Raw genomic sequence first — 43,781 nt, 5'->3', positions numbered from 1 at the left:
TTTTAAATATTATCAAAGTAAATTTTGAGTAAGATTGCGAGCCATTATCAAAACCTACCATCAAAAGGCTTTAAAACAAAGTGAAATTTCTAAATTAAAAATTTTTTTTATAAATTGCACACTTATTTATCTCTTTTATTTTTTATTCCACTTGCAGTAGTTTGTTTTAGCGGTGCTATTTTTTGGTTTATAAAAATGAGATAAATAATATTTTTATTCCAGAGCTTGTAAATGCTAATCTAAAAACCCAAAGAATAAGCCTTGAAAAGATAAAAGAGCTCCTTGCCAAAGAGCTAAATAATTATGAAATGGTCTGCATAAATATTGATGCCGACCATAAAAAATGCGACAAAATTTGGTTGATCGAGCACAATGACAGCCAAAAAGAGTGGAAATTTATCTATTTTTACGCTTTTGGCGGTAAGATAAAGAGCGAGCCACTCGCACATGATGAGGGATTTTTTGGAGTTTTAACCGAGCTTCATGAGTCGCTATTTCTAGAAAAGAGCGGTCACATTATCCTTACTTTAACCGCTATTTTCACGTTTTTTATCTGCATAAGCGGCTTTGTGATTTATAGAAAATTTTGGCTGACACTACTTAGGCTTCGTGTAAATAGGCTAAATGTTTTTATGAGTGACATTCATAAAATGATAGGAATTTTTTCTACGCCTATTTTACTACTCATTTGCATAAGTGGTTTCTGGTGGGAATTTCAGATGGCACGCATGCCAGAGTTTAAAAATGACTTCGTGATAGATGCAAAAATTTATAATAAAAACCTATCTCTTGACGAGCTGGTAGCCCGCTCAAAAAATGATCTTGTTGGCTTTGAGCCACACTTCATCTCACTGCCTTTTATGCAAGGAGCAAACATACGCCTTTTTGGCTATGTAAAAGATCAAAATTTCTTGCATAACGAATATTCAAGCATATTAACTTACGATAAAAATAACGGCGAATTAGTAAGTATTTTGGACATAAAAAATGCAAATCTAAGCGAAGAAATTCTCTCAGCATTTAGAAAATCGCACTTTGGTAACTACAACCAAATCACAAAATTTATCTGGTTTTTGGTTGGTGTTTCACCGCTTATTTTAAGTATCTCAGGGCTTTATTTGTGGATTAAAAGAAATTTTAAAAGGAGAAAAAATGAAAAAAATTTTTAATTAGTTTGGTTGCATTAAATTTGATACAACCTCAAATTTTTGCTAGCCAAAGCGATAAAATTTTTAGAGGCAATCGATGTCGTAGAAAGTGAGCGAAGAGATGACACAAACTACTTTGCAAAAGAGCTTGTAAAGAGCACAACAAGGCTAAATTTAACCTCTCGTCAGACGCCTCAGTCGCTAACCGTGCTAACAGAAGCAAGACTAAAAGATCAAGGCATCAAGGACTATCAAGTGCTTCTTAGAAATATCCCAGGCGTCACGCTAAACAAATGGGACGAGCGCGTATATCCGACAGCTCGTGGCCTTAAGATAGATTATTACTTGCTTGATTCGATGCCTAGCTTTGGCGGTTTAAGCCTTGGCGCAAATGATATGAGCTTGCTGCCTTATGAAAGAGTTGAGGTGGTAAAAGGGGCAAATGGCCTACTTGCAGGCGCTGGCAACCCAGCTGCAAGCTTAAATTTCATAAGAAAAAGAGCAGACTCAAAGGAGCTAAAAGGAAATTTTGGCGTAAGTGCTGGCTCATACGATAGATACGGCGTAAATGGCGATGTGCAAACGCCAGTAAATGAGAGCGGAAGCGTTAGAGCAAGGCTATCTTTTATGCATGAGAAGTCGCACTCTTATATGGATTATTACAACCGCAAAAATAGCGCGATTTACGGCGTAGTCGATAGCGACATAGGCGATAACTCATGGCTTAGCCTTGGTGCGTTTTATCAAGAGCTAAGACGACGTGGCGGTAGGTGGGGCGGCATGCCGGCATTTTACACAGATGGCTCTAGGACAAATTTTAGTAAAAATGAAATTTTCTCTCAGCCTTGGACTAGGTGGGATATAAAGACGCTTGATTTTTATGCTGATTTTAAGCACTATTTTGAAAATGAAGCGAGCTTAAATTTAAGCTACTCATTTAGGCGCGCAAATACTGATTCAAATTTACTTTATTACGGCGGAAGAGGTAGCCTAGGAGAAGTAAATTTAGACGGTACTGGCAACATAGGTGGTCTTAGCGCTTATGCAAACAAAAGAGAGGAGAACATCCACAACGTAGATGCATACGCAAATATCCCTTACGAGATAGCAAATTTATCCCATGAGTTTGTCTTTGGCGCGATGTATAACAACTATAAAAAAAGTAGCGATAAGGTAAGTAGCTACTGGCTACAAAAGACCACACCAGCTGGGATTGCTTATACGGCAAGAAGTAGGATAGACTTTAAAAACTTACACCTTGATGATCCAAAACTCCCTTACGAAGATCAAAACAATAAAGACAAAACGATACAAAAGGCATTTTACGCGGCAAATAAACTATCAATCACCGATGAGCTTAAATTTTTGCTAGGTGCCAGGGTGAGCTACTACAAATACGAGATCGAGGGTGGCAAAGACAATAGAAATTTCACAAATGAGATCACACCATATCTTGGCGTCACTTACGACATCGGAGCAAATCACACTCTATACGCCAGCTATACGAGTATATTTAAACCTCAAAGCGTAAAGGATGCAAACGACAAATATCTTGATCCGATCCAAGGCAAAGACTACGAAGTGGGCATCAAAGGTGAGTATTTTGATGGGGCACTTCAAGCAAGTCTTGGCGTCTTTAAGATCGTGCAAGACAAGCTTGGTATAGATACTGGCAAGATAAATCCAGCGACAAATGCCAAAATATATGAATCTGGCAAGGGTGTGACAAGCAAGGGTGTCGAGCTAGATCTAAATGGCGAGATCACTAAAAACTTAAGCCTAAGCTTTGGCGCAACGCACTTTAACGCAAAAGATGCTAATGGCGAGAAATACGCCACTGACTCATCAAGAAGCACGGCAAATTTATTTGCAAAGTATGAATTTAGAGACTTTAGAGTAGGGGCTGGAGCTATATATAAGAGCAAAATTTATAATGGCAAAGGCGCAGATGAAATCACACAAAAAGGCTACACTTTGGCTAATTTAATGCTTGGTTATAAATTTGCTAAAAACTTTGACGTGCAGCTAAATATCGATAATCTCTTTAACAAAAAATACTACGAGGGTATCGGCAAAAATATGATGGTTTATGGCGATCCACGCACCTTTAATCTCAGCTTTAACTACAATTTTTAATCTAATTAAATCACCAGCTAAATAAGCTGGTGATAAATTTCAACTCCTAAAGTGTATAATTAGAAAAATATATTTTAGGATGAGTGTCATGTTTAAAGTAGAGGTTATTTATAAATTCTGTCTTGTTTTAGTTCTTATTTTGGGGCTTTGTATGCTCGCATTTTCTGGTGTAAATTTTGCACTTGGCGAATATAACGAGTATCTATTAAATGCCCATAAAATCGCAGGTTTTTTAATATTGCTTGCTGCAACACTTCATGTTATAAATCGCAGAAAGAAGCTAGTAAAACTAATAAATGAAACAATGGATGTGCTAACACGCAGTAAAAATCCAAGCATTTGCAACATGGACCGCATCATCGCCTCACTAGAGCCATACAGCATAACTAAAATTTCGCAAATGCTGGGCTTTGACGAGGCTATTTTTTGCGAAACTTTACGCAAAAATGGGGTTAAATTTAATGACTCTAGCCAAACTCTACGCCAGATCGCACGAATGAATGATGAAAAGATATTTTTCGTGCTAGTTCTTATAATCGAGGCGAAATTTGGCAAGAGATTTTGTGGTGCGGTAAGTTGCAATGTCGGAAGAAAATTTTAGTGCTCGCTATGCGGCTGCCACTTCTGCTCTTCAAGGTCGATGTGATATAAAAATGTCCTAATGACCTATTCGTCGATCTTTGGGTCTTTGTTTAGCTCACAAAGCGCCTTTCTTTGTTCCTCTAAAATTTTAAAATACCTCTGTCTTGTCTCGTCGCTGATCTCAAAATTTTCACTCTCAAGCTCGAAATTCCAAATCTCTTCAAGCTTTTGAAATAAAAAATGCTCATCGCCCACAAATTTCTCTTTTTTAAATTTAAGCGAAGCCTGGGCAAGTACCTTTTTAATCTTGATCCTTGCAAGCTCATTTGGCATGTGGTCGTCAAAGTCTGGAAATTTCGTATTTTTGATGAGTAGTGGCAAGCTTAAGCTCTGAACTACGAGCCTTAGTAAGATCACGACAAACGTTATAAACAAGATGAGGTCTCTGTACGGAAATGGCTCACCCCCCCCAGCCATGGCAGGGATAGAAAGCGCCGCAGCTAGCGAGACTACGCCTCTCATGCCAGCCCAGCCGACGATAAATGGTGTCGCCTTTCCTGGGTTGCGATCGTCCGCCACGCTGATAAAGCGCTTCATAAACATCGTGATATAAACGGCGCTATAAGATGCCATAACTCGGATAACAATGAGCACAGCAGTTACTAAAATACCGTAAGAGATGGCCTCAAAGAGTGAAACACCACTGCGTTTAAGTCCTGTTAAATTTTAGGTAGGTCAAGGCCGATCATGGTAAAGGCAAGGCCATTTAGTAAAAAGATGAAGTTGCTCCAAACGGGCACTGTGTGGATCCTTGTTGCAGCGGTAAAAATTTCATTTTTCTTAGTTGAGAGATAAAGTCCGCCACAAACCACCGCCAAAACGCCGCTAGCGCCAAGCTCCTCAGCCAAAATATACATGATATAAGGCGTTGTAATCGTCATGATCGTGTCGCTGTTTTCGTCAGTTGGCAAAATTTTATGTAAAAAATAAGCCGCAAATGCCACCAAAAAAACCAGCTAAAACGCCGTCAACCACCATCCAAACAAAGCTAACAGCCGCCTCATACCAGATAAACTGCCCAGTCGTGACCGCAATTGTGGCGAAGCGAAAGATGATGAGCAAAGAGGCATCATTTAAAAGGCTCTCGCCCTCCAAAATGGCGCTGATCCTGCGTGGGGCTTTGACAAATTTAAGGATAGCTGCCGTACTCACCGCATCTGGTGGCGAGACGATGCCTCCTAGCATGAAGCCAAGGGCGAGCGAGAAGCCAGGGACGACTAAATTTGCTATCACTGCGACTGTTGCTGCGCTTATAAAAATCACGATAAAGGCAAAACTGCTGATCATTCGGCGCCATTTAAAGAGCTCTTTTAGCGAGTTTGCCCACGCAGCCTCGTAAAGAAGCGGCGGTAAAAATATGATGAAGATAAGCTCAGGATCGATCTTGATGCTTGGTAAATTTGGCACAAAACTAATGGCTAGTCCGCCAAGGACTAATAGCGCAGGATAGGCGATCTTTAGGCGGTTTGAGACCATCACCAAGGCGATGATGATAGCTAACAGTGCAAAAAATAGTAGTAAATGTTCGATCATTTTGTCTCTTTTTGGGTTTAATAAATTTGCATTAAATTTAGGAGATTTCAGCACTTTAGGTTTAAATTTTTAGTCGTTTCGGATTAATTAGCTTTATATAGGCTTAAAATGTGTGAGAGTGAATTTATCTTGGTAGAGCAAAAGCTCCGCCAAGATAGTTTTGGTGTTAATTTTGAGCAGCGTAAAATTTAGCTACCTCACACAATTTTTCAGAATAGGCATAAATATCCTCGATCCTATCAAGCTGAAATCTTGTTTCGTTTTTTTCGCTATCCATTATGCCTATTTGTTTTTTATTGTCAGTGAAATATAGTCTACATATTGGCTTTCGGTTATTATCATTAAAAAATATTGCAAAGTAAGACTGAGCGTCTCTATGTGTTATATTCTCTACGTTTGTAACCGCTGCCAATATCGCCCTAACAATGTAAAAAGCGTCTAACTCCTCTTGCGTGGTTACGATCTTGTTTTCGTCTTCTTGAGATGGCAAAGGCTCGGCTTCTTTCTTTGTTTCTTTATCTAATGCTGACGTCAGTCTATCCCTTACCATATCATTTATGCGTTGAGCAAAAACCGCTTTTAATAATGGTGTAATTTGGTCTATTCTTTTTTCGGTAGCTACCTGATCGCTTATTTTCTTAAAAAAGAACGCTGTAAATTCACGACTAGGGTTTTCAATCTCTGCCGCTACGATTTTGTCTAGTTCGTTAGTATATTTTAGGTTGTTTGCTGTATTAAAAATATTTTCTAAGTCAAAATTCTTTTTATGAAATTTCTCAAGCTCAAGCACTTGTGTATCTTTTATTTTCGTCACATCAAAGCTTAAAAATGGCGTTGTGTCCATTATATTTTTTTCTTCTAAGTCGGTATAAAATTTATAATCACGACCATTTGTCAAAATCGCAAATTTAGCCTTGCTGACATTAAAGTATCTAAGTAGCTGTGACTCGTTTTTGGCGTTAAGCTCCGCCCCTATCTTTTTACACTCAATTAATAGCACTGGCTCGTTGTTTTGAAAAATAGCATAGTCTATACGCTCGCCTTGCTTTGTGCCAATATCTTGTGTGTATTCTGGCATTACTTCTAATGGGTTGAAAACGTCGTAACCTAAAGCCCTAATAAACGGCATTATAAAAGCATTTTTTGTCGCTTCCTCTGTCGTTATACTAGCCGCTAATTTTTCTATATTAGTGGCTATCTCTTTTATTTTTAACTTTACTTCATCCATAAAACACCTCCTATTTTTGCTATTTTAATAAATAGTTTGCTTGTTATTTTAACAATTAAAGGTAAAGTGAGGGTCAAATTTTAAGAGCTGTAGACGCTATTTAATGGCGGGTAGAGAGAGATTCGAACTCTCGGTGAGTTGCCCCACACACGCGTTCCAGGCGTGCTCCTTAAACCGCTCGGACATCTACCCATGAAGAAGTGGAATTATATCTTTATTTGCTTAATGCTTGGCTTTTAGAGCTTTAGCCCCAAGATAACGACATCTTTATACTCGCCATCTATCAGGCAAACGCCCGGCAGTTCACCCCATTTTTCAAAGCCAAATTTTAAAAACAGCCCAAGGCTTGCTTTTTTTGCTAAAGATTAGTGCGATGATGTTTTTTAAATTTAGCCTCTTTGCCTGATCTAGACTTTGACTTAAAAGCTGCTTACCAATGCCAATGTCAAGAGCCTTTTTAGCGACATATATGCTTATCTATGCGCTTATATCGTAAGCGATCTTGGGATTAAAATCACTAAGCAAAACGCCAGCCTAAAATTTCACCATTTTCTTTATAGACAAAGATTGAGCAAGAGTTGTTGTGAGCTTTAACCCAGGGCTCTCGCTAACTAGCCGAATATCAGCAGTCGTAGTTTTTTAAAATGTACTAGTTATAAATTTGAGCAACCATTTCAAGATCGCTCAAATTTTTTGAAGCCTAGCCTTTTTTGGCTGCTTGATAGATCGGCTCAAGCTTTGCTGCGATCTCTTTTAGATCCTTGATCCTGCTCTCGTTTGATGGGTGTGTGCTTAAAATTTCAGGCACCTTTCCGCCACTCATCTTACTCATTTTTACCCAGACTTCGACCGCTTCTTTTGGATCGTATCCGGCTCTTGCCATTAACTCAGTGCCGATGTGATCAGCCTCGGTCTCATGTGAGCGAGAAAATGGCAGCGAGATGGTGTATTGACTGGCTAAATTTAGTGCACTCGCTCCAAGGTCTCCAAGACCTGTGGCGGTTGCGACAGCGAAAATGCCGATGTTTTTGAGCTGGTCGGTGCTGGCTTGCTCTCTGCTGTGCTCTCTAAGTGCGTGAGCGATCTCGTGACCCATGACCGCTGCTAGCTGTGCATCTGTCAAATTTAGTCTCTTAATGATGCCGCTATAAACGACGATCCTGCCTCCTGGCATACACCAAGCATTTAGAGTATCTTCGTTTATGACATTTACTTGCCACTTCCATTTTAGAGCGTCCTCTCTGAAAACGCCAGTTTGTGCGATCAGCCTTTTTGCGATCTCTTGAACTCTTTTTGTGAGGATCGGATCGACGTTTAGCTCGCCTTTACTTCTAGCAGCTGTTAGCGTCTTTACGTATGCTTGGGCTGAGCTTTGCTCCATAGCTTCTGATGAGACTAACATAAATTGCTTACGATCAGCACCAACAACGCCTGCTTTTGTAACGCTTGAGCAGCCAGTGAAGAGCAAACTAGTTGCTAACAATGTAAGTAGAAATTTTTTCATTTTTATCCTTTTTGGACTAAAATTTGCGTATTATAGCCTGAGTTAGATATGCATTGTTAAACGAGGGGGAAATTTAATTTTTGGAGCTGAAACGGCTTACAAATTTTAAAATTTGTCAGAAATTTTCTAAAATAAAACGCATGCAGTGCGCCAGCACGATTGCATGCCACTCCTAACGTGCGAGGGGTTTAGGGGATTAAAAAGGGGGATAAGGGGATGGCTTCGTAATTCAAGTCCCCTTGTCTCCCTTTTAAATAAAAAGAAATTTACGAATTTAATAAAGCTATTTTGCAAATTTTAAAATCTCATTCACTCGCAAGAATTGACTACTAAAATTTGTATGATACTTCCATAAAATCAGAGAGAATTTACTTGTCTTGTTTCGTTTTTCTCTTGGCTTCGCTTATAGCTTAGCTCAAATTTTAGAGCCGAAATTACTCGCTCATGAAATTTTAAAATTTACTAGAGTTTATTTGGTACGTAAATTTACGCCTATGCCTTATAGTTTATATTTCTCTCAAATTCTCTCAAACGTTTATTTACAGATCTTAGCTCTGTTATTGTCGTCCAGTTGTCGATAAAGACGCTAAAACTCTCTCTAACTTGAGAAAAAGCATTGCTAGCTTGTATAAGCACACCAAGCGTTATAACGCCGCTAAATAGGCCATTTCCCATGATGACATAAGGCACGATGACAAGAATTTGCGAAAAAGAGATGAGCCAAAGGTTGAAGTAGCCGTAGTGCAAAAAGAGCTTGTAGTAGTTTAGCTTCACTCCTGTAAAAAGCTCTAGCATGACGTTTGGTTGGCAAAATTTAGACTTATCATCCTCACCGTAAACCAGCTCTTTTCTAAATGCCGCTTCTGCTTTTTGGTTGTTATACTCGATATGCGGGAGTTTAATGCCCACAAACCACGAAATAATCAGGCCACCGATGCTAATTATTAAAGCAATATAAACAAGCGAGCCCTCGATATCTTTGATGTAGGGCAAACTCACACTCTTACTTAGCTCCCAAAGCACTGGTATAAAGGCAATTAGCGTCATGATCGCCCTTAAAACTTGCACGCCAAGGCTTTCCATTATTTTGGCAAAGCGGTAGACATCTTCTTGGATACGCTGTGAACTGCCTTCGATATCACTTTTGCAGTTTTGCCAAAATTTTAGATATCTAAATGTCATCGCCTCTCTCCAGCGAAAGACCCAGTGGCTAGCAAAAAACGAGATCACGGTGTAAGTCACGACGTAAGGCATAGCGATTTTTATAAAGTTAAAAATTTCTCGCCAAAACTCACTTACGTCATGATCTTTTGAGTTTTGCACGATGTCGTAGAAATTTTTATACCACTCGTTTATACGGACATTTAGGTGTGTTTGATAAACAAGAAGTAAGATGATAAATATTGCTCCGCCATAAGCCCAGAGTGCCCATTTTTTATCTTTAAAAAATGATGAAAACATAAAGTGCCTTTTGTAAATTTTGGCGAATTATAGCAAGCAATATTAAGCATTTATATAAAATTTAAATGCGAGCTATATCATTTTGCAAATTTTACGTAAAGGAAAATGATGAAGAAATTAGCATTTTTGGCTCTTGGCTTTTTTGCAACATTTGCGTTCGCGGCTGATATGAAGGTCTATAAAAGCCCAACTTGTGGATGTTGTACTAGCTGGGGTGAGGCGATGCAAAAGGCTGGATTTAGCGAAGAGGTCATAAAAGTAGATGATATAGCTAAAGTTAAGAAAGAATTTAATGTGCCACTAGAGCTTTCAAGCTGCCATACAGCAATCATCGATGGATATATCATAGAAGGTCACGTTCCAGCCGATGAGGTAAAACGTCTACTAGAGCTTAAGCCAAAAGACGTAGTTGGTATCGCAGTACCTGGTATGCCGATGGAGAGCCAAGGTATGGAGCAAGGCAGCAAAGCTGAGCAATACGATGTGATACTATTTAAAAAAGATGGCTCGCAAGAAATTTTTGCTACTTACATCGGCACAAAAAAACTAAGATAACTTCAAAAATTTTTAAATTTAGCTCATTTTTAGTGAGCTAAATTTAAAAAGAAATTCCCTTACTTACGGCTATGATACAAAGTAAAAATGTTAGCGGAACATAGATAAATTTGCCTACAAAATACCAGAAATTACCATAAGACTTATTTGCTCCAGAATTTATCTCGTCTAAAATTTCATCTTTTTTAATAATCCAAAACCAAGAAATAGCACCGATTACCGCGCCGATTGGAATAATATAGATCGACACAAAGTCCATCCAAGGTCCCCAACTGCTAATAAGCTCCATAAATGCTCCTATGCCAAAGCAAACTGCACAAAGTAGCGTGAGTGTCCAAAATCTATTAAGAAACGGAAATTTATGCATTAGTGACTCGGCGACTACTTCAAACATGTTTTGAAGCGAGGTGATGCCACCAAAGATAACAGCTGTAAATAAAATAATGGCAAAAATTTGTCCGCCGATCATATTTTGTAAAATTTTTGGAAGCGTTACAAAAAGTAGCTTTGGACCTTCGGCTGGATCCATAGCATAGGCAAAGACCGCTGGAATCATAACAAGAGCGGCCACAAGAGCTGCGATAGTATCAAAAAAGGCCGTAGTTTTAGCACTTTCAACGATATCTTCGTCTTTTGAAAGGTAAGCTCCATAAACTATCATGCCAGATCCTGTGATAGAGAGCGAGAAAAAGGCTTGACCCATCGCAGAAACCCATACCATTGGGTCTGCAAGCTTACTAAAGTCAGGGATAAAAAGGAATTTATACCCATCAAATGCATTTGGTAGCATCGCGACATTTATAGCCAAAATGCTAAACAATACGAAAAACAGTGGCATCATTATTTGATTTGTTTTTTCGATGCTTTTTGCTCCAAAAAATAGCGTAAGAAGCGTGCCAACAACGATGATAAAATGATAAGGCAAGACTGAGTAATCTTGAAGTGCAAATGAGTTAAACCAAACATTCGTATCAACGTTCATAAATGAGCCAGTAAGCGCCTGAGTAAGGGCTTTTAGTACGTAGGCGATGATGACTGCGTAGCCAATAGCTATACAAAGTGAGCCAGCAAGCGGAAGCCAGCCAATAATACTGCCAAATACGCCTAAATTTCTACTTTGCCAAGCATATTTATATGATCCAAGCGTACCAGTTTTTGCACGTCTGCCAATCGCATACTCTGCACTTAGACCAACGTATGAAAAAAGAGCTATGAAAAAAACATAGATGAGTAAAAACGCCGCACCGCCATTTGTGCCAAGTTTATAAGGAAAGCCCCAGACATTTGCCATGCCAACTGCTGATCCAACACAGGCCAATATAAATGCCCAACGCGATGAAAAATTCTTTTTGCTCATTGTAAAATCCATAAATTTAGTGATGAAAATAATGTTATCAAAATATGATTTAAGAACTTTTTATAAATCTTAAATTTAAGAAATGTTGTTACTTTTGAGCGCGATTAATTTGACCGCTAAATATAAATTCGCTATAATCAGGCAAAAATTTTTAACTCTTAAGGATTATAATTGAACCCCAGTAGCGATAATTCGCTTTTAATGGTAATACTTGCCGTTGTATTCATTTTACTAAACGCATTTTTTGTTTTATCAGAATTTTCCCTTGTCAAGGTTCGCAAGTCTAGACTTGAAGAGCTTATAAAGGAGAAAAAGCCAAACGCCCAGCTTGCTTTTGAAATGTCAAACAAGCTTGATACCTATCTTAGTGCCACTCAGCTTGGCATCACGCTAAGCTCACTTGCCCTTGGTTGGATCGGTGAGCCAGCAGTTGCAAGACTTATAGAAGCCCCACTTAAAAATTTCTTCAACTTTAGCGATATCTTAGTTCATACGGTTGGTTTTGCGATCGCATTTACGCTTATTACGCTACTTCACGTTGTAATGGGTGAGCTTGTGCCAAAGTCAGTTGCTATCGCAAAGGCTGAAATTTCAGTCCTGAAAATCGCTCGTCCACTTCACTTTTTCTGGGTGCTATTTTCGCCTGTAATTAAGCTTTTTGATATTTTAGCGACTATTGGACTTAAAATTTTAGGCATCCAGCCAGCCAAAGAAAATGAACTAGCGCACTCTGAAGAAGAGATAAAAATCATCGTTGGCGAGAGCTTAAAGGGTGGTGTGCTTGATAGCTTTGAGACCGAGATCATTAAAAATGCAGTTGATTTTAGTGACACAGTCGCAAAAGAGATCATGACGCCAAGGCGCGATATGATCTGCATAAATAAACAAAAAAGCTTTGAAGAGAATTTACAAGTCGTATTTGAGTCAAAATACACTCGTTTTCCTTATATAGACGGCTCAAAAGATATCATTTTGGGCATGATACATATTAGAGATATTTTGCAGCTTCACTTTAGCAAAGATAAAGAGAAGAGTTTTGACTCAATTGTTCGTAAATTTGTCATCGTGCCTGAGAGCCTTTCTATATCAAAAGTACTTGTAATGATGAATAAAGAGCAAATTTCAGCTGCGCTCGTAGTTGATGAGTATGGCGGCACAGCCGGACTTCTTACGATGGAAGATATAATGGAAGAGGTGCTTGGTGATTTTAATGACGAGCACGATGAAGTTGATCAGCACTATAAAAAGATAAATGACAATATTTACGAATTTCAAGGCAGATACGATCTAGAGAGCGTAGAAGAGGTTCTTGGTATAAGCTTTGACGAAGAGACAGATCAAGTTACAATCGGTGGATATGTCTTCAACTTAATCGGTCGCTTGCCAGTTGTAGGTGATAAGATCGAGGATGAAAACTGCTACTACGAAGTAAGAAAGATGGATGGAGCCAGTATCTCACGTGTAAAAGTTAGAAAAAAGATAAAAAATGAAGAGGAGAGCATTCAATCTTAAATTTATATATTTATGGCTTAAATAAGCCATGTTGCGTAAATTTCTATCAATATTGTGATGCTCTAGACTCAATTTCACCATCGCTTATTTCACTAAATTTTTGTTTTAGACAAGTCTTCTAGTTGTAGTCAAACAAAATAAACTCATATAAATTTTTTCGAGTAGATATCCAGCAGTAAAATTTAATCTTAAATTTTAAATATAGTTAATATAATTAAAAATTGTTTTTTACGAGGAGTAAAGATGAGAATAATAAATGTAAAAGATATAAGAGAAGTCGTTGCTAAGCTTTGCAAACAGGCCTGTTATGTCGTGACGCCAGATTTAAAGGCTGCTTTTACAAAGGCTCAAAGTAGCGAAAGCTCGTCGCTTGGCAAAGACATTTTGGGCAAAATTTTACAAAATGCTAAGCTTGCAGAAGAGGGCGTTGCACCTATCTGCCAAGATACCGGTATGACTGTTGTTTTCGTGCAGATCGGCCAAGATGTGCATATTGAGGGTGGATATATTGAAGATGCGATAAATGAGGGTATTGCGGAAGGCTACATTGAAGGCTATTTAAGAAAGTCAGTCGTTGCTGAGCCACTTTTTGAGAGAAAAAATACCACAAATAACACTCCAGCCGTCATCCACACTAGAATCGTACCAGGAGATAAGCTAAAGATAAAAGTAGCTCCAAAAGGTTTTGGTAGTGAGAATAAATCAGTTTTAAAAATGCTTGTGCCAGCTGATGGTATAGAGGGTGTAAAAAAAGTCTTTTTAGAAGCTGTAAAATATGCTGGACCAAACGCCTGTCCTCCACTAACAATAGGTGTTGGCATAGGCGGTACGATGGATAAGGCAGCAATTTTAGCAAAAGAGGCGGCAGTTCGTTCAGTCGATAGTAAAAATTCTGATCCAAGATATGCCAAATTAGAAGACGAGCTACTAGAGCTTGCTTGTAAAACCGGCGTTGGTCCTCAAGGGCTTGGTGGCGATACTACTGCCGTAAAAGTAAATGTCGAGTGGTATCCAACCCACATAGCAGGTCTTCCTGTTGCTATAAACATCAACTGCCACGCTGCGCGCCACGCAGATGCCGAGCTTTAAGGAGAGAAAATGTCAGAAGTAAAAAGAATAATAGCACCATTTGATAAAGAGGTGGTAAAAAGCCTAAAAGCAGGTGATAATGTCCTAATATCAGGCACTATCATAGCAGCTCGTGACGCTGCACATAAGGCACTTACTGAAACATTGGCGCGCGGCGAGAAGCTACCAGTTGAACTAAAGGGTGAGACTATCTACTATGTCGGACCAACTCCAGCCAAACCAAATCAAGCTATCGGAGCAGCAGGCCCAACAACAAGCGGTAGGATGGATAAATATACCCCAACTATGATAAATGAAGTTGGCATAAATGGTATGATCGGTAAAGGCTACAGGAGTGACGCAGTAGTCGAGGCTATGAAAAAATCATGCTGTGTTTATATGGTTGCTATCGGCGGCATCGGAGCGCTCATTAGCCAAAGTATAAAAAAATATGAAGTGCTGGCTTATCCAGAACTAGGACCAGAGGCAGTTGCTAGGCTTACAGTTGAGGATTTCCCAGCAATAGTTGCCATTGACTGCGAGGGTAATAACTTCTATGAAGTCGGTCAAGCACCTTACAAAAAGATATAAATTTATCCCGCTAGCAAGCTAGCTAGCGGACTTTAGTAATATCCAAGACACATCGTTTCAGTTAATTTTATACGTTTTTCAAATGGAGCAGGTGAGAAAAATTTGCATTTTTCAATGTAAATTCTATAAGAATAGCTAAGATTAAAATCATCATAAAATTTCTTCAAGTCTATAAATTTGATACCGCAAATCTCATAAAATTTAAAGAGCTCGTATATCTTAGAGCCATTTTTTGCTACAAGATGAGAAGGAGCAAGCGAGGTAAAAGAGCAAAATACGCCTGTTGGAATAAGTCCATTTAAAGGTGTGCAGGTTTTTACAATGTTTTGAAATTTGGCTGGAATGCTATTTTTTCTAAGAAAAACTATTCTTGAGTTTTCAAATTTAGCACTTATGACGTTTCTCCAAAAAAGATAAGCATTTGATGAGATGCCAGCATTTTTAGCCAACTCAGCACCGAGCACATAATCATCTAAAAACTCATTTGGTGCGAGTATATTTTGCATCTTCATCCTTTTGAAATTTTGTCCATTATAGCTTTTGGAGACTAAAAATTTAGAAAATTTATAGTAGGATTTTAAAAAATTTCAAAAGGAGAAAATATGAAAAAACAAATCTCAACAAAAAATGCTCCACAAGCGATTGGACCATATTCTCAAGCTATTAGTTCAAATGGATTTTTATTTATCTCAGGTCAGCTTGGTGTCACACCAGCGGGTGAGTTTGCAGGTAGTAGCGTAGAGGCCCAAGCTGAGCAATCGCTTGAAAATTTAAAAAATATCTTGGCTGAGGCAGGGCTTACTTTTGATAATGCTGTAAAGACCACAATATTTCTAGCAGATATGGGAGATTTTGTTAAAGTAAATACTGTGTATGCTAAATTTTTTAAAGAGCCTTATCCTGCCAGAAGTACAGTAGCTGTTAAGACCTTGCCAAAAGACGCACTTGTGGAAATAGAGCTTATCGCGGCTTATTAATATACATTTTGTAAAAGTTCACATAATTTCAATGTTTAAATGATGGAGAGTAAAAACTCTCCAAATTTATACTTCAAAAACTAAACCCTTAAGTCTACTAATAAAAATACATACTTTAAAATTTTTAAGCGCCTAACAATTTTTTCTAAAATTCCCTAAATATTTCAACTATCTTTAAGTATTACTCGTATATAATTCCAGCTCACGAAACAAGAAACCACCTTTAACTTCATTGGTTAATAAAGCCTTTTCTTTTTATCGTTGTTCTTTTAACTTACAATTGTTAAACTATTAGTCAATCTTTGAAATCTAAACAAGTGATCGATTGAGCCAGTCTATTATGATTAAATAATAGATTAGACAAACTAATAAATAAAACTAAAAGTTTTTTTGATTAAAAACTTCATAATAAAATCCTATCAAAATAAATTTTGCTAGGTAATTAATATGGAGAGTTTGATCCTGGCTCAGAGTGAACGCTGGCGGCGTGCCTAATACATGCAAGTCGAACGGACAAGTAAGAGCTTGCTCTTATGAGTTAGTGGCGCACGGGTGAGTAATGTATAGCTAATCTGCCCTACACTAGAGGACAACAGTTGGAAACGGCTGCTAATACTCTATACTCCTGTCTTACATAAGTTAGATAGGGAAAGTTTTTCGGTGTAGGATGAGGCTATATTGTATCAGCTAGTTGGTGAGGTAATGGCTCACCAAGGCTATGACGCATAACTGGTCTGAGAGGATGATCAGTCACACTGGAACTGAGACACGGTCCAGACTCCTACGGGAGGCAGCAGTAGGGAATATTGCTCAATGGGGGAAACCCTGAAGCAGCAACGCCGCGTGGAGGATGACACTTTTCGGAGCGTAAACTCCTTTTGTTAGGGAAGAATAATGACGGTACCTAACGAATAAGCACCGGCTAACTCCGTGCCAGCAGCCGCGGTAATACGGAGGGTGCAAGCGTTACTCGGAATCACTGGGCGTAAAGGACGCGTAGGCGGATTATCAAGTCTCTTGTGAAATCCTATGGCTTAACCATAGAACTGCTTGAGAAACTGGTAATCTAGAGTGAGGGAGAGGCAGATGGAATTGGTGGTGTAGGGGTAAAATCCGTAGAGATCACCAGGAATACCCATTGCGAAGGCGATCTGCTGGAACTCAACTGACGCTAATGCGTGAAAGCGTGGGGAGCAAACAGGATTAGATACCCTGGTAGTCCACGCCCTAAACGATGTATACTAGTTGTTGCTAAGCTAGTCTTGGCAGTAATGCACCTAACGGATTAAGTATACCGCCTGGGGAGTACGGTCGCAAGATTAAAACTCAAAGGAATAGACGGGGACCCGCACAAGCGGTGGAGCATGTGGTTTAATTCGAAGATACGCGAAGAACCTTACCCGGACTTGATATCTAACAAATCATCTAGAGATAGAAGAGTGTCTGCTTGCAGAAATGTTAAGACAGGTGCTGCACGGCTGTCGTCAGCTCGTGTCGTGAGATGTTGGGTTAAGTCCCGCAACGAGCGCAACCCACGTCATTAGTTGCTAACAGTTCGGCTGAGCACTCTAATGAGACTGCCTTCGTAAGGAGGAGGAAGGTGTGGACGACGTCAAGTCATCATGGCCCTTATGTCCGGGGCGACACACGTGCTACAATGGCATATACAATGAGAAGCAATATCGCGAGATGGAGCAAATCTATAAAATATGTCCCAGTTCGGATTGGAGTCTGCAACTCGACTCCATGAAGCCGGAATCGCTAGTAATCGTAGATCAGCCATGCTACGGTGAATACGTTCCCGGGTCTTGTACTCACCGCCCGTCACACCATGGGAGTTGATTTCACTCGAAGCCGGAATACTAAATTAGTTACCGTCCACAGTGGAATCAGCGACTGGGGTGAAGTCGTAACAAGGTAACCGTAGGAGAACCTGCGGTTGGATCACCTCCTTTCTAGAGTACATATAGATATTCTCTCACAAGATATCTATAAGAAAGATATTCTCAATCATCCTTGTTTAGTTTTGAAAGATTGATAGACCTATAGGGGCCTATAGCTCAGCTGGTTAGAGTGCACCCCTGATAAGGGTGAGGTCACAAGTTCAAGTCTTGTTAGGCCCACCAGAGAATTTAATTGGGGAATTAGCTCAGCTGGGAGAGCGCCTGCTTTGCACGCAGGAGGTCAGCGGTTCGATCCCGCTATTCTCCACCATAAAATAGTTTAACTATATTAAGTCTAATTAGAGAGCTTAAAAATTTAAACTTTCTAATTAGACTTTTGTCTAAATGTTCTTTTAATTAATATTGTTAATAGTCACAAGCAAGTTTTTAAAAACAATTTTACAGGACTTGTTAAAGATTTAAATTTCTATTCTCTTTGCATTTAATGCAAAAGTTTGATATCACAATCTATTTAGGATTTAAAACTTATCTAAATAGTAGTCAATGCTTTCCGTCTTGAGAGCTAGAATTTAAATATAGTAACATAAAGTTATCTTTAACAAGGAAGTGATGCGAATTAGAATAATCTAATATAGAAAAGGTAAGCTACAAAGAGCAAGTGGTGGATGCCTTGGCTAGTAGAGGCGATGAAAGACGTGCCAGGCTGCGATAAGTCTCGGGGAGCCGTCAAGGGGCTTTGATCCGGGAATTTCTGAATGGGGCAACCCAGTTAAGCGCGAGCTTAACTACCTAATATGGAGCGAACGAGGGGAATTGAAACATCTTAGTACCCTCAGGAAAAGAAATCAAAAGAGATTACGCTAGTAGCGGCGAGCGAACGCGTAAGAGGGCAAACCGTTAGTTTACTAACGGGGTTGTAGGACTGTGATATAGACTAAACTTAGCTAATAGAATAATCTGGAAAGATTAAGCATAGAGGGTGATACTCCCGTATATGAAAGCTTTGTTTTACTTAGCAGTATCCTGAGTAGGGCGGAACACGTGATATTCTGTCTGAAGCTGGGTAGACCACTATCCAACCCTAAATACTACTACTAGACCGATAGTGCACAAGTACCGTGAGGGAAAGGTGAAAAGAACTGAGGTGATCAGAGTGAAATAGAACCTGAAACCATTTGCTTACAATCATTCAGAGCCCTATGATTTATCAGGGTGATGGACTGCCTTTTGCATAATGAGCCTGCGAGTTGTGATGTCTGGCAAGGTTAAGGAAACCCGGAGCCGTAGCGAAAGCGAGTCTTAATAGGGCGTTTAGTCAGACGTTGCAGACCCGAAACGATGTGATCTATCCATGAGCAGGTTGAAACCGGTGTAAGAGCCGGTGGAGGACCGAACCCGCTAGCGTTGAAAAGCTATGGGATGACTTGTGGATAGGGGTGAAAGGCCAATCAAACATCGTGATAGCTGGTTCTCTCCGAAATATATTTAGGTATAGCGTCATGTAGTAACACTAGGGGGTAGAGCACTGAATGGGCTAGGGCATACACCAATGTACCAAACCCTATCAAACTCCGAATACCTAGTGTGTAATCATGGCAGTCAGGCGGCGAGTGATAAAATCCGTCGTCGAGAGGGGAACAACCCAGACTAACAGCTAAGGTCCCTAAATCTCATTTAAGTGGAAAACGATGTGGAGTTACTTAAACAACCAGGAGGTTGGCTTAGAAGCAGCCATCCTTTAAAGAAAGCGTAATAGCTCACTGGTCTAGTGATTCTGCGCGGAAAATATAACGGGGCTAAAATGAGTACCGAAGCTTTAGACTTAGTTTTACTAAGTGGTAGGAGAGCGTTGTATTTGCGTTGAAGGTATACCGGTAAGGAGTGCTGGAGCGAATACAAGTGAGCATGCAGGCATGAGTAGCGATAATTGGGGTGAGAATCCCCAACGCCGTAAACCCAAGGTTTCCTACGCGATGCTCGTCATCGTAGGGTTAGCCGGGTCCTAAGCAAAGTCCGAAAGGGGTATGCGATGGAAAATTGGTTAATATTCCAATGCCAACTATAATGTGCGATGGAAGGACGCTTAGAGTTAAGCAAGCTAGCGGATGGTAGTGCTAGTCGAAAGGTGTAGGTTAAGATCCAGGCAAATCCGGATCTTTTTAAGCCGAGACCCCACAGGCGTTTGAAGTTCTTCGGAATGGATAGCGAATTGCCGATACTGTCGAGCCAAGAAAAGTTTCTAAGTTTAGTTATAGTTGCCCGTACCGTAAACCGACACAGGTGGGTGGGATGAGTATTCTAAGGCGCGTGGAAGAACTCTCTTCAAGGAACTCTGCAAAATAGCACCGTATCTTCGGTATAAGGTGTGCCTAACTTTGTGAAGGATTTACTCCGTAAGCATTGAAGGTTACAACAAAGAGTCCCTCCCGACTGTTTACCAAAAACACAGCACTCTGCTAACTCGTAAGAGGATGTATAGGGTGTGACGCCTGCCCGGTGCTCGAAGGTTAATTGATGACGTTAGCTCTGCGAAGCGTTTGATCGAAGCCCGAGTAAACGGCGGCCGTAACTATAACGGTCCTAAGGTAGCGAAATTCCTTGTCGATTAAATATCGACCTGCATGAATGGCGTAACGAGATGGGAGCTGTCTCGAAGAGGGATCCAGTGAAATTGTAGTGGAGGTGAAAATTCCTCCTACCCGCGGCAAGACGGAAAGACCCCGTGGACCTTTACTACAGCTTGACACTGCTATTGGGATAAAAATGTGCAGGATAGGTGGGAGGCTTTGATCCATAGACGCCAGTTTATGGTGAGCCATTGTTGAGATACCACTCTTTTTTATTCTGATAGCTAACTAGCTTGAGTTATCCTCAAGTAGGACAATGTCTGGTGGGTAGTTTGACTGGGGCGGTCGCCTCCCAAAATGTAACGGAGGCTTACAAAGGTTGGCTCAGAACGGTTGGAAATCGTTCGTAGAGTATAAAGGCATAAGCCAGCTTAACTGCGAGACATACACGTCAAGCAGAGACGAAAGTCGGTCTTAGTGATCCGGTGGTTCTGTGTGGAAGGGCCATCGCTCAAAGGATAAAAGGTACCCCGGGGATAACAGGCTGATCTCCCCCAAGAGCTCACATCGACGGGGAGGTTTGGCACCTCGATGTCGGCTCATCGCATCCTGGGGCTGGAGCAGGTCCCAAGGGTATGGCTGTTCGCCATTTAAAGCGGTACGCGAGCTGGGTTCAGAACGTCGTGAGACAGTTCGGTCCCTATCTGCCGTGGGCGTAAGAAGATTGAGGAGAGTTGACCCTAGTACGAGAGGACCGGGTCGAACCAACCACTGGTGTACGAGTTGTTCTGCCAAGAGCACCGCTCGGTAGCTATGTTGGGATGTGATAACTGCTGAAAGCATCTAAGCAGGAAGCCAACTCCAAGATGAATCTTCTTTTAAGAGCTCATATAGACTATGTGTTTGATAGGCTGGGTGTGTAATGGATGAAAGTCCTTTAGCTGACCAGTACTAATAGCTCGTCTGCTTATCTTTTAATAAGCATCACTTCCTTGTTAAGGATAAAAACTTAATAAGATATGTTTTTATAAAACTTTGTTTATGACTTTTAACTTTACACGTAGTGTTAAATAAGAGATTTATCTAATGTATCTTTTATTTAACACTGCCCGTGACTATACAGACGAGGAAACGCCTTGCTCCATCTCGAACCAAGAAGCTAAGCTCGTCCTGGCTGATGATACTCTCCCTTACTGGGATGTTGGAAAAGTAGGTCGTTGCGGGCTTTGTTAATTTTTAATCTTCTTTATCTAAACAATCATCTTTTAATATTTATTTCTTAATTTATAATAAAATATCAAATCTTACATTTATTTATATTCTTAAATAATCAGACTTTTTATCTTTACATTTATAAATATCTTTTAGTTTATGCTTTTATACGAGTGTTGACTAAAAACACCAAATATGATAGACTCCAAACCCAAATTTACCCAAAAAGGACAAAAATGAAAAAGATTATATTCTCACTATTAGCAGCAGCTTCTACATTACTAGCAGCCATAAATTTAAATACCGCCACAAAAGAAGAGCTAATGAGTTTAGATGGTATAGGATCTTCAAAGGCAGATGCAATAATAGAGTATAGAAAAGCAAATAAATTTAACTCAATAGAAGATATAAAAAATGTAAATGGTATAGGCGACAAGACATTTGAAAATTTAAAATCAGATATATCAGTATCAGGCACTACAAAGATAGATGACACAAAATCAAAAATAAAATCTAAAAAAAATGAGATAAAAGAAAAAGCAAGTAAAAAGAGTGATGAAGTAAAAGAGAAAAAAGATAGTTCTAAAGATGATAGTATAAAAGAGATAAAAGATAAGAAAGAAAAGTTAAAAGATAAAACAGAAAAAAAGAGTAAAGCTAAAAAAGAGAAGAGTAAAGAGTAATAAAATCTAGGAATTTATAAAAATTCTTACATAAAGATATATAAAAATAGTTAGGAGCGCATAGCGTTCCTAATAAATAAAATAGATTGGTTTTTTATATATCTGCCTACTTCTTAATTCTATAACCTAGTTTGCCTACTTTTTAAATTTTATAAATTAATAAGCTCATCTAATAGATCTTGTAAAGTAATGCTTCTTAGTTCACTTTCTAAAGCTTCTTGTGCTTTTAGGAAGTAGTTGGTTAAGAGTCCTTCGATCTTGCTACCGAGCGGGCAGGCTTTAGGTGAGTCAGAGTGGATCTTAAAAAGTTTTTCTTTATCATTTACTGCGTTAAAAATTTGAAGGAGGGTTATATCTTTTGGCTCTTTCGCAAGACTTACACCACCAACTCCAGCTACAACATTCACAAGTCCTGCAGCCTTTAGAGTACCAAGTAGGCGCCTAACTATGACCGGATTTGTGTTTATACTGCCTGCTATAAATTCGCTCGTGACTTTCTCGTCTTTGAAAAAACAAGCTGCTAAAACTACATGGATCGCGGTTGAAAACTTGATCCCTACTTGCATAAATGTCCTTGAAATTTTCTCTGATTATACTTTAAATTTTTACTAAAAGCAGTTTATTTTTTAGTTTAGATTTGACAAGTTGGCTTTTTGTGCCAGCTATGTCAAATCTATAATTTTTATGCTCGCTCGCCAACTGCTGTGAAGCGTTTTTGTATAAATTTTTTGTTTTTTAGCTCGTCTATGATCGCAAGCGCAAGGTCTGCATAGCTTATATAGCTCTCATTTTTTGAGTTTAAGATGAGATTATCTCCACCAAGCACGTATTTGCCAGTACGAGCACCATTTGCGTCGTAGTCACCTGCTGGGCTTACGTATGTCCAAAGTAAATCGCTCCTATCTTTTAGCTCAAAATAAGACTCCGCAGTCGCCTTTGCCACGCCCATATATGCCGCTGGGAAGTCTGGGGTATCCATAACCATAGTGCCTTTGCTATCAACAAATAACGTGCCAGCGCCACCAACTACGATGAGCCTTGTGCTAGTGCCTTCTAGTAAATTTACTAGGTGAGTGGCCACTTTTTTATGAAGCGCAAATGTTTCTTCGCTCCACGCTGCAAATGCGCTGATAACCGCGTCAAAGCCTGCTAGATTAGCCTTTGTAAGCTCGAAAATATCTTTATAGATAACCTTTACGCTTTCGTTTTTATACTCTTTATTTCTAACTATCGCTGTGACATCATAGCCTTGCTTTAAAGCCTCGTTCACCAAATTTGTACCGCTTTTGCCGTTTGCACCTATGATTGCTATTTTCATTACTTCTCCTTTAAATTTTGTTTTTTAAATTTTACAGCCAACTTGGCTTTACATCATCAACTATCACGCCGTCACTCATGGTGTATTGCTCTAGGCTGCTGCGTTTTGTCTGGATGCAAATCATCTTGATGCCGTTTTTGCCAGCTTTAAAGCACCTTTTACCCTCTGGATCTATGCGCACCGCGTCTCCTTTGCTTACTTTTAGCACTTTACCGTCGATGAAAAGCTCGCCATCGCCCTCCAAGATGATGTAAAGTTCCTCGTTTTGCTTATGTGCATGGACAAATGGCACGCTCACATTTGCCGGAAGCTCGTTTATAGATACCTCACAGCCAGTTAAATTTAAAGCCTCTTTTAGCTCGGCTCTTGGCTCGTTTGCGATCTTTGCAACTTGATAATTTTTCATTTCGTTCTCCTTGTCCTTATGTTGTAATATTTTTATTTACAACCGATGAGTGAAGTATAATAATTTTTAGTTGTAATGTCAAGAGTTACAACAAAATTTTTATCATTTTTAAAATTCAATCTTTAAGCGGCACTAAAGCAGATGCAGGGCATATTTATACAGTTTTTAGCTTGCTTAGCCTCTAGTCAGGTGGCGCCAGAGCTTGCTATGGATGCTTAAATTTATCAGTAAAAGGTGATCATTTTAGATGCAAGAGACCCACTCTCATCACTCTCATGCCGAGCATGGCGGTATGCACATTCACACGAGCAATAAAACTGTTTTAAGAAATTCATTTTTTCTAATTTTCACATTTATGGTAGTTGAGGCGGTCTTTGGCTTCGTTTCAAACTCGCTTGCACTCATCAGTGACGCATTTCACATGTTATCAGATGCTGCAGCGCTCTTTTTATCGCTAGTTGCTTTTAATATCGCCGAAAAAAGAGCAAATTTGCAAAAGACTTTTGGCTACAAGAGAGTCGAGATCATCGCAGCTTTTATAAACGCCATAGCTCTTATTGTGCTTGCTATTTTTGTTATAGTGGAGGCGATCGTGAGATTTTTTAACGAGCCACAGATCGAGTCAAAAACAATGCTTATAGTTAGTATTTTTGGGCTTATTATAAATTTAATCGTGGCTGTTTATATGCATAAAAGCGCTGATACAAAAGAAAACTTAAATATGAAAGGCGCTTATTTGCACGTACTTGGTGACACGTTTGGTTCGGTTGGTGCGATTATCGCGGCTTTACTTGTAATGAAATTTAACTTCACGCAGGCTGATAGTATCGCAAGCATCTTTGTCTCGCTACTCATCATAAAAAGTGGCGCTAGCTTGCTAAAAGATAGCTTTAATATCCTGATCGAAGCCGTGCCGCTTAAGCTTGATACGGATGAAATTTTAGGCGTTATAAAGGGCGTAGATGGCGTTAAAATCGTGCATGACCTACATATCTGGGCAATAAATGCTGGCACAAATGCGCTCATAGCCCACGTGGTGGTGGATGATGCGCTAAGCGTGGCTGAAATTTCAAATATGATAAAGCACATCGAGCACGAGCTTTCCCACGCAGGCATCGGCCACGTCACGCTTCAGTTTGAAAGTGAGAACCTTGGACACAAAGATGATCTCATCTGCGAGCTAAATGATGAGGAGGATCACTGCTGGCATCATTACTAACCTAGGCTTTATTGATAATTTTTTTGGTTGTTTCTATCTTTTTGTCAGCCCAAAGCACGACGTCTTTTATGGCTAGTTTTTCAATTGCTTTTATGAAATTTTCCATAAATTCGTAGTCGATTTCGCCGTTTTTGGTTGGTAGTTTGATTTTGAAATTTAAACTTTGTGAGCTTCTTAATTTTTGCCCATAAGAAAATTTGCCAAATAGCGATTTTGAAATTACTGTCGTAAAATAAAGCATTGTTTCTTTCGTATATGTTTGTGCGACATTATAATAAACGCCCGTATCGTCCCCTGCGCCAAATTCATAATCTCTATAAAATGTATTGCCGAAAATATCGACAGTTATTGAGTTTGCGGGAAATTTGGCGACAGGATTGGATATATAATTTGCTACTCCGTTATTTGTAACTCCTGCCATTATAAAAGGAATTGCACCTGCTTTTTGGTCTTGTTTTTTAAGTCTTCTGCCTTGCCGTATATTGTCAAATAGACTTTCTAATGTGAATTCACGTGCTACCCCCCCCCCGTTTGCTAAATTCGTCAAATTTAGCAAAGGCTGATTTTTCTGATTGTGTTAATTCATAATTTTTAAGCCCAGTGGCGCGTAAATACGCGTCGAGCTCTTCGATAAATTTTTCCATAAAGGAAAAATTTATCTTGCCGCCTAGCGTCGGCAAGAGAATTTTGTCGTTTTTTAATGTTTCTTTTTTTGGATAGTTAGAATAACCTCCGTAATTTAACGCATTTATAGCTGTAGCGATAAAAAGTTGAGCACGATTAGACCAATTTGGCATAGGCATAACTAAAATATTATTTGCTAAAACAAATTTTCCTGAATGATATGTTACGGTTCCAGAATATTCGCCACGAGTTGAAATCGTTAGGCAATCTTTAAATATCTCGTTTTCTGGTAGCTTATCATTTGTATAATAATTTACGCCATTATTTGTAGTAATTCCACTTATGACTGCAACTGAGTTAATACTTGGCTTGTCATATCGTGTTATGTAATTTTTGTTTTTACCATAAATCCAAGTATTTTCAACATCAAATAAATCACCTATACAAAATTCTTTAAATTCTCCGCCACTTGCTTTAAATTCTCGTTCTAAATTCGCAATTCGTTGATTTACAATACTGCTTCTACTGGGACTATCCTTTTTTAAAATTTGCGACACTTCCCAGCTTAGGTAGTCGCTTACGCTCTTTTTAAAATCAGCTAGCGTCGGCATGTTATCTACGGGGCGGGATTTATTCCAGTCTGTGCCATTATCTGGGTCGATTGTCGCTTCGTAATATTCATTTTGCGTGAAAATTTCAAGCTTACTTGCGCCAAAACGCACCAAATTTACCAGCTCATCATAGCGTTCATGTGCGCGGTCGGCGATTTTTAAATTATTACTCGCTTTTTTGCGATTTGATCTTGTGTAGCCGTCGTTTGAAAAGTCAATAAATTTTACCATTTCGTCTTTTTCGTGCTTTTCGCCTACTTTAAAGACGTAGATATTTGTTTGCACGCTTGATTTACCAACGAAAAGATCGGTTGGCATTTTGATACTCGCGATAAGGGTGTTGCGTTTTAAAATCTTTTTATTAAATTCACGTGCTCTTCCGCTACCAGCTGAGTTTTGTATGATTATGGCGGCGTAGCCTTTGCTCATCATATTTAAAGCAGTTTCTACAAAAATCATGCCATTTCCAGGCGCAGAATATGGCGGATTTAGCACAAAAGCGGTTGCGGGAAATTTCTCTTTAATATCACCAAAGCCATATTCGCCACTAAAATCATTTAAACTATCTTTATTTAAAATATTTGAGCTTCCATCACCCATCATTATCATGTTTAAAACTGCTAGCATATAAATAGATGGAAGAATTTCAAGTCCTAAAAGTTGTTCTGCTTTTATCTTTAGCTCTTTTTGCTTAAATTCTTCAGGTGATTTTATATTATCTTTAGCATCTTTTATCATCTCATTCATAGCAGCCACTAAGAGTCCAGCTGAGCCTGTGGCAAAATCCCAGACATAACTATCTTTATTTACCCGTGCAAGGCGCACTAAAAGCGTCGCAACATATGAAGGCGTAAGAACAACATCATTTAATTTATCTTGCGAAAAACCCAGCCATGAATACATTTCGTTAAATAGTTTGCCAGTAAAATCAGTGGTAAGTCCGATTTTGTAATAAATTCCCAAATCATCAACTATTTTGCAAAATACTCTTTTAAGTTGTGTTTGTCCATCTGAAATTTTGTTTATATTTTCAGACAAAATCGTATTTGAGAGTGTGCGAAGGATGAGATCTTTTTATCTGTTGGAATATTTTTGCACTCTAGAAAAGCTTTTATCTTTCTCATTAAAATTTCGCCATCAGTGTTGCCTTGCTCCGGTGATGATTTTAGCTGTGATTTTTCTAGTGGAGCGACCCTGCCAGGTATGCCAAGGGTAGCGATGATAGAGGCTGCGACTAGATAGACGCGGTCGTTTTCGCCAAGTCCTTTTTCGTTATTATAAATATCATTATTTAGCTTTACTAAGCTTGTATCGATCTCTTTTTCGCGCTTTTGTTTTATCTTTTCAAGCTCATCGTGTGATAAATTTAGATCTTTTAGGCTTTTTGCAAATTCATCAAAATTTGATCCTTTTAAAAATGAAAGGTCGCTAAAATCGCTAACTTTTTGTCCTATGCCTAAATTTGACTTTGAGACGTAATAGACTCCGATTTTTGTTTGAAGTTTGCCTTTGTTGTCTTTAGAGCCAGTAACGCCAATGGCGATGATGTCAGTATAGCTTGTGTGGTGAAGTAGGGCGTTTGCATAGTGGATCGCTCCGTTTACTGCGTATTCTTTTATATTTTTAAAATTTGGCTCGTTTTTGGCTGTTTTATTTTCTATATTTCCATCAATATCTAGTTTTTCTAATTTGTCTGCATAGCCTTTGTATTCGATTAAAATTGGATAAAAGTTTAAACTGCTATCTTGCAAAAGTAACTTCGCATCAGGTCTATTACCGCCTTTGCCTCCACCTTTAGAGGCATATTCTAGCAAGGCGTTGTCTATTTCTTGATTTAAACTTTCTTGCTCTAATTTGTAATCTAATTTATATGATTTTAATTCGCTATTTATCTTAGTCAGCTACATTTGGTTCTACGCTTTGGATTGCCATTTTTAACCTTCATGATTTTATTTTTAAAGTTGTGATTTTAACTACTTTTTACTTAATGTTTAAAATTAGATTATGCAAATTTTAAATCAACTTTAGGCAAAATAAAGCCCAAAATTTAGTAAAAAGTAAAACTTATATGAAAAACATTAGAAACTTTAGCATTATCGCTCATATCGACCATGGCAAAAGTACGCTTGCTGATCGCCTTATTCAGGAGTGTGGCGCCGTCAGTGATCGTGAGATGAGCTCGCAAATCATGGACACGATGGATATCGAAAAAGAGCGTGGCATCACGATCAAAGCCCAGTCTGTCCGCCTAAACTACGCACTAAATGGCGAAAATTTTGTTCTAAATTTGATAGACACTCCGGGCCACGTCGACTTTAGCTACGAGGTGAGCCGCAGCCTAGCTAGTTGCGAGGGCGCGCTTCTTGTCGTGGATGCCAGTCAGGGCGTGGAGGCGCAAACCATCGCAAACGTCTATATTGCACTTGAAAACAACCTAGAGATCATCCCAGTCATCAACAAGATCGACCTACCAGCGGCTGACCCTGCTAGGGTAAAAGACGAGATCGAGCACATCATCGGACTTGACTGCTCAGGAGCTATCGAAGTGAGCGCAAAAACAGGCGTTGGCATAAAAGAGCTGCTTGAAGCGATCATCACGAGGATCCCTGCGCCAAATGGTGATGCAAATAAGCCTACAAAGGCGCTCATTTACGATAGCTGGTTTGACAACTACCTTGGTGCGTTAGCCCTTGTGCGTGTTTATGATGGTGAAATTTCAAAAAATGATGAAATTTTGGTCATGGGTACAGGCAAAAAGCACATCGTGCTTGACCTCATGTATCCAAATCCTATCGCGCCGATCAAGACCAAAACGCTTAGCGCTGGCGAAGTTGGTATCGTAGTTTTAGGACTTAAAAATGTTAGCGACGTGCAGGTTGGTGATACGATAACGCAGTCAAGAAATCCCCTAAAAGAGCCAGTTGGCGGCTTTGAGAGAGCCAAGCCGTTCGTATTTGCGGGACTTTATCCGATAGAAACTGATAAATTTGAAGATCTACGTGACGCACTGGATAAGCTAAAGCTAAATGACAGCTCCATTAGCTACGAGCCAGAGACCTCGGTCGCACTTGGATTTGGCTTTAGGGTTGGCTTTTTAGGTCTTCTTCATATGGAGGTTGTTAAAGAGAGGCTGGAGCGCGAATTTGATCTTGATCTCATTGCTACAGCGCCGACCGTGACATACGAAGTCATCCAAACTGATGGGCTAAATTTAAAGATACAAAACCCAAGCCAGCTGCCACCAGTAAATAAAATAGACTCGATCCTTGAGCCATATGTGAAAGCGACTATCATCACGCCAAGCGAGTTTTTGGGCAACATCATCACGCTTTTAAACAACCGTCGTGGCATACAAACAAAGATGGACTACATCACGACTGACCGCGTGCTGCTAGAGTATGACATACCGATGAACGAGATCGTGATGGACTTTTACGACAAGCTAAAATCAAGCACAAAAGGCTACGCAAGCTTTGACTACGAGCCAAGTGACTACCGCGTGGGCGATCTAGTGAAACTTGATGTAAAAGTGGCTGGCGAGACGGTCGATGCGCTCTCTATCATCGTGCCCGAGAGTAAGGCGCAGACAAAGGGCAGAGACTTCGTAAAGGCGATGAAAGAGATCGTGCCTCGTCAGCTCTTTGAGGTGGCGATACAAGCTAGCATCGGTAATAAAATAATCGCCCGAGAAACCGTAAAATCAATGGGTAAAAACGTCACAGCCAAGTGCTACGGTGGCGATATTACGCGTAAGCGAAAGTTGCTTGAAAAGCAAAAAGAGGGTAAGAAACGCATGAAGGCGATAGGAAAGGTGAATTTGCCGCAGGAGGCGTTTCTCTCTGTCTTAAAAATAGACTAATGCGTTGTCTCGCTTTGTCATACTTTGTTGTGTCTAAAATTTACTCGGTCATTACCTGCCATGGTAACTCCCATCGTAAATTTTACCCACGCCTCGTCTGACTTTGCGATACGGCAGTAGTGAGGATCTTATTTTGGCAGATAGATTTTGATTAAAATTTAAGTATTAAATTTGCAAAAAGGAGCGCTATGCCATTTGTGAAAATTTGTGTGACAAAAGAGGGTGATAGCCCAAGTGTGGAGCAAAAAGAGAAGATGATAAGCGGAGTTACGAAGCTAATAAGCGAAATTTTAGGTAGAAGCACTCAAAATACCGTTGTCATTATCGATGAGATCTATACGAATAACTACGGCATCGCAGGCGAGAGTGTGAAAAATCTCCGCAAAAAACAAAAAGAGCAAAAGGAAGTAAAATGCTAAGAATGACATTACTGGCAGTTTTTGCAGCTATCTTTCTAACTGGCTGTGTGGCAAAAGCTAGCCTTTGTCTATCGTGTGAGGGAATAGATGGCGTGCAAAGTGCGAGCATAAGTAGCGAAGATAAGATGTACTTTGAAGAGGTTATGAGGATACCGGCTGATTGCAGTGCTTGTAAAGGCAGGGGCGATGGTCTTTTTATAAATGGTGTTAAATACAAAAGTGATGTAGCAATAAACTGCTGCTTGGAAAAAAACATGATCGATACTAATGTTGGATTAAAAAAGGTTTATTTCCACAGGATCGTCGATGCTAGAAGTAGTGCAAGATCGATATATTACACAGGTGTTGAAGGAAATACTGCAGTTTTTAACTCAAACCCACGCCTTGAGGTGCTTTTTTACATGTTTTTGCAGCGTGAGTTAAATTCTCGTGGAATCGTTGTTGTCGATACTCAAACATCGCCTTATACATATAGACTTGATTTTAGATTTGACGAGCTTAGAGGCACTTACTCTAGAAGCTCTGAAATTTTAAACGGGCACTTATACGGCGAGCTTGTGCTTTCAGATATAAATTTCAAAAAGCGAATTCCTATCTCGACTAGACACCACGTGGAGGAGCTTGAGGCGTCAAAAAGCGGTCAGTTTGACTTCTTTATCGCGCTTTTAGTCAAGCAAGCTGCCATAAAAGTGGCTGATGAGATCACTAAACTTTGAAAGGAAAAATATGAGTAAATTTAAATTTCTAGCTATCTTTGGACTTTTTGTCCTATTTTTGAGCGGTTGCGCGCCTACTCAGACGGTGCTTGCGTTTGATCCTTATAAGGCTATTGTTTCAAATCAACAAAGCAATGGTTTTGAGGTCTATATAAGTGCGGTACATGATAACCGTAAAAACAAAAGCACTATCGCTACGATTACTGATAGCAAAGGCACAGTAAAAGAATATGTCGTGCTTCAAAACGATCTTGCTACTTATTTTAGCGATTCTCTCAAAAAAGAGCTTATGGCGCGCGGTGCAAATGTAAATGGCATGGGTGGCGTCGTAGTTGAAATTTTTATCAACGAATTTGAAGCAAATATGAGTGGATACGGCACTGATAATACAAAAGGCAATATTAAGATTACACTTAAGATCCAAAAAGGCGATCAAAGCATCGTTAAAAACATTTCAAATAATCAAACCAAATTTGAGTTGATTCCCACAGGTGGAGCATTTAAATCATTTTTAACTGAGATCATAAATGATGCCATCAAACGCACAGCAATTGCTATTTTAAATAGCTGATGTTTTGTGCGTTTTGCAAGAGCTTTACGCTAAATACGTTTTGTAAAATTTGCTCACAAATTTTAAGCAAGCCAAGCCCGATAGTAAGAGAACTAGAGGGCTTTAAAATTTATAGCTTTTACGGCTACTCTGAAATAAAAGAACTCATCCACTCCAAGCATCAAATGCACGGATATTTTATATATAAAAACTTAGCCAAATTTGCATTTAATAAATTTGCTAAAAGCTTTAGCTTACCGGAGAAAGTCTATGCTTTGCCAATAGACGATAGAGTGCATCACGGCTATTCGCATGCGGCTATTTTGGCAAATGCACTAAGGGCTAAAAATCTAAAGCCTATATTTCACGCACTACATGCAACCAGTAAGATCAGCTATAGTGGTAAGGATTTGCAATTTAGACAAAATAACCCAAGAAATTTTAAAATCCTAAAAAAGATCACTGCGCCAGTTATTTTGGTAGATGATATCGTAACCACTGGCACAACGATACTTGAGGCTAAAAATACTATAGAAAAAGCTGGTGTAAAAGTACTTTTTGCTCTAGTTTTGGCTGACGCTAAATATTAAAATTTTATTTTTTCGCTCAAGTCTTTTTAGTAAAAATTTATCGAACCCCAGCAGCAGAGGCATGCAAAAGTGATAAATTTATAGATAAAGCATAGTGCCAAGGCGGATCATATTTGAGCCGCATTTTATCGCTAGCTCGAAGTCACTACTCATACCCATCGAGCAGATAGTTGCACCTTTTGGCTTTAGGCTATCAAAAATTTTATAAGTTAGCTCAAAGCTCTTTTGAATCTCTTTTGGCTCATCCACATGCGCTCCGATACTCATCACACCTTTTAGATTGATATTTTTGCACTCGCTTTGGATACGCTCATAAATTTCTGCCGCGTTTGCCACGCTTACACCTTGCTTTGTATCTTCATCAGCCGAGTTTATTTGAAGTAAGGTATCGAGCTTGTAGCTGAGTCTTTTATCGACCTCTAAGGCCCTTTCAAAGCTATCGCAGCTTTGCCAAAGTGTGGGCTTTAGGCTTATCATTTGATTTATTTTGTTATTTTGCAAGCGGCCGATCATATGCCATTTTATATCAGTAAAATTTTGCAGTTCTAGCTCTTTTTTGGCTAGCTCTTGGACTCTGTTTTCGCCAAAATTTCTTTGTCCTTGTTCGTAAAGCTCTCTTACTTCAATACTTGTGACATTTTTGCTAACGGCGATTAGCGTCACATCTTTGCTTAAATTTCCTATTTTTTCTAACAGTTCTTTTAAAACTATCATCATAAACCTCCGCTTAATCTCATAATGTCGTTAAAGGTCGCGAGCACCATTATGCCAAGCAGTAGCGCCCAGCCACAGTAGGTGAGCATGATGAGCACTCGCTCATTTACCTCGCGCCTAAAAATCAGCTCATATAGGTTAAAAAGTATGTGGCCGCCGTCAAGTGCTGGGATGGGGAATAAATTTAATACGCCTAAATTCACAGAGATGAGCGCTGTGATGAGAAGCAGCACGCTAATGCTGATCTGAGCAGCTTTTGAGGTGACATCAGCGATCTGTACGATGCCACCGACCTCTTTTAGCGGCACAGCTCCACTTACTAGTTTGGTAAAGCTTTTAAAGATTAGTTTTGATGCCTCGATCGTCTCACTAAAGGCAAAATTTATGCCTGCAAGACCAGTATGGTAAATTTTTATCACTTCTCCATTTGGAGAAATTCCGATCAGTGGGCGCTGCACCTTTTCATTAAATAGATTTATCGTCTCGCCTATTTTTGGTGTTAAATTTATAGTCATTTGCGAGCCGTTGCGATCTATCAAAATGGTACTTGGCTCAAGCTTTACATTTTTACTGATCTCATCCCACTCGTTTATCTTTACGCCATTTATTGCTAAAATTTTATCATTTTTAGCTAGCCCAGCACTTGCAGCTGCCGAGCCTTCAGCTATGTGGCCTATACTTGGCGCAAGTCTTTCAACTCCGATAGATCCAAGCAAAATGTATATGAAAAACGCCAAGATAAAGTTGAAAAATGGCCCAGCAAAGAGGATGTAAATTCGCTTTATCGGACTTAGCACGTTGTAGCTGTCAGCGTCGTAGTTTTTTGCCTTTGGGTCGGTGTCGTCTTGCCCTTTTAGCTGCACGTATCCGCCAAGTGGGATCGCGCTTAGGCAGTAGTCGGTGCCGCCAACGTTTTTGGTGTAAATTTTCTCGCCAAAGCCAATACTAAAGGTATTTACCTTTACGCCAAGCGTTCTTGCTGCCAAAAAGTGGCCAAGCTCGTGAAAAAATATGAGAAAACTAATGGCTAAAACGGTCACTAAAAAATAAAACGAATACGCATAAAGCCCGATGCAAAGCAGGGCTAGCGTGAAGAGAATGCCTTTCAAAACTTACCTTTTTTTGAAAAATTGATGAGATTTTAGCCAAAATTTATAAATTTACTCTCAAACGGCATTTAACTAAAAATTTCTTTTAGCTAGGAGAAATTTTTAACTTGATTTTACTTATTTTGAAAATGAAGATTTGATTATTTATATAAATTTTTGCAAGTAAAAACTTTGGGTCTTACGAGCGAAAGAAATTTTAGCTCTTTTTCATCGCCTTTACATAGGCAAAAATATACTCAAATCCAGAATAAAGCGTAAGCGCAACAGCTATCCAGAGCAAAAGCTCGCCACCAGGCCAGCTCATCAGTAAAAATCCAACCGCAAACATCTGCGAGACTGTTTTTACTTTGCCAGCCATTGATGCAGCGACCTCGACACCATCACTTGCCATCACGACACGAAAGCCAGTTATAAAAAACTCCCTTACCAAGATGAGATAAACAGCCCAAGCGCTCGCTCTACCAAGCATCATAAGGCCTAAAAATGCAGCCAAGATCAGCATCTTATCAGCTAGTGGGTCAAGGATAGTGCCAAGTTTGGTCTTTTGATCCCAACTTCTGGCGATGTAGCCGTCAAAAAAGTCAGTCACCGAGGCGATCACAAAAATAAGAGCTGCGAAGTAGTTTATCCAGCTTATGTGAATTTGCGTAAAAATTCCTGGCGCATTTACAAGCATAAAAAACATAAGTGGAGCCAGTAGTATCCTAAAAAATGCCAATGCGTTTGGTAAATTTAAACTCACAAATATGCCTTTATGCTTAAAATTTCAATCTTCTCATTTAAAGGTCGTGCCACCATCTATTATAAATGTATGTCCAGTCACCCAGCTAGCCTTAGATGAGCACAAAAATAGACATGCTCCGGCTAGATCAGTCGGCTGTCCCATGCGGTTTAGTGGGCTAAGCTTTGCCGTCATATCGCGAACCTCTTCGTAGTTTGTAAAGGCTCTTAGTGCATCTGTCTCGATAGGGCCGCCACTTACGACGTTTACGCGGATATTTTTCTCGCCAAGCTCAGTTGCGGCATATCTTGCCATCGCCTCAACGGCTGCTTTTGCTGTGCCGTGACCTGCGTAGTTTTCGATATAGACTAAATTTCCAGTCGATGATAGGCTAATGATGCTGCCGCCACCCACTTTTTCCATGCGTTTTGCAGCTTCTTGAGTGCCTACGACAAAGGCATTTACTGTTGCTGTAAAGATATTGTTTATGCCTCTTGGTTTTAGCTTCATAAATTTAGTGTATCCACCAGCTACTGCACGACCTGAAATAATTGCATTTGAGATGAAAAAATCAATCCTATCAAAATCCTCGTCTATCTTTAAAAATAGCTCTTTATAAGTCTCTGGCTCAAGGATATTTAGCGCATATGCTCTTGCTTTTATCTTATAAGTAGCTTCAAGCTCTTTTGCTTGTTCTTTTGCAAGCTCTTCGTTTGAGTTGTAGGTAAATGCTATATTTACACCAGCTTTTGCAAATTCTTCAACTATGGCTCTACCGATACCTCTAGTGCCGCCGCTGATAACTAGCGTTTTACCTTTAAATTCGTTTAGTGTGTCCTTCATTAAAAACCCTTTATTTCGTAATTTTTTATTACTTCTTCTATCTTTTTAAAATTTTCTTTACTTGGTTTGCAAAGTGGCAAGCGGTACTCTAAAGAGTCGATTAGTCCAGCTAGATACATCGCTGCTTTGATCGGTATCGGATTGCTTTCGCAAAAGAGTGTTTTATTTATCGTGTATAGATTATCATTTATTAATTTTGCTTTTTTGTACTCTTCGTTCATCGCAAAGTGCGTAAGCTCTGAAATTTGATCTGGCAAGAGATTTGCTGTAACTGAGATAACACCTTTGCCGCCATTTGATATGATAGGATAGTTGATCGCATCTTCGCCGCTAATGACTACTAAATTTGGCTCGTGAGCTAGTAGATCTACGCATCTATCTATGCTACCTGTTGCCTCTTTGATACCATAGATATTTTTGCACTCTTTAAAGAGCCTAAAAACGGTCGCTGGCAAGATATCCACGCCGACTCTACCTGGAACATTGTAAAGAAGCACAGGTATCTCAATGCTATTTGCAATGGCCTTGTAGTGCTCGTAAAGCCCTTCCTGCGTTGGTTTATTGTAGTAGGGAGCAACTGATAGGATACCATCAGCGCCATGAGCTTGAGCAAATTTAGCGATACCAATAGCTTCGTGAGTGGCGTTACTACCAGCCCCAGCTAGTACTTTTACATTTGTGCCTTTACAAGCATCAACAGCTATTTCGATACAAATTCTATGCTCATCATGCGTCAGTGTTGCACTCTCGCCAGTGGTTCCAACTGGTACAACGACATCTATGCCGTGCTTTATCTGTCTTTTTATTAGTTTTTCAAAACTGACTTCATCTACTTTTTGATTTTTAAATGGCGTAATGAGTGCGGTCATCGCACCTTGAAGCGAATTTTCCACATTTATTCCTTTTTTAAAATTATTGTCGTGCTAGTTTTTTCATTAAAATATCTATTTGCTATATCTTTTAAAAGTTTTGCATCAATTTTATCGATATTTTTTTCAAGCTCGTAAAGTGGCTTTATATCGCCTCTAGCAAGGTATGAGCCGTATAAATTTGCAACCTTGCTTGCACTCTCAAATGAGTAAATAAAATCAGTTTTTATCAAATTTTTAACTCTTAAAACATCATCTTTGTCGATTGGTTTATTTTTTAAATCATCTATGATCTTTAAAATTTCAGCCTCAACCACACTTGCTTCGACATCTGGGTTGCAAACTGCTAAAAATATAAATAAATTTTCATCAACGCAGCTCATATTATAAGCATAAATTTGATTTACGAGCATTAGCTCATCGATTAGACGTTGCTGTAAAACAGAGCTTTTACCAGTAGCTAGATATTCGCTTATCGCATTTAGTCCCACTTGATCAGCGTGTTTAAAATTTGGGATTTTGTAAGCGATCGCTAGCATTTGTGTTTGGCTATCTTTATAGATGATAGCTCTTCTGGCCCCATCTTGCTCAGGTTCTTTACAGTGAGTTTTTGGGATGGCTCTTTTATTTTTTATGCCACTAAAATTTTTCTTAGCCAGTTTAAATGCCTCATCCTTGCCGATGTCACCGCTTATCATCAAAATCGCATTTTTTGGCTGATAAAAAGTAGCATGAAATTCTTTTATGTCGGAGATATTCCAGTTTTCGATATCTTTTATAAAGCCTATCGGAGTCCAGTGGTATGGATGGTAGATAAATGCGTGGTTGTAGAGTCTAAAGTAGAGGTATCCCATAGGGTTGTTGTCTGTTCGCCACCTACGCTCTTCATGCACCACGTCTCGCTCTGGCTGAAATTCTTTGTCTTTTAGGCTTAAATTTTTCATAAGCTCAGCAAAAAGACCAAGCGTTTTGTCTAAATTTTCATTTGACGCTTTTATAAAGTAGTGGGTATAGTCAAAGCCTGTACTTGCGTTATTTACGCCACCAAAGCCTTTTACTATTTCGTCAAATTCACCAGCTCGTAAATTTTTGGTTGATTTAAAATTTAGATGCTCTAACATGTGAGCGATGCCGCTTTTGCCCATCACTTCGTTTCTTGATCCAACTTTATAAAAGACATCGACGCTTATCACTTTTGAGCCAGGATTTACTGGTACGTGATAAATTTCAAGTCCGTTTTCTAGTTTTGTTTTATTAAATTTTATCAATCTTTTGCCTTTTATTTTTTAACATCTATGCCGACCGCTTCGCTAATAGAGGCAAAGCCATCTCTTTTTAAAAGTTCTAAAATTTCTAAATTTATATCTCTTGCGATCATTGGCCCTTTAAAGATAAAGCTTGTAAAAATTTGCACTAAATTTGCTCCCATTTTTATGCGCTCATAGGCCTCTGCACCGCTATCTATGCCGCCGCATGCGATAAGCGTCGTCTTACCATAAAGCTCGTTTGCTACAGCTTTAAATATCTCTTTTGACTTTTTAGCGATCACCTTACCGCTTAGTCCGCCAAAATCCTTTAAATTTGATGAGTGAGAGAGCGAGTAATCAACACTTGTATTTGAAACAAGCACGCCGCTAGCACCGTTTTCTACCGCGCAACTACAAAGCCTGATCGCATCTTCGTGACTCATATCTGGAGCGATTTTAAAGATGATTGGTTTTTTAGTAAGTGGTAAAATGACACTAAAAAGCTCTTTTATGAAGCTCTCATCTTGCAATGCTCTTAAATTTGGCGTGTTTGGCGATGAGACATTTATAACGAAGGTGTCGCAAATTTCACTAAATTCTCTTACTAAAATTTCATAGTCTTTTATTGCGTCTTCGTTTGGTGTGACCTTGTTTTTGCCTATATTTGCCCAGATAGGTAAAGTATAAGGATAAAGTTTTTTGACTCTATTTTTAATAGCCTCACAGCCTTCGTTGTTAAAGCCCATCGCGTTTTGGATGCTCTCTTCGTCTATAAGCCTAAAAAGTCTTGGTTTGTCGTTGCCAGGTTGAGGTTTTGGAGTAAATGTACCAAATTCTAAATACCCAAATCCAAGAGCCGTGAGCGCTTCAAACATCGTGGCGTTTTTATCAAAGCCTCCAGCTATACCAACTGGGTTGTGGTAGCTGCTTGAGAATAAATTTTGTTTTAGCGCATTGTCATCGACCACGCACTTATTTGCTACAAAGCTTAATGATCCTGGAAAAATTTTATTTGCTCCGATCATTGCAAATTCTGCGATCTTGTGGGCAGTTTCAGGATCAAATTTAAAAAATATAGATTTTAAAGTTTCGTAGTTTAAGCTCATTTTAACCTCTTTAAAATGCCTAAAATTTTGTGCAAATCTTAGCAAAAATCGCCTTAAACTAAGGCTTTGCCTTTAAGTTTTGCATAAATTTCATTTCTTTTGCTAAGCTCTTCATCGCTTCCGATATCAACTATCCTTCCATTGCTTAAAACCGTGATCTTATCAGCGCTCTCAACCGTACTTAAACGGTGAGCGATGACAAAGATGATCTTTTTGCTTCTTAGGTTGTTTATGGCCTTTGTGATCTCTTTTTCGCTCTCGTTATCAAGCGCTGAAGTAGCTTCGTCAAAGATAAGAATTTGTGGGTTTTGGTAAAGTGCTCTGGCTATTGCTATACGCTGTCTTTGACCGCCTGAAAGGTTTGTGCCAAATTCATTTAAGATAGTGTTTATGCCGTTATCTAGTTTACTTACAAACTCATAAGCATTTGCCATTTTTAGTGCATTTATCACGGCTTCTTCGTTAAATTCTCTGCCGTAAGCCACGTTTTTAGCGATTGTATCGTTAAAGATATAGACACGCTGCGTTACAAGGCCGATATTTTGGCGAAGTGAGTGGATTTTGATATCTTTTAAATTTGTCTCATTTATTAAAATTTCTCCGCTATTTACGTCGTAAAATCTCATAAGCAAATTCATGAGCGATGTTTTTCCACCACCGCTTGAGCCAACTAGGGCTATAAATTCTGACTTACGAGCCTCCAAATTTATACCTTTTAAGACCTCTTTGTCGCCGTAGTTTAGGCAGACATCATTAAATTTAATCAAATTTATCTCTTCGCTTAGCTCTTTTTCGCCATCTTTTATCTGGCTTACTTTATCCATCAAGAAAAAGGTTCTCTCGCTTGCGGCGATCGCATCTTGCATTTTATTATAGATATTTACGATACGTTTTAGTGGGGTGTAGAGCATGAAAAGCGCAGTTAAAAATGAAAAAAAAGCGCCCATGTTTATATTTTCATCGATGACGTCTTTGCCGCCTATTATGATGACTGCAGCTACGCCAATTGAGCCAATTGTTTCCATTAGTGGGCTTACTAGTTGCTCGATTTTTACGGTTTTAAGATTTAGCTTAAAAAATTTATTATTTTCTTCAACAAAGCGTGAATGCTCGTATTTTTGAGCATTATTTGCCTTTATTATCTCAATATTTGTAAAAATTTCACTCAAAGCTGAAGTGATATCAGATGTCTTTTCTTGCGACTGCTTTGAAATTTTTTTCATCTTTTTTGCAAGGCGTGAGATCGGATAAATCGCTAATGGCATAATAACAAGTGCAAAAAAGGCTAATTTAGGGCTTTGATATATAACTACACAAAGCAGACCTATGATAGTTACAAGCTCTCTAATAAGCTCAGGTATGATGCTTGAAACAATAGATCTTATGCGCTCTATGTCGTTCGTAGTTCTGCTTATTAGCTCGCCTGTTCGAAAATCATTAAAAAATTTCATATCCAAAGTTAGTAAATTTTCGACCATATTTTCACGAAATCTTCTAATCGTATCTTGACCAATATACGCGGTAAAATAGGCCTGCATAAAAGTTCCAACATTTTTTAACAGATAAATAGCAATGATCGCACATGGCAGCATATAAAGCAATGTTTCGTTTTTTTCAACGAAAATTTTATTAAGTACTGGCTCTACCAGATACGCACTGACTGCTGTTCCGCCACTTGCGAGGGCCATGCCGATGAAGGCTAGGATAAAGTGTGGGATGTAGTCTTTAAAATATGGGCCAAAGCGTTTTAGCACATCTTTTAAGCCAAAGTTATTCATTATTTCTCTCCCAAACTGCGCCATTTGGTGTATCCATGATAGAGATATTCATCTTTTCTAGCTCGTCTCTTATCTCATCAGCTTTTGCAAAATTTCTCTCTTTTTTAGCTATCGTCCGCTCATCAAGAAGCCTTTTTATCTGTTCCTTTTGTTCGTCGCTTACACCAAATTGAAAATACTCAACATAATTTGTGCTAGCAATGCCCAAAATTTCACTTATAAGCTCCAAATTTGCCACTATTTCGGACTTATAGACTTTATCTTTTGGATTTGTATCAAGCCTTTCATTTGCTGTTTTTACAAACTCATCGACGCTTGCAAGCGCCTTTGAAGCGTTTAGATCATCGCTTAGTGCTTCAAGTAGCTCGCTTTTAAAGCTCTCATTTGCCATGCCTGCTTGCACGCCATCAACTCTTTTTTTGAGGCGGTAAATTTTATCAAGTCTTTTTTTTGAAGCCACTAGATCTTCATCCGAATAGTTAAAATGAGCCCTATAATGGCTCGTAAGCAAGTAATATCTAAGCACTTCGCCATGAACGTTTTTTAGGGCGTCCTTTACGAAAAAGCTGTTATTTAGGCTCTTGCTCATCTTTTCGTTATTTACTTTTATAAAGCCATTGTGCATCCAGTATTTGCTCAAATTTTTATGATAGGCACATCTGCACTGGCTAGCCTCGTTTTCGTGGTGTGGAAAGAGCAGGTCGATGCCACCAGCGTGGATGTCGATCTCAAATTTATCATTTTCTTTATCGCTTAAAAACTCCCTTATCATCGCTACGCACTCGGTGTGCCAGCCAGGGCGACCCTTGCCAAATGGGCTCTCATACCATTTTTCGTCAAATTTCCAAAGCACAAAGTCTTTTTCATCTCTTTTCTCGCCAAAACTAGCCACGCGCGCGATAAGATCGGTGTTGTTATCCTTGCCGCTGATGCTAAAATAGCCACTATCCTTGCTTGTATCAAAGTAAATTCCATCGCTCGTCTTATACGCCACACCTCTATCCATAAGCACCTTGATGTAGCTAATGATCGCCTCCAAGCACTGCGTAGCCTTTGGTTTAAAGTCTGGATCAAACACGTTTAAAGCGTTCATATCGCTCTCATAATGTGCTATATATTTGTTTGTGATATCTTCTAGGCTTTGGCCAGTTTCAGCCATTTTATTTAAAATTTTATCGTCTATGTCGGTGTAGTTTCTTGCAAATTTGACCTTGTAGCCAAGCGCTTTTAAGACCCTTCTTAAAAGATCAAAGCTAACGGCTGACTTTGCATGTCCCAAATGCGCGTCGTCATAGACTGTTGGACCGCACAGATAGATGCTAACTTCACCTTCTCTTATCGGGCTAAACTCAACCTTTTCTCTTTTAGAAGTATCAAAAATTCGCATTAAATATATCCTTTAAAAATGTTAAATCAAAATAGAGCAAAACCGCTAAAACAGCGATAGCGGCTATAAATTTAGGCTCGATTATAGCTAAAAATCGCTTAGCTCCAAAGGCTCTTATGTATAAAATAAGCTGTAAAAATCCCCCAAGCGAGCTTGCAAATGCAAGACCAGCTGCTCCAAATTTCTGCATCAAAATGACAGCTAGGATCAAATTTATCACAAGGCAGATGATAGAAATTTTGGCTGCCTCTTTTTGCTTCATATTTGCATAGAGCCAAAGTGAGAAAATTTTAGCCAGTCCAAATGGCGTAAGCCCCACCAAATAGGCGCTTAGCACCTTGGCGCATTCAATGGTGTTTGCCCTTACAAAATTCCCTCTCTCAAACAAGAGCCAGATGATAAACTCGCTTAGCACAACGCCTGTGATCGTGGCGGCAAGCAGGGCGCAAAGTAGCAGGTAAAAGCTCTTTTTTGTCCAAACTAGGGCGTTTGCCTCGTCTTTTTGCTTTAAAAGTCTGGTGATCTTTGGAAAAAGCGCTTGAGAGAGCGCAATCGCAAAGATAGCAAGCGGAAGCTGAAAAATTCTATTTGCATAAAAGAGATAGCTTATCGAGCCACTTACTAAAAAACTTGCTAACCAAGTGTCCATAAATGCGCTTATTTGCATCGCACTTGAGCCAAGTAAGCCGTGATAAAAATTTATAAAAAAGCCTTTACTCTGCGCTCTTTTGCCTTTAAAATATCCGCTTAGACCGCCCCAAAAAATTTTATTTAAAGCGTTAAATTTCATAGCAATTAAATGCACCAAAACTTGTAAAATGCCGCCTGCAACGACACCAAAACTAAGATAAAGTGCGACCACACTCTCACTCTTGCCACGAGCCAAAAGTAGCGATGCGATCATGGCTAAATTTAGTAGTGCAGTAGAAAACGCTGTCGTGGCAAAGTGCCCTTTATACTGAAGCAGTGCACCCATGAAAGTGACGATATAAACAAGAGCTAGATAGTAGAAATTTATACGCACAAGTGGCACTGCGTCTGTGATATTTTGCTCGCTTAAACCGCTTGCGATGATCTTTATAAAGTAGGGCGTAAATAAATTTACAAGAAGCGTCAAAACTCCTATAAAAAGTAGAAATTTGATGAAAATTTCAGCCTGAAAGATCGCTTTTTTCTTGCTATTTGCAAAATTTGGCAAAAATGCCTGCGTAAAGGCGCCCTCGCCAAAGATGCGGCGAAATAAATTTGGTATTTTAAAAGCGATAAAAAAAAGATCGCTAAATATGCCAGCTCCAAGGATAGAAGCTGTTAAAAGGTCTCTTATAAGTCCAAGAATTCTTGAAACCATAATGCCAACTGAGTTTGAAAAAAAACCTTTTATAAACATCGCTCACCTAAATTAAATTTGAAAACACAATAGTAACAAAAGATGCTTTAAAGCTTACATAACCCAAATTTAATAAAATTTTGGCGATAATAAGAGCCAAATTTTATGTGAAATGGATCAATTTTGAGCGAGAACGTGCAAGAAAACGAGAGATTTTTACCGCCAACGCAAATTCAAACTTCAACGCCTTATATATCGCTTAAAGAACTAAGCAAGCAACACAGCGTACC

The 43,781-nt window shown here is 39.2% G+C and carries 38 protein-coding genes, 3 tRNA genes, 3 rRNA genes and 1 pseudogene; 20 read left to right on the top strand and 25 right to left on the bottom strand.

Annotation, left to right across the window (positions count from 1 at the left end):
* The first annotated feature begins 182 nt into the window (after positions 1-182).
* The 3 genes from CYP54_RS00785 to CYP54_RS00775 all read left to right on the top strand — a co-directional run bounded on the left by CYP54_RS00785 (position 183) and on the right by CYP54_RS00775 (position 3,885).
* Positions 183-1,169 (top strand): PepSY-associated TM helix domain-containing protein, encoded by a 987-nt coding sequence (locus CYP54_RS00785; protein ID WP_258033570.1) that lies wholly within the window; start codon positions 183-185, stop codon positions 1,167-1,169.
* Between the two features lie 39 nt (positions 1,170-1,208).
* Positions 1,209-3,284 (top strand): TonB-dependent siderophore receptor, encoded by a 2,076-nt coding sequence (locus CYP54_RS00780; protein WP_103603809.1) that lies wholly within the window; start codon positions 1,209-1,211, stop codon positions 3,282-3,284.
* Positions 3,285-3,372: 88 nt separating this feature from the next.
* Positions 3,373-3,885: a chemotaxis protein gene (locus tag CYP54_RS00775; protein WP_103603808.1), complete on the top strand. Its 513-nt coding sequence runs from the start codon at positions 3,373-3,375 to the stop codon at positions 3,883-3,885.
* A 65-nt stretch (positions 3,886-3,950) separates the two neighbouring features.
* On the opposite strand, the gene CYP54_RS10030 is transcribed toward CYP54_RS00775, so the two are convergent.
* The 7 genes from CYP54_RS10030 to CYP54_RS00745 all read right to left on the bottom strand — a co-directional run bounded on the left by CYP54_RS10030 (position 3,951) and on the right by CYP54_RS00745 (position 9,652).
* The gene (locus CYP54_RS10030) at positions 3,951-4,520 is read right to left on the bottom strand and encodes a cation:proton antiporter (protein ID WP_258033569.1); all 570 of its coding nucleotides are present in this window, start codon (positions 4,518-4,520) and stop codon (positions 3,951-3,953) included.
* A 65-nt stretch (positions 4,521-4,585) separates the two neighbouring features.
* Positions 4,586-4,870 (bottom strand): cation:proton antiporter domain-containing protein, encoded by a 285-nt coding sequence (locus tag CYP54_RS10025; protein WP_258033568.1) that lies wholly within the window; start codon positions 4,868-4,870, stop codon positions 4,586-4,588.
* Positions 4,842-5,459 (bottom strand): cation:proton antiporter domain-containing protein, encoded by a 618-nt coding sequence (locus CYP54_RS10020; RefSeq protein WP_258033567.1) that lies wholly within the window; start codon positions 5,457-5,459, stop codon positions 4,842-4,844. The genes CYP54_RS10025 and CYP54_RS10020 overlap by 29 nt, the downstream gene beginning before the upstream one ends.
* Positions 5,460-5,625: 166 nt before the next feature.
* Positions 5,626-6,687, bottom strand: coding sequence for a type I restriction endonuclease (locus CYP54_RS00765; RefSeq protein WP_103603807.1), 1,062 nt, complete (start codon positions 6,685-6,687; stop codon positions 5,626-5,628).
* A 104-nt stretch (positions 6,688-6,791) separates the two neighbouring features.
* Positions 6,792-6,879: transfer RNA gene (locus tag CYP54_RS00760), tRNA-Ser, on the bottom strand.
* Positions 6,880-7,387: 508 nt separating this feature from the next.
* Positions 7,388-8,191, bottom strand: a complete 804-nt coding sequence (locus CYP54_RS00750; RefSeq protein WP_103603806.1) for a M48 family metallopeptidase — start codon at positions 8,189-8,191, stop codon at positions 7,388-7,390.
* A gap of 492 nt (positions 8,192-8,683) precedes the next feature.
* A complete protein-coding gene (locus CYP54_RS00745) occupies positions 8,684-9,652 on the bottom strand; it encodes a putative transporter (protein ID WP_103582375.1) in 969 nt (322 codons plus the stop codon).
* A gap of 108 nt (positions 9,653-9,760) precedes the next feature.
* On the opposite strand from CYP54_RS00745, the gene CYP54_RS00740 reads away from it, so the two are divergent.
* On the top strand, positions 9,761-10,207 hold the full coding sequence (locus CYP54_RS00740; protein ID WP_087577987.1) for a DUF411 domain-containing protein: 447 nt from the start codon (positions 9,761-9,763) through the stop codon (positions 10,205-10,207).
* Positions 10,208-10,250: 43 nt separating this feature from the next.
* On the opposite strand, the gene CYP54_RS00735 is transcribed toward CYP54_RS00740, so the two are convergent.
* A complete protein-coding gene (locus tag CYP54_RS00735; protein ID WP_103603805.1) occupies positions 10,251-11,564 on the bottom strand; it encodes a sodium-dependent transporter in 1,314 nt (437 codons plus the stop codon).
* Positions 11,565-11,765: 201 nt separating this feature from the next.
* Here CYP54_RS00735 and CYP54_RS00730 point away from each other — a divergent pair, with 201 nt between their 5' ends.
* From CYP54_RS00730 to CYP54_RS00720, 3 genes are all read left to right on the top strand, one after another.
* Positions 11,766-13,076, top strand: a complete 1,311-nt coding sequence (locus CYP54_RS00730) for a hemolysin family protein (protein ID WP_258033574.1) — start codon at positions 11,766-11,768, stop codon at positions 13,074-13,076.
* 243 nt (positions 13,077-13,319) lie between these two features.
* Positions 13,320-14,165, top strand: a complete 846-nt coding sequence (locus CYP54_RS00725) for a fumarate hydratase (RefSeq protein WP_103603803.1) — start codon at positions 13,320-13,322, stop codon at positions 14,163-14,165.
* 9 nt (positions 14,166-14,174) lie between these two features.
* Positions 14,175-14,735: a Fe-S-containing hydro-lyase gene (locus tag CYP54_RS00720; RefSeq protein WP_103603802.1), complete on the top strand. Its 561-nt coding sequence runs from the start codon at positions 14,175-14,177 to the stop codon at positions 14,733-14,735.
* Between the two features lie 32 nt (positions 14,736-14,767).
* Here CYP54_RS00720 and cheQ read toward each other — a convergent pair whose 3' ends face one another.
* Positions 14,768-15,241: a cheVAW transcriptional regulator CheQ gene (gene cheQ, locus CYP54_RS00715; protein ID WP_103603801.1), complete on the bottom strand. Its 474-nt coding sequence runs from the start codon at positions 15,239-15,241 to the stop codon at positions 14,768-14,770.
* A 96-nt stretch (positions 15,242-15,337) separates the two neighbouring features.
* Here cheQ and CYP54_RS00710 point away from each other — a divergent pair, with 96 nt between their 5' ends.
* From CYP54_RS00710 to CYP54_RS10240, 7 genes are all read left to right on the top strand, one after another.
* On the top strand, positions 15,338-15,712 hold the full coding sequence (locus CYP54_RS00710; RefSeq protein ID WP_103603800.1) for a RidA family protein: 375 nt from the start codon (positions 15,338-15,340) through the stop codon (positions 15,710-15,712).
* Positions 15,713-16,156: 444 nt separating this feature from the next.
* A 16S ribosomal RNA gene (locus CYP54_RS00705) occupies positions 16,157-17,667 on the top strand.
* 94 nt (positions 17,668-17,761) lie between these two features.
* Positions 17,762-17,838 (top strand) — tRNA-Ile (locus tag CYP54_RS00700).
* A gap of 12 nt (positions 17,839-17,850) precedes the next feature.
* Positions 17,851-17,926, top strand: a tRNA-Ala gene (locus CYP54_RS00695).
* Between the two features lie 328 nt (positions 17,927-18,254).
* Positions 18,255-21,158, top strand: a 23S ribosomal RNA gene (locus CYP54_RS00690).
* Between the two features lie 132 nt (positions 21,159-21,290).
* Positions 21,291-21,409 (top strand): 5S ribosomal RNA (gene rrf, locus CYP54_RS00685).
* The 16S, 23S and 5S rRNA genes sit together here with 2 tRNA genes alongside, the layout of an rRNA operon.
* 222 nt (positions 21,410-21,631) lie before the next feature.
* The gene (locus CYP54_RS10240; protein ID WP_103603799.1) at positions 21,632-22,078 is read left to right on the top strand and encodes a ComEA family DNA-binding protein; all 447 of its coding nucleotides are present in this window, start codon (positions 21,632-21,634) and stop codon (positions 22,076-22,078) included.
* A 149-nt stretch (positions 22,079-22,227) separates the two neighbouring features.
* On the opposite strand, the gene CYP54_RS00675 is transcribed toward CYP54_RS10240, so the two are convergent.
* The 3 genes from CYP54_RS00675 to CYP54_RS00665 form a co-directional block, all read right to left on the bottom strand.
* Positions 22,228-22,644: an Rrf2 family transcriptional regulator gene (locus tag CYP54_RS00675; protein WP_103603798.1), complete on the bottom strand. Its 417-nt coding sequence runs from the start codon at positions 22,642-22,644 to the stop codon at positions 22,228-22,230.
* Between the two features lie 116 nt (positions 22,645-22,760).
* Positions 22,761-23,396, bottom strand: a complete 636-nt coding sequence (locus CYP54_RS00670) for an NAD(P)-dependent oxidoreductase (protein ID WP_087584603.1) — start codon at positions 23,394-23,396, stop codon at positions 22,761-22,763.
* Between the two features lie 31 nt (positions 23,397-23,427).
* Positions 23,428-23,802: a cupin domain-containing protein gene (locus CYP54_RS00665; protein ID WP_103603797.1), complete on the bottom strand. Its 375-nt coding sequence runs from the start codon at positions 23,800-23,802 to the stop codon at positions 23,428-23,430.
* A gap of 247 nt (positions 23,803-24,049) precedes the next feature.
* On the opposite strand from CYP54_RS00665, the gene CYP54_RS00660 reads away from it, so the two are divergent.
* A complete protein-coding gene (locus CYP54_RS00660; RefSeq protein ID WP_258033566.1) occupies positions 24,050-25,021 on the top strand; it encodes a cation diffusion facilitator family transporter in 972 nt (323 codons plus the stop codon).
* A 1-nt stretch (position 25,022) separates the two neighbouring features.
* Here CYP54_RS00660 and CYP54_RS10010 read toward each other — a convergent pair whose 3' ends face one another.
* From CYP54_RS10010 to CYP54_RS10000, 3 genes and pseudogenes are all read right to left on the bottom strand, one after another.
* Positions 25,023-25,568, bottom strand: a complete 546-nt coding sequence (locus CYP54_RS10010; RefSeq protein ID WP_258033573.1) for a restriction endonuclease subunit S — start codon at positions 25,566-25,568, stop codon at positions 25,023-25,025.
* Positions 25,531-26,055 carry a restriction endonuclease subunit S domain-containing protein gene (locus tag CYP54_RS10005; protein ID WP_258033571.1) on the bottom strand — a complete coding sequence of 175 codons (525 nt, stop codon included), beginning with the start codon at positions 26,053-26,055 and terminating at the stop codon, positions 25,531-25,533. The genes CYP54_RS10010 and CYP54_RS10005 overlap by 38 nt, the downstream gene beginning before the upstream one ends.
* A gap of 111 nt (positions 26,056-26,166) precedes the next feature.
* Positions 26,167-28,188: pseudogene (locus CYP54_RS10000) on the bottom strand (HsdM family class I SAM-dependent methyltransferase); the annotation flags it as partial.
* Positions 28,189-28,324: 136 nt separating this feature from the next.
* Here CYP54_RS10000 and lepA point away from each other — a divergent pair.
* The 5 genes from lepA (at position 28,325) to CYP54_RS00630 (ending at position 32,390) form a co-directional block, all read left to right on the top strand.
* Positions 28,325-30,115 (top strand): translation elongation factor 4, encoded by a 1,791-nt coding sequence (gene lepA / locus CYP54_RS00650; protein ID WP_103603796.1) that lies wholly within the window; start codon positions 28,325-28,327, stop codon positions 30,113-30,115.
* Between the two features lie 188 nt (positions 30,116-30,303).
* On the top strand, positions 30,304-30,534 hold the full coding sequence (locus CYP54_RS00645; protein ID WP_103603795.1) for a 2-hydroxymuconate tautomerase family protein: 231 nt from the start codon (positions 30,304-30,306) through the stop codon (positions 30,532-30,534).
* Entirely contained in the window at positions 30,528-31,250 is a 723-nt protein-coding gene (locus CYP54_RS00640; RefSeq protein WP_103603794.1) for a hypothetical protein, read from the top strand. The genes CYP54_RS00645 and CYP54_RS00640 overlap by 7 nt, the downstream gene beginning before the upstream one ends.
* Before the next feature lie 10 nt (positions 31,251-31,260).
* On the top strand, positions 31,261-31,821 hold the full coding sequence (locus CYP54_RS00635; protein ID WP_103603793.1) for a YajG family lipoprotein: 561 nt from the start codon (positions 31,261-31,263) through the stop codon (positions 31,819-31,821).
* A complete protein-coding gene (locus tag CYP54_RS00630; RefSeq protein ID WP_103603792.1) occupies positions 31,821-32,390 on the top strand; it encodes a ComF family protein in 570 nt (189 codons plus the stop codon). Before CYP54_RS00635 ends, CYP54_RS00630 begins: the two co-directional genes overlap by 1 nt.
* A 78-nt stretch (positions 32,391-32,468) precedes the next feature.
* On the opposite strand, the gene CYP54_RS00625 is transcribed toward CYP54_RS00630, so the two are convergent.
* From CYP54_RS00625 to murJ, 10 genes are all read right to left on the bottom strand, one after another.
* Entirely contained in the window at positions 32,469-33,107 is a 639-nt protein-coding gene (locus tag CYP54_RS00625; protein ID WP_181001480.1) for a YggS family pyridoxal phosphate-dependent enzyme, read from the bottom strand.
* Complete coding sequence (rseP, locus tag CYP54_RS00620; RefSeq protein WP_103603791.1) at positions 33,104-34,213, bottom strand: RIP metalloprotease RseP; 1,110 nt, start codon at positions 34,211-34,213, stop codon at positions 33,104-33,106. The genes CYP54_RS00625 and rseP overlap by 4 nt, the downstream gene beginning before the upstream one ends.
* 196 nt (positions 34,214-34,409) lie before the next feature.
* Positions 34,410-34,955 (bottom strand): CDP-diacylglycerol--glycerol-3-phosphate 3-phosphatidyltransferase, encoded by a 546-nt coding sequence (gene pgsA / locus CYP54_RS00615; protein WP_072594332.1) that lies wholly within the window; start codon positions 34,953-34,955, stop codon positions 34,410-34,412.
* A 33-nt stretch (positions 34,956-34,988) separates the two neighbouring features.
* Positions 34,989-35,777 (bottom strand): enoyl-ACP reductase, encoded by a 789-nt coding sequence (locus CYP54_RS00610; RefSeq protein WP_054196728.1) that lies wholly within the window; start codon positions 35,775-35,777, stop codon positions 34,989-34,991.
* Positions 35,777-36,646, bottom strand: a complete 870-nt coding sequence (gene dapA, locus CYP54_RS00605; RefSeq protein ID WP_219336837.1) for a 4-hydroxy-tetrahydrodipicolinate synthase — start codon at positions 36,644-36,646, stop codon at positions 35,777-35,779. Before dapA ends, CYP54_RS00610 begins: the two co-directional genes overlap by 1 nt.
* 26 nt (positions 36,647-36,672) lie before the next feature.
* The gene (locus CYP54_RS00600; RefSeq protein ID WP_103603790.1) at positions 36,673-37,914 is read right to left on the bottom strand and encodes a M16 family metallopeptidase; all 1,242 of its coding nucleotides are present in this window, start codon (positions 37,912-37,914) and stop codon (positions 36,673-36,675) included.
* 11 nt (positions 37,915-37,925) lie between these two features.
* Positions 37,926-38,999 carry a quinone-dependent dihydroorotate dehydrogenase gene (locus tag CYP54_RS00595; protein WP_103603810.1) on the bottom strand — a complete coding sequence of 358 codons (1,074 nt, stop codon included), beginning with the start codon at positions 38,997-38,999 and terminating at the stop codon, positions 37,926-37,928.
* Positions 39,000-39,052: 53 nt separating this feature from the next.
* Entirely contained in the window at positions 39,053-40,777 is a 1,725-nt protein-coding gene (locus CYP54_RS00590) for an ABC transporter ATP-binding protein (protein ID WP_103603789.1), read from the bottom strand.
* Positions 40,770-42,164: a cysteine--tRNA ligase gene (gene cysS / locus CYP54_RS00585; protein WP_103603788.1), complete on the bottom strand. Its 1,395-nt coding sequence runs from the start codon at positions 42,162-42,164 to the stop codon at positions 40,770-40,772. The genes CYP54_RS00590 and cysS overlap by 8 nt, the downstream gene beginning before the upstream one ends.
* Positions 42,151-43,551 carry a murein biosynthesis integral membrane protein MurJ gene (gene murJ, locus CYP54_RS00580; protein WP_103603787.1) on the bottom strand — a complete coding sequence of 467 codons (1,401 nt, stop codon included), beginning with the start codon at positions 43,549-43,551 and terminating at the stop codon, positions 42,151-42,153. Before murJ ends, cysS begins: the two co-directional genes overlap by 14 nt.
* Positions 43,552-43,781 lie beyond the last annotated feature (230 nt).

This window comes from Campylobacter concisus (assembly GCF_002914005.1).
In the GTDB taxonomy this organism is placed as follows: Bacteria; Campylobacterota; Campylobacteria; order Campylobacterales; family Campylobacteraceae; genus Campylobacter_A; species Campylobacter_A concisus_N.
Note: the sequence above shows the minus strand (reverse complement) of the source record. Positions and strands in the feature narration are given on the sequence as shown.

Coding starts and splice junctions, on each gene's coding strand:
- CYP54_RS00775 (WP_103603808.1), top strand. CDS start 3,373: ATGTTTAAAGTAGAGGTTATTTATAAATTCTGTCTTGTTTTAGTTCTT.
- CYP54_RS10020 (WP_258033567.1), bottom strand. CDS start 5,459: ATGATCGAACATTTACTACTATTTTTTGCACTGTTAGCTATCATCATC.
- CYP54_RS00765 (WP_103603807.1), bottom strand. CDS start 6,687: ATGGATGAAGTAAAGTTAAAAATAAAAGAGATAGCCACTAATATAGAA.
- CYP54_RS00750 (WP_103603806.1), bottom strand. CDS start 8,191: ATGAAAAAATTTCTACTTACATTGTTAGCAACTAGTTTGCTCTTCACT.
- CYP54_RS00745 (WP_103582375.1), bottom strand. CDS start 9,652: ATGTTTTCATCATTTTTTAAAGATAAAAAATGGGCACTCTGGGCTTAT.
- CYP54_RS00740 (WP_087577987.1), top strand. CDS start 9,761: ATGAAGAAATTAGCATTTTTGGCTCTTGGCTTTTTTGCAACATTTGCG.
- CYP54_RS00735 (WP_103603805.1), bottom strand. CDS start 11,564: ATGAGCAAAAAGAATTTTTCATCGCGTTGGGCATTTATATTGGCCTGT.
- CYP54_RS00730 (WP_258033574.1), top strand. CDS start 11,766: ATGGTAATACTTGCCGTTGTATTCATTTTACTAAACGCATTTTTTGTT.
- CYP54_RS00725 (WP_103603803.1), top strand. CDS start 13,320: ATGAGAATAATAAATGTAAAAGATATAAGAGAAGTCGTTGCTAAGCTT.
- CYP54_RS00720 (WP_103603802.1), top strand. CDS start 14,175: ATGTCAGAAGTAAAAAGAATAATAGCACCATTTGATAAAGAGGTGGTA.
- cheQ (WP_103603801.1), bottom strand. CDS start 15,241: ATGCAAAATATACTCGCACCAAATGAGTTTTTAGATGATTATGTGCTC.
- CYP54_RS00710 (WP_103603800.1), top strand. CDS start 15,338: ATGAAAAAACAAATCTCAACAAAAAATGCTCCACAAGCGATTGGACCA.
- CYP54_RS10240 (WP_103603799.1), top strand. CDS start 21,632: ATGAAAAAGATTATATTCTCACTATTAGCAGCAGCTTCTACATTACTA.
- CYP54_RS00675 (WP_103603798.1), bottom strand. CDS start 22,644: ATGCAAGTAGGGATCAAGTTTTCAACCGCGATCCATGTAGTTTTAGCA.
- CYP54_RS00670 (WP_087584603.1), bottom strand. CDS start 23,396: ATGAAAATAGCAATCATAGGTGCAAACGGCAAAAGCGGTACAAATTTG.
- CYP54_RS00665 (WP_103603797.1), bottom strand. CDS start 23,802: ATGAAAAATTATCAAGTTGCAAAGATCGCAAACGAGCCAAGAGCCGAG.
- CYP54_RS00660 (WP_258033566.1), top strand. CDS start 24,050: ATGCAAGAGACCCACTCTCATCACTCTCATGCCGAGCATGGCGGTATG.
- lepA (WP_103603796.1), top strand. CDS start 28,325: ATGAAAAACATTAGAAACTTTAGCATTATCGCTCATATCGACCATGGC.
- CYP54_RS00645 (WP_103603795.1), top strand. CDS start 30,304: ATGCCATTTGTGAAAATTTGTGTGACAAAAGAGGGTGATAGCCCAAGT.
- CYP54_RS00640 (WP_103603794.1), top strand. CDS start 30,528: ATGCTAAGAATGACATTACTGGCAGTTTTTGCAGCTATCTTTCTAACT.
- CYP54_RS00635 (WP_103603793.1), top strand. CDS start 31,261: ATGAGTAAATTTAAATTTCTAGCTATCTTTGGACTTTTTGTCCTATTT.
- CYP54_RS00630 (WP_103603792.1), top strand. CDS start 31,821: ATGTTTTGTGCGTTTTGCAAGAGCTTTACGCTAAATACGTTTTGTAAA.
- CYP54_RS00625 (WP_181001480.1), bottom strand. CDS start 33,107: ATGATGATAGTTTTAAAAGAACTGTTAGAAAAAATAGGAAATTTAAGC.
- CYP54_RS00610 (WP_054196728.1), bottom strand. CDS start 35,777: ATGAAGGACACACTAAACGAATTTAAAGGTAAAACGCTAGTTATCAGC.
- dapA (WP_219336837.1), bottom strand. CDS start 36,646: ATGACCGCACTCATTACGCCATTTAAAAATCAAAAAGTAGATGAAGTC.
- CYP54_RS00595 (WP_103603810.1), bottom strand. CDS start 38,999: ATGAGCTTAAACTACGAAACTTTAAAATCTATATTTTTTAAATTTGAT.
- CYP54_RS00590 (WP_103603789.1), bottom strand. CDS start 40,777: ATGAATAACTTTGGCTTAAAAGATGTGCTAAAACGCTTTGGCCCATAT.
- cysS (WP_103603788.1), bottom strand. CDS start 42,164: ATGCGAATTTTTGATACTTCTAAAAGAGAAAAGGTTGAGTTTAGCCCG.
- murJ (WP_103603787.1), bottom strand. CDS start 43,551: ATGTTTATAAAAGGTTTTTTTTCAAACTCAGTTGGCATTATGGTTTCA.